We start from the raw sequence: 57671 nt of genomic DNA on the forward strand, positions 1-57671 counted from the left end.
ATTTTGTGTGTAGGCTTCTTCATTTGAAAATTATATCGCTGAAAAAGCCTTTACAGATAGGTTTGTGCAACAAAGCCAATCATAAGTAAAAAAATTTACAGAACTATTTCTAGTATCTGTAAATTTCTTTTGTAACTAACTACTAATAAAGAATAATTTAATAAACTTTACAAAACATAGTCTCTAGGGTGTACTAAAATGGTTAACTATATAAAAATATCAACAAAAATAAAAATAAATTTAAAATTCAAAAACTTATGAAATAATAAATAAAATTTTTAATTAAAATAATTGATTTATTGGTTTTTTTTATGAAATTTAGCCATAAATACAATTTTTTACTACTACTTTTAAAATTAGAAGCAAGACTAAAATCAGTTATAATTATTGCTTTATTTACATAGCTACAAATCATGCTTGTTATGAATGATGCTGAAATCAGGTTAGCCTTAATCAATTGGCTGAAACAAAAAAAAATTCCTCCTCAAAAAATTCTAAATGAAATCACTATTTCAGATGGGTTAGCACGCCCAGATCTTATAGCTATTTATAGTTATTCTCATTGTTATGAAATCAAAGGAGATAATGATCAAATACAGCGTATAGTCAAACAGTTCATCCACTATCAATCTTCGTTTAAGAAAAATACACTTGTTACAACTCAAAAGCATCTAAAAAAAGCATTGAAACTTCTGCCGGATTTTTGGGGAATTATTGTGGCAATCATTGAAAATGAAACAATAAAATTCAAGTATGTAAGAAAATCTTCTCATAACCCATTCTATCGCAAAGATGTAGCCTCAAAGATACTTTGGAAAACTGAGATGCAACAACTCCTAGAAAATAAAGATATAAGCTTTAGATCGAATTCAACAAGAAATGATCTCATTGATCTAATAAATACTTCATACACCTCATATGAGCTAGACCAATCAATTTGCCTTAGCTTATTAAACAGAAAAGTCTCTTAGCATATACGTCACATGTAGACTAATGTTAGGCTTTAAGATAGAAGATGCATTCACTTTGAGTCCAGTTGGCTGTTTCTCAAAAATATATTTATCACCGTATGAATAGGATTTTCCTCTATAGAATGTCTTACTTACTATCTCATCAAGCAGGGGTTTAAATGGTGCAATAACACTTTTAGTCTTTCCACTTCTTGTCACATAAAGTTTATCATCATACGGATAAAAAACCTTTCCAGTCATATAAGATTGAATTTCTTCAATATATATATCTAAAAAGCTAGTTTCCGGACTAACACAAGTATAATCACCGTAATCAAATGACACGTTTTTTTCTTTTAATTTCTTAAATACTGTAACTTCCTTTCTATCAATAACCTTATTTTTTTTTGTTTCAATAAGTTCAGTTATAACTTTAGGAATAGTTGACCCCGATACTATAATTCTTTCAAATTTACCTAAATCTAGATTATCTAGAAAGTCTATGACCTGCTTGCTAGATGTCTCGATATCTTCTACGACCCTTAAGTCAAAAATAAGAATAATCTTTTCAAAGGCAGCCTCAAGATTTGCTAGGCAATCTTCAAACTCATACTCAATGAACTCATAATCCTCAAAGGCCGACTCAGTCAATCGAATAGCAACCTTATCCTTTAAAAATACGCCTGCTTTTGCACTAGCTATAACACAATTTAAATGCTCTGGTACTCGATCATCAACACCACATACAGGTATCATTCCGAGAGGCGCAAACTCATCTATAATTGTTTTATAATTATATGTTTTACCATCAATTTTAACTAAAGGATCTATATCATAATTATCAATAAAAATATCATCCAAAAAATTAAGCTTAGTAGTCAGATATTTTTTTTGAGCTTCAATTTTCTTTTTTAATGCCTCAGTTTTAAATCCAAGTAACTCTTCAGGAGAAAAAGAATTAACACCGTCATTATGCGACTTTGAAGGAAGTTCATTAGGTAAGTCAAAAAATACACTTAGACCTACTTTAAGATCATCATCTAAGTAATTTAAAGCATAAACCTCATTCATTTTAAATTTTAAAAATGGAATATATTTAGAGTTCATAGTTAATTTTATATTCCGCTCTTAATTTTGAGTAACTGGCCCAATCATTATTTTCAAACGATAGCCTCCCTGCAATAATACTTGGATGAACTTCGAATAGCTTCGAATAACTAGCCAAGTCTTCTAAATTTCTTGTGGTTTTAATAGTTCTCCAAATTGCATTTGGGATCATTACTTCCCTCGCAAGTTTATTTGCTTGCTTCTCTAATTTATTTATATCTACATCGGAACTTTCTTCAAAATAGTCGACAATAGGTTCATTAAGTTCTTCAAAGTGTAATACGATATGGGACAATTCATGAAGTAACGTAAACCAAAAACTATCTAAATTTTTTAGTCTTAAAGACATAGCAACAACAGGCTTTTCATTAACTTTTAAAGAGACACCGTCTACTTTCGTACCTTCTTTAGCCATTTCGAAAATTAGGTATATACCTTGTTCTAAAAGAAAATTTTGTATGGCTATCAAATTGGTTTCTTTGATAAATTTATCAAAGAATACTCGAAGAAAATCTCTGTTTATACCAGTATAAGATTTATCCAAAAAACCATCTAAAAATTTAGCTTTACCACTTACAGTAGACACCCAAAAATCAATTAAATATTGATCAGCTGAATCTGTTTTCTTAAATAAACTTTTAGTGGGACTATTACGATATATATTAAAAAAGTTATGATAATTTTCATTGTTAATACCTATTTTCTTTTTAACATTATCAGGCATTTGCAAATAATATGAATGAAATACATCAAATTCATTAAAGATTGCAACACTATTAGTTGAATAACAACCTATTGATTCTATTTCCAAACTCATGCTACTGCTCCAATAATACTTGAAACTTCATGCTCTGGTAATTCAAAATACTTTAATGAAGGTTTATCATTACTTTCAACATGTTGCATCTTTAATTTATTAATATAATAACCTTCAGCTTGCGTTAGCGAATGTAATGAAAAACGTCCAGAATTTTTATATTTATTTGCAAGATAAGTAATTGCTTTTAATAGCAATAATCTTCCTAGACCCTTATTTCGTTGATCTTCGATAGGAGTATAACGATTCCATGGAGCAACAGCTAAATACTCCACATAGAAAATATTTTCTGAAGGGTTCAAATAACTATCTTTAGGAAAATAAATTAAGCATGCAGCTTCTACTTTTGAGTCAATTCTAAGATAGAACCATTCATTACAATCATCAGTTTTCAAATTATAAGTTTTATTTAACCATTTCCAATGCCAATCCTGCGAATCAATTTTTTTTGCTAGTTCAATCGCTTCTTCTTCAGGTAAGGTTTTTAGATAAGCCATAACTTGTGCATGATATAGCTTCCACTCCTGATCACAGTACAGGGATTTTTCAAAACTGTATCCGTTAGAAATTTCTAATAATTGTCCAGTCGGCAAAAATTCTGAATGAATAATTTGCTCATTAGGTGATTGAATTAGAATTCCATAACTCTTCAACTGATCTAAAATAGACTGTCCCATATCACCCCCATTTTTTTACATTATAACAAATAAAATCAAATACTAAGGCATAATATACTTATACTAGCTTATACTTTAAAAAAATAAAACATTGTTATCTATGAGATATCTTAAATAATGACTTCAAAAAACACACGCCAACTTCACCATTTGATTAAAGATGGCCTTGATGAAAACGAACTTAAGGCACACCTTCAAGCTATCGAAGAGCTGTTTGGTAAAGAATACCTAAATTCTTCAATTGCTAAAGGTGAATTACCTATTCTTTGGAAGCGTTTGGATTTTATATGCACTAATGAATTAATCACGCTAGGTATGGCAATATCTAACTTAAAGGCGAAAAAAAATCCTCAAATTGATGAGTGGTTAATTTCAACGGCTAAAGCTGTAAAAAAACATTCAAAAAATAAAGGGCGATCAAATGGCTTCATTCGAGAAATTATTTATTGTGGATCAATTTGTGATTCAATTGGTGAAGTTTATCCTGCAAAAAAGGCTCAACAAGGCTATGACTTAGAGATCAAAACGACAAATGTTGATTTTGTAACGTCTTTAAAAAAATTTGGTAAATCAGACAATCATAAAGAGTTTGAAACTTTTTGTAATCAATTAGCTAATGTAGTAAAGCATAAGGCTACATACTTCAAAAAAAATGTTCATGTATGTATTATTTTAAGCCAAAAATTAGATGAAGAATTATTTCAACGTCTTAAAAAAGTAATTTCCAATGCAAAAGATATTGATAATATTGAATATTATGAAAATGGCATTTTAATAATGTTTTCTCGACCCTTAACTATTGAAGACCTAAGCCTTAATAGTGCAAGTTGGCAAATAAACGTCTTATCACCTGAGAGTAAAAATGAACAGGATAGATTTCTAAAAAAAATCATTCAAGAAATTTCCAATATGAAAATAACGTTGGATGCTTCATTAAATCATAACTCATTACGCACACTTCATGTAAATGTTAATGAGAACTGTGACATGGATTCTTTACAAGAAAAATTAGTACGCCATTACAAAGGCCACGATGATATAGGTGTGGATATTGTTATGATCCATAAATCAGCAATATGTGAAAGTAAATCGTCGAACAAGTTGAAAGACATTGAAAAAGCTATCTACCATGATATAAGACCAATTAATTTTGAAAAGAATTTATCAAAAAGAATGCTGCATTTTATAAATACAACAGATATCTCCTCAGCTCCTTTGAAAATGAATTGTGGAATCGGTATGTTAGCAAAAATACCATCTGGTACTTTTGCTGGAATAGATACAATTAATAAATATAACTTTCAAAAGGGTATATATTATTTTGATATGAAAAGGCAAAAAGATGGCAGTTGGTATGCTGACTTAATTTCTGTTACTCCCAAAGGTATTCAATGCGAAATACTCCTACCCAAAAATTTAAGTTCATCAATCATAGGGAGTAAAATTACTCCTCCCCATGATGATTTATTAATTGTCTAAGTTTTTCTTAAGTAATGGTCTATCTAGTGTTGCCAAATTCACATTAGGCATTTGAGATAGATTATATTGCCATCGTCTGTACTGGTCTGCCCATAAACTTTCTTTTTCTTCAAGTAGCTTTTTCAAATGTGAAATTTGGCTTCTTAATTCTTCATTCTCTTTGATCAGCATATCAATAGTTACATCGCCCATTGAGGCTATAACAGTCGATTTTGCCTCTCTAAGCGTCTTTTTTCGAAGATTAAAAGCCTGTTTTACAGACTCATAGCTCATTAAGGTAAATTTAGAAATAGAGGGTTTATCTAATGCTCTAGCTACTGACACTGCAAAAAGATCCCAAGTTAGCTTACCGGACCATTTATTCAAAATACTCTCAATAATTTTCATTTCTTTGACGTCAATGAATTTATGTTTCATAAGTCACCTTGCAATAATGCTAAGAATGAATTTTTTGACTCATTCACTATCTGTTCAGACATTGGATTCTTTTCATCTACTTTATTAATTAAATTCTGTTCACCTAATGCAATTTTTGTCAGGCTAACGTCTAACTCTTCTGGAATACGAAGTACTAGTCCATCAGGTAATTTATCATCTTCTAGATATTTCAATAATGTCTTAATAATAGCGAGTTTTTTACCATGGTAAATTAACCAAGTATTTGCACCATGAAAGCCTTCTTGCATAGCGACAGCAGCTCGATTCAGTTCATTTTGCACAACATCTTCTAGCTGCTTGAGATGTTCAACATTTTTCGGCAATCCTTTTACACATGCATGCTCTTTACAACTGATACATTCACCTGCTTTAGTACAGGGTGTCATTGTCCAGTCATGCTCACAGTATCCATAACCTGAGACTTGTACTGTACCTATTCGATCTTTACGCCCCAGCATTTCAAATGTCACAGGTACATTAACTTTGACAGCTTCCAAAGCGGTTGTGCCATCCAAACTTTCTAATCCGAGTTCTAAAAGTTTTCTAGATTCAGCTTTAAACTCACTCATTGGTCGCAAATCATAAGCACGATTATCTTCAATTCTTGAACGTCCAGCAAACATAGCTAGATCCAGAGAATCCATCTCACCACGCTCTGCCATCGTGGATAGCCAAACTCTAATTTGATGGGAGGAAATAACTATCTCACCTCCATCTTCATTTTTAATACCTAATTCACTGAATAGAGAGTGTGTACCAGGTAATCTCTGATGTATTGCACCTAATGCATCATTTAGTAAATTTAGATTTGGACATTCAAAACTATACTTTTTGGGTGCAAATTCAATATGAAATTCATTCTCTCGAACCAAACACAATAGATCACAAATCGGCTTATCAATTTCAGCTATTTGGGGCCAACTTGGGAATTTTTTCTTATATTTTTCAACAGTGAATTGAGCTAAGTCCCTGTAAGTAACATAACTCTTTGCACCAATGAGATTTGCAACCCATTTTTGTCTATATAGTTTCTTAATAACCTCAGTATTTGTGGATATACTTTCTAAACTTGTAGAAATATCTACTAAATTGAATGCAGCAGCAAATTCACCAACTGTAAGTGGTGCATCTTCATCGTGTTCCTTAGATGTTATACAGCCATCATGCCGATAAAATTGACTGGATTTCTCAATAGCCCATTTTGCAGCTTTTCTTGCAGGCTCTCCAATCATAATTAGTCGCTTAACAGCTTCCTTAACTGTAGGTGCTATTAACGGATGAACAGGCTTGGAAATAAGACCCCCACCTTTTTCAGCCTTCCATCGAATATAAAGAATTGTTGTTTCTTTATCCTCAAGCTGCTGAGTTTCCTCATTTCTTACTTTTTCACTATGAGTTTCTTCAAACAAACAATCTACTGTTAAAAAACTTAACTCCCCACCACGACTAGGAGCACACATCAGTAAGACAGCTTGAGCTGAATAAAATTTTTGATAAGCTGTTGTTGCTAATCTGAATGCATCAGCTAATGCTGTAATTTCAAAACTTGTTAATAGCCTATCTTTTTGCCATTTTCTATCTTCTTCTGATGTTCCTTGTGCTTTATTTCCAGGCCGTTTCCACGGATTTGTCCATACAGGAATAGTTATATTAATTTTAAGAAGTCGCAAATCTTCTAAAAATTTTTCCAACATTTGTCCATAACGGTATCTTGAAGATTCAGAACTCCGTTCATAAATCATCTCAGTAATCTTTCTTAATACAATCCCATCAAGTAGTAAAACATCTGCCTTAGAGTAAACAAAGAGTAGTGCATCATGACAAGTCTTTAATACCATCATCATGTTACCGGGATTTGTTGCATTCCATGTTTGGCTATCTCTTACATAAGCTTTAGCAAAATCAACAAAAGGGGGTTCCATCGGAGAACCAGTCTTTCTACCTTTTTCCGCTAAACCAGTAAATTCCATAGATTGAGCACGACCATTAGCTAAATAATGCTTCCAATTTGAGCTACTGAAACCACCTTGATCTTCATAAATAGTTAACTGATTCTTGGCCCGATAAATAAAATCATTTAAGTTCTTTTGACAATCTAATTCATGTTTGGGGAAAAATGGAATAACTTCACTCATGCTCTTATTTCCTGCATTTGAATGCGCTTATCACACGCATCTAAAATGGCTTTTACACGAGATAATTGTAAGTCATAAGATTTTATAACTAATTCGCTAGCACCCTCTTTATGTCGCTGTTCAACTTCTTCTAATAAATCTAAAAACAATTCATCCCAAGGTGCATAAAGTAAAGGTTGAAATTGATCACATAGCAGACATGCTTTCATACCAGCTTGACATGATGGAGAGCCTCCACAATTACCAATCTGTTTATTGTCCCCCTTATAAATTCTGCTAGCAATATCTTGTCCTCGTCTAGCTTCTCTCTCATCCTCGATTAGTCGACCTTCAAATTTAGTAGCTAGGAAAGTCATAGGATCATTCATGTGCTCAAAGATGCGTAAGGCCAATTCATGGGTATGAGCTGTATAAACTTTCAATTGTTGAGTATCTGAATGATCCATTAAATATGCCATTTGAACTCCCGTGATTCCATGTCGAACCAAATTTGTTGCACGAGTTCGTCTGCATCGTACTGGAGTAAAGTGAATATAATCTGATGTTCTTTCAGAAATAGCGTCACACTTTCTGGATAAACTTGTAGTTAATGTATAAACATCTTTAATTGAAGCATGAAGATAATCAGGTGTCGTCTTCAATTTTTCTCTAAATAACTCTAATGAATTGACTACTTTCAATCTATTAATATTGAAAAAAATTGGAAGCTCTTTTAAGTCTTCTTCTGTTAATTTTGGTATGTATTTTCTAGCTGCTTGCTTGTTTTGCTCAGTTAAATTTTTCAAAACCAAGTACATATCTTCACTAATATATATTAATCGTGATTCTCCCCTAAACTCACCACCTCTTTGTTTAGCTCTAGGAATTTCAAGCTCGTATTTTAGACCATCAACACCCTTTTTAACTGTTAAATCGACTGCTCTTAATGCTCGAATCTGATTTGGTCGGCGAGCCGTAGAATAAATTGTATAGAACCATGCAAACTCTTCTAAACTAATTAATCCGCTTTTAAATGCATTCCCAGCCCATACTAACAGTGATTGTTGTTCAGTTAATGTATATGGACCTGTATAAGGACAATGGTGAGTAACAGCCTTTCCTTTAGTATTTCCCGCTAATACAATCTTATCTAAAACTTCTTCAACACCAATAGTTAAGCCATTAAATCCCCAAGAGATCCAACTACGTAATAGGGCACGAATAGTTCCTAATTTATATTCATCTTCTTTACTTAAACTAGCTTTAATATTCAAAATCAATTCAGGTGTAATAAGTCCACCATCATAAATATCTGTATCTAGGAGGTATCTTCTAAAATAATTCCAACAATTATGCGTGTAATGAGCTGATACTTCCTCAGCTAATCTTGCAATTGTTAAGCGGAAACCCTTAAGTACTTCAGGATGGATTTTTTTATTTACAATATCCCAGTTTATTGTCAAAGAATTATCTAAAGACCACAGAGAATTGAAAAAATCAAATCCATAACCAGCCTTACTTAATCGTGTGTCGAGATAGAATTCAGCAACATCTGAATAATCGTGTTTCATTAAACCTCTCCAATTCTTAGATGTTCATCAATTCTATTTTGTTCATTTTTTAGTAGTTTCTCTGCCTGCTCTTTAGTATGTCTCAAATTATAAACTGTGGCAGAATCAGCACTACGATGACCATTTAGATACATCCTTTGTTCTATTTCCTTTTTTTCTGAAATAACATCATTTAACCTGCCTTCCTCTACTGCTAAAGCATTGTTTGTATCAATAATTTTAGAAAATCTATTATTAAAATTATGTCTAAAGCTGTGTTTGGTTAGAGTTCTAGATGTAGAAAAACCATTTTTCTTAATAAAATCGGCTAGTTTTTCACTAACAGCGACTTTCTCTACCATTTTAGAAAATTGAATTAGTGACAATGGATCCCCTTTACTTTTTCCTTTATTTGAAACAAACAAAAAACTATGTGATTTTGTATTAGGTATTTCTCTACGCTCATATAAAATATAATTTCTAAGTTCATTAGATAGTTTACGTGAGATAGGAATATCTCTTTCTTCAGTTTTTGCATTCGGTTCGAATCTACGCTTTGTATCTTCGGGATCGTTATGCCTTCTTCTTACTTGAATTGCTGAGTCCGAAAAATCAATATCTGTAATCTTTAGCTGTAATATTTCACCCGTTCTCATACCTGTTTCATAAAGCACTCGAAACAATAAATAATTTCTAGTTCTAACAGCAGAAGTAAATGGATTCATTGGATTCTCTAAATCAACAATCCTCATGACTTCATCAAAGACTTCGGCAGGAGGTGCCTTTCTATCAGGATCAGTTACTTTGTTTCTGGAACTACGGCCTTTACTCTTTTGATTCAAAATATTGCTTTTAATTCGAGATATTTGATCTAAGTAAGCTGAAAAAGAAGGTTTAGATCTTAAGATATTGATTGCTAAAAATTCAAAATATTCTGCGAATTCATGAATTCGACCTATTTGTTGCTCTACCCCCACTATTGGATCAGGGATTTTACTTATCGGAGATATGAATTTAATTAAGTTATCATTTCTTGTTTTTTTCGATGAGGCTTTTAAATTTCTTCTCGCAGCTTTTGAAGTTAATTTACAATGATGGCCAATCTGATGGATTTCATTTGTCGTAAATAAATCATCATTTAGTATTTTAGTATGGTCATTAAATGCACGGATTATCTTGTCTGATAAACGTTCACCTACAATTTGTTCCCAAATATTGATATGAACCAAGTTGTTTAAATGTGCTCTTTGAGTAGCCTGAGTCTGAGATCTCACTTTAGTAGTCATATAGAGTGTAGTCCAGAAATCAGGAATACCATCTTCATTAACTAACAAAGTAAATCGCTCACCCTCTTGAGCTATGAAGTTTTTACGGTGTAAGTCAGACATACTTAAGAATAATAAATACAATGTTTTATATTGTATAAAGTTATTTTTAAGAAAATACAAGTTTTTTAGATTAAAAAAAATAAGAACCCAATCTAAATCAGGTTCTTACTCTATCTTAAATACAATATTTAGTTATTGTATAGTCTAAAATGGTAAGTCATCGTCCATATCCGCAGGTGGTTGTGCAGCAGGCGCTTTAGGCGCAGCTTGCGGTGCAAAACCACTTGGGTTGTTGTTGCCATAACCATTTTGATTTGGCGCAAAACCACCTTGGTTGGCATTATTGGCATAACCACCTTGGTTATTGTTATAGCCGCCTTGATTAGCATTGCCATAACCACCTTGGTTATTGTTGTTAAAACGCGGTTGACCAAAACCACCTTCTTGTGCCGCGCCATCACTTTGACCACGTGAGTCAAGCATTTGCATTTGATCACCACGGATTTCGGTGCTGTAACGCTCTTGACCGTTTTGATCAGTCCATTTACGGGTACGTAATGAACCTTCAATATAAACTTTTGAGCCTTTTCGTAAATATTGCTGTGCAATTTCACCTAAACGGTTATTCAGCACAATACGGTGCCATTCGGTTTGTTCTTTACGTTCACCGCTGGCTTTATCTACCCAAGCTTCACTGGTTGCAATTGAAAATTGAGTAATTGAACCACCATTTGGAAAGCTTTTGGTTTCCGGATCTTTACCCAACGTACCCACTAAAATAACTTTATTTACACCACGCATGAGTTCTATACCTAACAACTGTTTTTACTTGTTTTACTTTATAAGAGTTAAGCCTAAATGGCTATATCTTTCCCTAACAACTGCGTTAATTGTTGTCGCCCTGCATCATCCAGTAACTGCTTTTCAACTTTAACATAAGCCACGTTTTGCTCGGCCATAATCACCACTTCTTCAATGCCACGAATTGCCAATAAAGTTTGGCTCCATTCTTGGTCTTTTTGATTTTCAGGTAAACGAAACACCATAGAAGATAAATAACGTGGCTGCTTTAATCCAAAGCTGACCAATAACCATAAAATGGCAATTACTGTTAAAATGCTCCAACCTAAGGCCGTGTTGTTGAGTAGTAATAATTGCCCACCCAAAAGACCACCCACAAATGCACCTAAAAATTGGCTAGAGGCATTGACGCCCATGGCGGTGGCTTTAGATTGAATGGGTGCCGATTTTGACATCCATGAAGGTAGCAATGCTTCCATCACGTTAAAGGCAATAAAGAACAGTGCTAGACCTAACAATAAGATATATTTTGATTCAAAACCAAAAATCAAAATGATTAAACCTAAGATAATACCGCCAATCGCGGTTAAGAAAATGCCCCGCATTTTGCGGTATTTCTCGGCCAAAATAATGCTTGGGAAGGCAAAAAACAAACTCAGCACCAACAATGGCAAGTACACCAAACCATGACTTGCAAGCGGTAAATCTGCCATCTCGATCAACTGGGATGGCATATAAATAAACATCGCGGTAAGCAATAAATGTAAGCTAAATACCGAGACATGCAGACGGTTGAGATCGCCCATTTTAAGCACTTGCTTCAGTTGTGTGATGTAACCTTGTTGGAAATTTTCATGGTGACGAATCACTTTAGGCACCAAAGCCAACATTCCAATCGCCACTAAACCCATAATCGTAGTCACCCAAAACAAGCCTGAGATGCCCACTAAACTGGTCAGCCAAGGACCTAAGCTAAAAGCCACCACAAAGGATAAACCAATACTCATGCCCATCATCGCCATAGCTTTAGAGCGTTGCTCCTCTCGGGTCACATCGGCCAGTAATGCCATGACGACCGCAGACACAGCTCCACCACCGGCAATGGCACGCCCAATGATCACCCCATAAATGCTCTCAGACATGGCAGCGACTGCCCCACCTAAAGCAAACATTAATAAACCAATCACAATTAAAGGTTTACGGCTATAACGGTCGGCAATCAAGCTAAATGGAATCTGTAAAAGGGCTTGGGTCAAACCATAGACCCCCACGGCTAGACCAATCAGCATTGGGGTGGCATGTGCATATTGCTGCCCCGCGACCGAAAACACCGGAATAATCATGAATAAACCCAACATGCGTAAAGCAAAAATACTGCTTAAGGCAAAAGTTGAGCGTCGTTCTAAGGCATTCATCATAGGGTTTGGGATTTTATAGCAAGGTCGCTAATATGCTACATCATTCAGCCTCAAGCTGCTATTTCAGGCATAAAAAAGGCGCATTGAAATGCGCCATAGTTGATATCGGTTTTACGAATCTAACTTTGCTTGACGTTTACGATACTGAATCGACGCAATAATCGCCCAAACAATAAATGCCACACCAATTAAACCAGTCACAACTTCAGGGACGTGTAAACCAGTACCACTGGCAATCATAATGAACGCCAAAGCACCAATGGCATAATGGGCACCATGCTCTAAATACACATAGGCATCTAAAGTGCCTTTTTCTACCAAATAAATGGTAATAGAACGCACGAAGATTGCACCAATGGCAAGACCGAGCATAATGATCACCACGTCTGAGGTAATCGCAAATGCACCTATTACACCATCAAAACTAAACGATGCATCGAGCACTTCAAGGTACAAAAAGCCACCAATACCAGCTTTTACCACACCACCTGGTACAGGATTACCGGCTTTGTCTACAGTATTGCCATCGTCATCTAATTCAGGCTCGCCGCCTAATAAATGGCTGAGGACTTGTACACCAATATAAATCACAATGCCCCAAATACCCGCCATAGTCATCACCAGACGTTTGGCTTCATCTACATTGGCAGCCATAACTAAAAGTGCCACTAAAGCCACAAACACCGACAGTGCAGGCACAGAGGCTAAATTGGCTAAGCGACGCTCAATCCATTTAAACCAATGGGTGTCTTTACCATCATCTAAGAAGAAGTTTAAGAACACCATGAGTAAGAATGCACCACCAAAAGCGGCAATTTCAGGATGGTGATTCATTAAACGTGCTGAGTATTCTTTAGGATCATTTAACGCTAAATTCACCACTTCCATCATGCCCATGTCGGCTGTCACCGCCACAATCACAATTGGGAAAATTAAACGCATACCAAACACGGCCACCAAAATCCCGACCGTTAAAAACAGCATTTTCCAAAAATGATCCCAATGGCGCAGTACCGATGCATTTACAACCGCATTATCAAACGACAACGACACTTCCATGACTGCCAAAATGGCGGTAATGGTCAGCATCGTCAACATGGTTTTTAAGCCTGCGTCAGGTCCATGGGTATAACCCCAATAAGCCGACAGCCCCAAACACACGATCGTAAATACAATTGAAAAACCAAAATGTTTCCACATAATTTTTCGACCTTAAATATTAATCAATAAGAAAACGCTTGGGCAATCTGGCCAAACAAGCATTTATACGTTGCGATTATTGTACTCGTAAAGAGCTAAGGGTCGTTGAATTTATTGTCTGACTGACGGCATTTTTTGCCCTAGGGCTAGACTGGATAAATTGTTATAGTCCCACACAATTTCACCTCTTGGATTCAAGATATGCTTTTCTCTGCACAGCTTTGGCAACAACATGCCGACATTTATCAAAAAATTCTCGCGCATCCGTTTAATCAACAATTAAGCCAAGGCACGTTATCGCAAAGTGCTTTTCAGCATTATATGATTCAAGATGCACATTATTTGGTGGCTTACGGACGCGCCTTAGCCGTATGTGCAGCCAAAGCTTTTGATGCCAAAGACGTGATTCAATTTGCCGAAGCTGCCAAATTGGCGATTGTATTTGAACGTGAAATGCATGACAGCTTTTTAACCCAGTTTAATGTCAGCCAAGCAGAATTTGAAAATGCTCCGCTCACCTTAGCCTGTCACCATTACACCAGTTTTTTAACTGCTACCGCATGGTCAGAAAGTTACCCTGTGGTATTGGCATCTTTGCTGCCATGTTTTTGGATTTATGCCGAAGTCGGTCGTGATATTGTCAAGCAATCGGTTGCCAACAACCCTTATCAAGCATGGATTGATACCTATGCAGGCGAAGAGTTTCACACTGCTGTTGGTGAAGTAGTGGCGACTATTGACCGTGTTGCTGCGCGTTGTGATGAAGATACCTTAGCTAAAATGCATCAAGCCTATCGCCGTGGTGCAGAACTCGAATGGCTGTTTTGGGACAGCGCTTATCATGAGCAGACTTGGCCTTTATAATTTCACTTGGCGATTAAACAAGTTTATGTTTGATCGCCTGATGTTGTGCAGCTATAGATTTGCCCATAAACACAGCACTCCGACATAATTTGACGTACAAATGTAGTCAAAGCCCACTTGAACATTTTTCATGCGCTATTATATACGCCTCTCAAGATAAATGTTTAGGATCATTGCATGAGCCAAAGTCATATCCGTATTCGAGGCGCACGTACCCATAATTTAAAAAATGTGAACCTTGATATTCCACGCGATCAGTTTGTGGTGATTACGGGGCTTTCGGGTTCAGGTAAGTCATCACTTGCTTTTGATACCTTATATGCCGAAGGTCAGCGTCGTTATGTAGAATCGCTGTCGGCTTATGCGCGTCAATTCCTATCACAAATGGAAAAACCCGAAGTCGACTCGATTGAAGGTTTAAGCCCAGCCATTGCCATCGAGCAAAAATCAACAAGTCATAACCCACGTTCAACCGTGGGCACCATTACCGAAATTTACGACTATTTACGTTTATTGTATGCCCGTGTCGGTACACCGTATTGCCCTGAGCATGACCTACCTATGGTGGCGCAAACCGTGTCAGAAATGGTCGATGCAGTCAAAGGACTAGAAGAAGGTACAGCGCTGATGCTGCTTGCGCCAGTGGTGCGTGAACGTAAAGGTGAATACAGTAATTTATTTGAGCAATTGCAAAGCCAAGGCTTTGTGCGTGCCCGCGTCGATGGTGAAATTGTTGATCTTGACCCGATACCTGAATTGGACAAAAAGAAGAAACATACTATTGAAGTGGTAGTCGATCGCTTTAAAGTCCGTGATGACTTAGGCAACCGTATTGCTGAAAGTTTTGAAACAGCGCTACGTTTAGGTGGTGATATTGCGATTTTATCATGGATGAATGGTGAGCATGATGATCGAGTCTTTTCAGCCAAACACTCTTGCCCACAATGTGAACGCGCTGTAGCAGAACTCGAGCCACGTTTATTTTCATTTAATAATCCCTTTGGTGCTTGCCCTGTCTGTGATGGTTTAGGCACACGTAACCATTTTAGTGCCGAAAAATTGATTCATAATTCTGAATTGTCCATTAGCCAAGGCGCAATTCGTGGTTGGGATCGTCAGCGTCCGTATTATTACAGCATGTTGCAAAAAGTGGCGGAGCACTACGGTTTTTCCATGGACGCAGCATGGAATCAACTGGATAAAGACACGCAAAAGAAATTTTTATACGGCACAGGGCGTGACAAAATTGACTTAAGTTATATCGATGAACGTGGTCGTCGTCATAACCGTGTTATGCCTTTTGAAGGAATTTTGCCGCATTTAGAACGTCGTTATCGTGAAACCGAAAGTAACTACGTACGTGATGATTTATCACAGTATTTATCCAATACCGCCTGTGACGCCTGCGATGGCTCTCGCCTTAATGAAATTTCACGTCATGTCAAAATCTTAGACAAGACCATTGCTGAAATCACAAAAATGTCGATTGGCGATGCCGAGCAGTATTATCAGGATTTAGAGCTCAGCGGTGCTAAAGGCGAAATTGCCGATAAAATCTTTAAAGAGATTCGTGACCGTCTGCACTTTTTAGTCTCGGTGGGTTTAAATTATTTAAGCCTGTCACGTTCTGCCGAAACTTTATCCGGTGGTGAAGCACAGCGTATTCGTTTGGCATCGCAAATTGGTGCAGGCTTAATGGGCGTGATGTATGTGCTGGATGAACCTTCCATTGGTTTACATCAGCGTGATAACGACCGTTTGCTAGAAACTTTGGTGCGTTTACGCGATTTAGGCAACACCGTATTAGTAGTGGAGCATGATGAAGATGCCATTCGCGCAGCCGATCATATTATTGATATTGGCCCGGGCGCAGGTGTACATGGTGGTCATGTGATTGCTGAGGGTACTTATGATGAGATTTTGGCCAATCCTGATTCCTTAACGGGTCAGTATTTATCAGGTAAACTCAAAATCGAAGTGCCAAAAACACGCATTCAACCGCCAAAACCCGATGAGCAAATTAAGCTGATGGGCGCGGCAGGTCATAACCTTAAAAACGTAGACTTAACCTTACCTTTAGGCGTCATGACCTGCGTAACAGGTGTATCAGGTTCAGGTAAATCGACCTTAATTAACCGTACCTTGTTGCCGCTTGCTGCCACACAACTCAATGGTGCAACTACCTTAACTCCTGAGAAATTTGACTCGATTGATGGCTTACAGTTCTTAGATAAAGTGGTTGATATTGATCAAAGTCCAATTGGTCGTACCCCACGCTCTAACCCTGCCACCTATACCGGTTTATTTACCCCAATTCGTGAATTGTTTGCCCAAACCCAAGAAGCCAAAGCACGTGGTTATACCGCAGGCCGTTTTTCATTTAACGTCAAAGGTGGACGCTGCGAAGCCTGTGAAGGCGATGGCATGATTAAAGTCGCCATGCATTTCTTACCCGATATGTATGTGCCGTGTGATGCCTGTCATGGCAAGCGTTATAACCGTGAGACCTTAGAAGTTGGCTATAAAGGTAAAAACATTGCCGATGTATTAGAGATGACCGTAGAAGATGCCATGCATTTCTTTGATGCGATTCCTGTGATTCATCGTCGTTTAGAAACCCTAAACCAAGTGGGTTTGGGCTATATTCGTTTAGGTCAGTCGGCAACCACTTTATCGGGCGGTGAAGCGCAACGGGTTAAACTTGCTCGTGAACTCGCTAAGCGTGATACAGGTAAAACCTTGTATGTGTTGGACGAGCCAACCACAGGTTTACATTTCCATGATATTGCTAAATTACTGGATATTTTGCATCAGCTGCGTAACAAGGGTAATACCATTGTGGTGATTGAGCATAATTTGGATGTGATTAAAACTGCCGATTGGATTGTAGATTTAGGCCCTGAGGGCGGTTCAGGTGGCGGTATGATTATTGCCCAAGGTACACCAGAAGATATTGTAAATGTTGACGTTTCACATACAGGTCGTTTCTTAAAACCGATGTTGAAATAAATGATGTCCCCCTCTAAATAAGAGGGGGATTTTTTGATTAATTCACGCGAAAATGAAAAGTTAATTTATTTCGGAAGCATATATAGTCTGCCGCTTTTTATATAGTGCAATTACACAGATAAAAGCAATCGCTAACGGTACAGCTAAGGCAAAGAAATAACCATTTACGCCTGACCAAGACAAAACCATCCCACCAATGGCTGAACCTAAAATTGCACCTAAACGTCCCATACCAATTGCCCAACCTGTAGCCGTCGCACGTACCTGTGTAGGATAAGAAGCAATGACTAAATAATTCAATGCAAGTTGCTGTCCACCAATACCAAAACCAGCAAAAGCGATTAGAGCAAAAATCAGACTCCATTGTTGGCTTGCAATTGTAAGACCTAGGGCACAAGCAATTGCAATACCACAGATAAACATAAATGATAAAATCTTAGTGGTATTTAATCTAGGCAAGTAATAGGCAAGCGGTAAAGCAAATAAAATAAAAGCTGCATTTACCGTAACTGAAGCATAAGGGGCTTGTAATGGATCTAAACCAGCTTGTTTTAAAATGGTAGGTAGCCATGACAGTAACATAAACCACGCAATCCAGTTGAAGAAATATGTTCCCCAAACTGCTAATGTCGTCTTGGCCAATCCCTGCTGAAATAAGCTGCTTAAACGCCCTGCACGTACTTTCTCATTATATTCATAGTCATCAAATGATAAATGCATTGATTGTGAACTTATGCGATTAAGTATTACAATGATACGCTCATGATTTTGGACTGATTTTTTTTGACTTAAATATTGCAATGATTCAGGTAAGACAAAAAATAATACTAAAAGTAGTACTAATGGGACTACACCACCAATGAGGTAAATGCTCTGCCACCCCCAAATTGGAATAATCTTAGCCGCTAATAAACCACCTAGCATTGCACCTGCTGGTAACGCTAGCAATACTCCTGTAGTAACTAAACCTTTAAAGCGTGATGGAGAATATTCTGATGCTAGTGCTAATAATACAGGCGTTGCTCCCCCCATCCCCAGACCAGCAATCACCCTAAGAATAAAAATATGCTCAAGTTTACTTACATATGCAGTGAATAGAGTTGCCAATCCAAATACTAAAACGCAAGCCATTAAAGTATTGCGTCTGCCCCATCGGTCACCGAGAATACCCATTCCCATAGCCCCAACAGTCATACCAATAATTCCTGCAGTTAATACGGGTGCTAAAGCTTTTGCTTGTAAATCAAAGGCTTCAATAATGGCTGAACCAGTAAATGCTACTGCTTGAGTATCAAAACCATCAAGTAGGGCAATTAAAAAACAAAGTAAGATGACTAAACACTGATAAAAAGAAAATCCTTGATCTAAAATCTGTGTAATTTTATTTTTTTGCGATTCCATTACCGTATTCTTTTATTATAGATAATAGTTGCATAATTTAACGATTATGAGATAAGCACAAGCCTATATGGAGTATATCTATATATATTTAAAGTATAGAGTAGATCTCACCCCTCCACTGCATTTTTACCACTGGCTTTAACTCTTAATAAACTTTGATCTGCTTTGGCAAGCAACTGCTTCCATGAATCTCCCCCAAAAGCCACACCTGCACTCACCGAAACGCGTAAATCCTCATACCCTTCTACTTGGACTGGATGATGACTAATCGCACAACGTATTTTATCGCCAATATACAAAGCATCGCCAAAAGCACATTTTTCTAAAATCACCACAAATTCATCACCGCCATAACGCACCACCAAATCCGTGCTTCTGACATTCGCTTGCAATTGCTGGGCAATATGGCGAATGACATCATCCCCCACCAAGTGCCCATACTGATCATTTACCTGCTTAAAGTTATCAATATCAACGATAATAAGCGCCGTGTCACTAAAGGCTTGGCTTGGGTGATTTTTTAATTTTAAGTATTCATCTAACGCAACTCGGTTAGACACTCCGGTTAAAGCGTCGGTATTGGCAATATTTTTGAGTTTAAATGCCAAGGCATCACGTTGCTGTAAGGTCTGCTTCATACGTTCAATAGCATCTAGCAAAGTCACAGAATCATTTAAATCATGTTTATTTGCCGGGTCAACCAAATCAAGTAAAGTATTACGTGCCAATACTAAAGGTAAAAATACCTGATGACGTACATATAAAAAGGTAAAAATAACCGCGCCCAAACATAAAAATAGTATCAAACAAGAGACGATAAAATCGCGCTGTGCACCTTGCTTACGTGCTTCAACCACAGCCAAACGAGTCTTTAGCACATAATTTTGTAAATCCAATACAGCTGCAGAACTTTGCACTGCAATCATGGTCATTTCTTGAGTGGTATAACTATAAGGCTGTGCTTGACTACTTTGTTGTAATAAGGTGTCTATGAGCTGTTTGTTGTTCTGTAGCAACTGGATTTCAAGCGCTTGATAATACTTTTGAAATGCAGCATCTTTTGCACCCATGTACTCAATATTGCCAATTAATTTCCATAAATATTCAACTTGATATAACTGTTTTAAAGTCGCAATACGTTGCTGCTCATTAATTTTTTCAGAAAATGTGACAGGGGCTTTTAAAAAAGAGGTAATACGGCTAGTTTGGTCCTGTAGGTCACAGATCAATAAAAGCATGGCATAATGATAAGTGCTTTCCATACCATACGCTCTAGATTCAAGCAGCTTCTTTTTTAATAGCGTATGCGTCTTTTCCCATACATTAAATAAGCTTTGCAAATCTTGCATCAAGCGCTGTTGCGTACGCTGTTGGGGTGGCATTTTGATATACCGATCAAAATCAGCGCGCGCATTTTCCAAATGCGGTGTCACCTCATTTTTTAACTGATGCGCAATTTCAGAAAAACCTGATGCTTGCAAAATCTGTATGGTTTGCTGAATCTCTAGGTCTACTCGATCACGATGCTGCTGTAGTTGAGCTTGATAAATTGCTTGTGTTTCAGCACTGGCATGATGAACTAAATTAATGGGTAAACGTTCACTGAGCATCGCCTGAGATAAATCTGACATGACCATGAGAGTTTGAATCTCAAGTAAAGTATAATTTGCTTTTTGATAGCTTTGATAACTTTTAAAAATCAATGAGGTGGTCAGGATCAACAAGCAAATCACAATCACTAAAGTCGAGATATGCAAATGCGTGCGAATACGTTCAGAACGTAATTTATACATGAATCTCTACGTCCTAAAACCAACAAATCAGGAAAAACATAGCTAAATTAGGCTGCTACTTTAAAACGAAAACATTTTGGCTGCTAGCGCTATATTCATGCAGCAAGTAAAGATACGCACCATTATCGCTCATTTGCATACAAGATCACCTCCATTTCTCTACATATGTCATATTTCAGTGCTTTTCGATCCGCTAAAAAACGCTATTTTTTTGCTGATTTGCGGTAACAAAATATTTACAGCTGCTACAAAGCGGTGCATAATGCACTTCATTAGGGCGAGTTGAAATATTCCTCAGCAGATTTTTTAACTTTCCCGCAGATTTTGGCTAAAAAACCCACTTTTCTTTGAAAAGTGGGTTTTTTTATGATGAAAATTTAATTCAAAAACCATATTTCTGCACCAAAATAGCGCAATATTGAGTTAGATTGATAAGTTGTAAGCCAACTATCCACCATCAATGAGCAGGTAAAATGCGCAAAAAAAAGCCCAACCTTGGGGAAAGCTGGGCGGATAAAAACAAATCACAATGGTTTTTTAAGCATTATATTCATTAAAAATAGAACATAATGTTATGAATAGAGTTCATTAAGCCGACTAAACTAGTCAACTTTATGATAGAAATTATGGAAGAAAACTTCAGTGAAGTAAAGCACACTAAAAACACATGCTTTTTTTTTAATCACTCTATCTTTAAATAGTGTGTCAAACATCCCAATTTCAAACAATTTATTTTCTTTATCACAGTATTTTTCATAAAAAGTGACGGGTTTAAGGTTTAAATTATTTTAAAATGCCAAAATATTCACTTTTTTGGTTACATGAATATAACACTAAAAATGTTTTTAACAATTAAAAATTAATCATTGATCGTTTTTATTAATATTATTATTTACGATATTGTTCCTGTATTTTTAATTTTTCTAGCTGCAATTTTACTTATTCTTTTGTTCTAAAAAGTTTTTTCCTGATATTGAGATTAAAACTCAAATGTATGATTTTTAATCACTTAACACATATCATCTAGATAAAGCAAAATAATAATATCTTTCCAGTTCATTGACTTAATGAAATGTTACAATAGAATTGGCTAAGCAAATTCAGTCCATTTTTAATTACAACTGGTATCTATTATGAAAAAACTCGGTTTAGCCACTGCTTTATTATTAGCCGTAACCGGTGCTCAAGCTTACCAATTTGAAGTACAAGGTCAATCTGAATACCTAGACACGACAGTAAATGACAAAGACTTTATTGGTGGTGTTCAAGCGACTTACTACTTTAAAAATGTTGATGCTGCTAAAGGTCCTTTAGCTGAAGCTGCTTTTTTAAACCATGCATCTAATATTGCTGTTGCTTATAACTATGCTGAATTAGGTAACGAAGGCCTTGACGTTGTAGCGCATAACATGGGCGCTAAAGGTGAAGTTTACATCCCAACTTCAGTGGTACCTGTATATGCAAGTGCATCTTACAGCGCAACGATTGCTGATGCTAAAAACCAAATCACTAAACAACTTGGTTTTGAAGACAACGGCGACCGTTATGCATTAGAACTTGGTGCTTTAGCACTACCTAACTTCTTGGTTGCTGTAGGTTACACAAGCGCTGCGAACCAACAAGCATTTGACGCATTCAAAGTTGCAAACAACGGTGTTGTTGCAGGCTATGGCGAGTCTTTAACTTTAGGTGAAGACCAAGACGCAATCACTGCACGTACTAAATACGTAGGTGATATTGACGGTACTAACATGTCAGTTGCTTTTGAATCTGGCTTAGTTTATGGCGATGAGACTGCATTTAACTTAGGTTCTACACTTTATGTAACACCTAAATTAGGCTTAGGCGTTGCTTACTACGAATCTAGCTTTGCAGCTTCTCCAGATTCAGCTTTAGCTGCAAATGTAAACTACTTCATTACACCAGCTGTTGCTGTTGGTGCTTCATTTGTTAAAGCAAATGCTGAAGACAACTCTGTATTGGATACAGAAACTGTTGGCTTAAATGCTAAATTCCGTTTCTAATTTAAATTAGATTCTGAATAAAAAAGGACGCTTAGCGTCCTTTTTTTTATCTGTCATGCTAAATTTTTCTTTCGCCAATATATTGCAGCGCAATTAAACGTGACACGATCACGGCTAAATACATCACGCCACAAAACATTTGTACAATCGCCAAAACGCGCGCAAAGGGAGTTAATGGCATTAAGTCAGATAAGCCTGTAGCCGATTGCAGACTAAAGCTTAAAAATAACAAGTCTAACCATTGCTGTTGCTGTGCAATGCTGTCTAAGCTAAAACTATATGGGATCAGCAATTGGCAGCTACTGTATAAAAATGCAAAACCCCATGCCAATAAGGTAAATACAGCACCTGCGGCAAACAATTCATCTAACGTTAAATAACGATCTTCAAACATATAACGCAATAAACCATACGCTGCACTAAAATAAGCAAAAGCCTCAAACACATGCGCCAATATTTGCACCCAGCTTTGATCTATCCCAATTAAAATCAAGCCAGAAAACAACACCGCTAAACTTACAAAGCTTAAGCCTAAAAATGTAAATACGGGCGTTTGGCGGATCACTTTTGCAATCACTAATAATGCCAACACCCCAAGCACCCAAGTCACCACTCGATACGACTGGCTATAAGAGCTAAACATAGCCAATATCAACATCAGGCTTTGTAAAAGTAACAGCCAAGCTGAAGGAAGCCGTTTAAAAGTGCACCAAAAATTAACAAATGCCTGCATAGCGTGTTTACTGTTGTGTTTTTATACGCAGTTAACTTAGCATGAGCCAAGTGCTTTACTGAGCAAAATATTGTATGAAAATCACAGCCAAAATTCGTCAAGAAATTACTGCCATTGAATTACGAGAAGATTTATCTCACGCTAAGAAAATCTCCAATATTACCCACATTGCTTGCGCAACATGTGCAGGCGTCTCCATTCAACCCTTGCCGTTTGCCGATATTTTGTTACTGACTCCATTACAAGGTTATTTTGCCAGTCGTATTGCTGCGATTCATGGTGTTCCCATTAGTGAAAATGAGGCGCTTGATTGGGTCAAAGAAATTGTTGCTTTGGCAGGTTTAGGCATGTTGGCACAGCAATTGGCGCTTGGGGTTTGGAAAACCGTAAGTTTTGGTTTTGGCGGTTTGCTGTCCATTCCGTTGGTGTATGCCCTCACCTATGCAATTATGAAAGTGGCCGATGTCTATTTTGCGCATAAAGCTAAAAATGAAAAAATCAGCGAAGCACAGATTAAAGCGATTTGGCAGCAGGCTTTTCAACAAGGACAACAACGCGCCAAAGCGCAAAAAAAGCAGGAGGATTAAATGTCTCAGGCTTATCATTATTTAAATCGTCAGCTAAATACGCTTGAGATTACCCAAAGTTTGCTAGATGTTGTGCAATCTCATTCACTTTCATCACAAACACATGTGGTGATTTTGGCACTGCGTTTTGCTGTAGAAGAAGTAAAAGATTACGATGCAGCTTTGATTCAAGACTATTTACAAACCATTGATGCAAATCAGATTGTCGCTTTGGTTAAAAATATCAAGACACAGCTGTCTTTGCTGGAGTGCTTAAAACTCCAACATGAACAAGACATGCTGTATGTGGCTTATCCCAAAACTCATAGCAATACACTTGAAGTGTATTTACATAGCCAAGACTTAGATGCTGTTTGCTTAACCTTATCAGTCTTTGGGCAAGCGGCATGGTCAGTTAAAAACCCTGAAGAACATGCCATTGGTGGCGTTGAAATATTACATTCTTTGCAAGATGAAAATGCACCTAATCATAAAGTGATGCTACAAAATGTGGAAGATGCGATTGATCTATGGGTAACGGCCAAAGATCCAAACGATGAGCATTTTTGGGAGTATTTTCCAGCCATTTCTGTGCTGAGTGTGTCTTTAGCGATTTATGAATTGTTCAAACGCTATCAACGTCAAGAGATGAGTTGGCAACAATTTCAATGGATGGCCGCAAAAGTCTCAGGACTGAAAGTCAGTAAAATTGCTTTGATTGGCGTGTTACTGAGTCTACCTGTTGTAGGACAAGTAACAGGTGCTTACTTAGTGGCGCGTTTATTGCTGAGTGCCAAAGCCACTTGGTTTGAAAAAGATGCTGTTTTTTATCGTTATTTAAAGCATAAATCTAAACCCTAAATCACATAAAAAAAGCCCCAAATGGGGCTTTTTTTAAGGTGTTATCACTTAGTGATCTGAAGCACCTGAGATACCAATACCTGTTTGTGAACGTACAAACTGCGCATCGAAAGCACGGCGTTCTTCTTGAGCTTGCGCTGAGTTATCTGTCACAGAGAACAACCAGCAGCAGAAGAATGCTAAAGGCATTGCAAATAATGCAGGACCATTGTATGGGTTAACTGGTGTATCAGAAATACCCAATGTATCTACCCATACTGCTTTAGATAAGATAATCAATAGTACCGCGAGTACTAGACCAACCACGCCACCCATGACTGCACCGCGTGTGGTTAACCCTTTCCAGAACATTGACAATACAAGCACTGGGAAGTTGGCACAAGCAGCAACAGAGAAGGCAAGACCCACCATGAAGGCAACGTTTTGTTTTTCGAAAATGATACCTAAAACCATGGCAAAGATTGCTAAACCTAAAGTTGCAATTTTTGACATACGTAATTCAGATTCAGGTGTAGTTTGACCTTTCTTAAATACGTTGGCATATAAGTCGTGTGAAATCGCTGAAGCACCTGATAGGGTTAAACCTGCAACCACGGCTAAGATTGTGGCAAACGCAACCGCAGAGATAAAGCCCATGAACAAGTCACCGCCCACTGCATCAGATAAATGCACCGCAGCCATGTTGTTACCGCCCACAAGTTCTAATTTACCTGTCACTGCCATTTTAGCAACGTCAAGGAACTGTGGATTGTTTGATACGTAAAGGATTGCACCAAAACCAATAATGAAGGTTAATAGGTAGAAGTAACCAATGAAACCTGTTGCAACCACAACTGATTTACGTGCTTCTTTAGCATCTTTTACCGTAAAGAAACGCATCAAGATGTGTGGTAAACCTGCTGTACCAAACATCAACGCTAAACCTAAAGAAATCGCATCAATTGGATTCGAAGCTAAGCTACCTGGACCCATGATTTTTGCAGCATCTGTTAAGTTTAAGTCATGTACTTTAGAGAACACTTGAATAGATTGTTCAAACATGTTGGTAAAGCTAAAGCCTACACCTTTCATCACAATAAATGCCATGAAAGTTGCGCCAGACAATAACATTACAGCTTTAATGATCTGTACCCATGTCGTGGCTAACATACCGCCAAACATCACATACGCCATCATTAACAAGCCAACAATCACCACTGCAAGGTTGTAGTTCAAACCAAACAGCAATTTGATGAGCTGACCTGCACCGACCATCTGTGCAATAAGGTAGAACGCCACAACCACCAATGAGCTGACCGCAGCCAAAGTACGCACTGGTTTTTCTTGTAAGCGGAAAGATACCACGTCAGATAAGTTAAATTTACCTAAGTTACGTAGACGTTCAGCCACCAAGAATAAAACGATAGGCCAACCCACCATAAAGCCCAGTGAATACAGCAAGCCGTCAAAGCCCGACATAAACACCATGGCTGAAATACCCAAGAACGATGCAGCCGACATATAGTCACCAGCAATTGCTAAACCGTTTTGGAAACCTGAAATCCCGCCACCTGCAGTATAGAAATCATTGGTGCTGGTGGTTTGTTTAGCAGCCCATTTGGTAATAAATAAGGTACCCCCTACAAAGATCATAAACATGATAATTGCAGGCCAGTTGGTCGGTTGTTGTTCTGCTGCACCTAAGTCAGGACCTGCAAATGCTAATCCTGAAGTCAGCAACATAGTTGCTGCGGCAAAAATTTTAGATTTGATCATGCATTTGGTCCTTTTTCTTTGGCAATTGCTTCAACTTCACGAATCGCTTCATTGTTTAAACTGTCGAGTTTGTTGTTGGCAATGTACGAATACACACCACACAGCACAAAGGACAACACAATGATGCCAAGACCTAATGGAATCCCAATGGTGGTAACGCCACCGCTTAACGATTGCAATAAGAACTCTTTGTTGTAGCCTACCAATAGCATGAAACCAACATAAGCAAACAGCATGATTGCCGTGAGCGTCCAGCTCAAGCGACTTTTTCGTGCCACCATTTCTTTGAATTTTGGATTTTGTAGAATACGATCTACATGAGCCTGATCCATTTTTGTACTCCCTGCGCGAAAACCGTTCGGCGCGATTTTTTAATTAGAATTCTTCCTGATGCCAAAGTAACAATGTGCAGGCTGCTTGTAATTTAGACTTTGGTCGTTAAATTTTAATCAATTTCGACTGACCAGTTTATGAATAAGCTATCATAGCCGCATAATCGGTACGCTCTAGGCAATATGAACAGTTGGCTCATTATGGGGGTGTTAGCCCTCTATATCGCACTCCTCTTTATCTGTGCATTTTTTGGTGAAAAACATGCCAGTCGTTTAAGTACTCGCGGTCGCATGCTTTTGTTTAGCTTAACTTTAGGCGTGTATTGCTCGTCATGGACATTTTATGGGGCGACTGGAGCGGCTGTTCGTGAAGGCATTATTTTTCTGCCCATTTACTTAGGTCCATTGTTATTTATTGCAGTCGGTTACGATATTTGGCGCCGTCTTGGGCGGGTGCGCCAACATCATGCTATTTCCTCGATTGCCGATTTTGTCGCTGCACGTTACGGTAAAAGCGGCTCGCTTGCCTCTTTAGTCACCATTCTTGCCGTTATTGCTATTATTCCTTATTTAGCACTGCAACTACGCGCAATTGCCTTAAGTGCCACGGTCATTATGGACAGCCCAACTAGCATGGCCTCCACCAGTAACGGGGTATTGTTCTTAACCGCTGTTTTGGCTATTTTGGCCATGATTTTTGGCACACGACAAATTGCCAACACCGAGCAACATGGTGGCTTAATGTTAGCGGTCGCCTTTGAGTCTTTTGTTAAACTGTTTGCTCTGATTGCAGTGGCATTGTTTTTTATTTTTGCCGAGCCGGGAAATTTACAACAGATTTCACGTGATACATTAAATACATTCCAAGAAGTACAATTATTTGGTGTACCAGATACCTTTTGGGTACAAACTTTGTTGGCTGCTTTAGCGATTATTTGTTTGCCACGTCAATTCCATGTGGCTGTGGTTGAGCTGCGTGATGAAAAACATATTCGTGGCGCACGGCGTTGGTTTGCCACCTATTTAATTTTAACCACCATTGCCATTATTCCAATTGCCAGTTGGGCACTGCATGCAGCACCTGAATACTTGGCCATTCCTGATGTGGCGGTTTTATCGCTACCTTTAAGTTATAACCAAGATTGGCTAAGTATTTTGGCTTTCTTGGGTGGTTTTTCTGCCTCCACGGGCATGCTTTTGGTGTCATCGGTGGCACTGTCAATTATGCTCAGTAACGATTTGATCATGCCGGCATTGTGGCGTTTAGGCTTATTGTCACGTCATGATAAGCGTCTACCTTTGGTGCTTAAATTTACTCGCCGTGTCTGTATTTTAGCGGTGATGTTGTTGGGCTTTTTATTCTTCCACTTCTTTAATGATATTGACCAATTGTCTGTATTTGGGCTGTTGGCTTTTAGTGCTGTAGCACAATTTGCGCCGGCTTTAATTGGAGGTCTATATTGGCGTGGTGGCAGTAAACAAGGCGTCTATGCAGGTTTAATTATTGGCTTTGTGATGTGGGCATATACCCTATTCTTGCCAACTGTCTTACGCAGTTTACCTGAGGCCTACTTTGCCATGAGTCATGCCTTTTTGCATCAAGGTCCACTGGGTTTAGTGTGGTTACGCCCTGAAGCCTTACTTGGCTTTGAATCATTTGCGCCACTAACTCACGGTGTGCTGTGGTCATTGGGCTTAAATATTGTGCTCTATGTCTGGGTGTCACGCATTTTCCGCCCTAGTATTGCCGAGCAAATTCAAGCCGAAAGTTTCTTTTATTACGAAACCAAACCGCTACTTGCGCAAAATACCTCAACCGATATGACCTACTTGCATCACGACGTGGCACGTTTAAAAGTAGGTGACTTAATTGCGCTTGCCAAACGTATCACTGGCGAGGGACCGACCGTTCAGGCATTTCAACAATTTTGTGCCCAAAATAATGTGGTACTTAATGAAAGTAGCAGTGCCAACGGTATGTGGTGGCGTTTTACCGAACAATACTTAGCAGGCACCATTGGTGCAGCTTCGGCACGTACTTTACTCACCACTGCCATGGTCAATAATGGCTTGGCTTTAGGACAAGTGGCCAATATTTTAGACCAAGCGTCACAGTGGCAGCGTTTTAATCAAAACTTAATTATGACCATGATTGACCATATGACCCAAGGGGTAAGTGTGGTCGATGCCAACATGTGCTTAGTGGCGTGGAATAATCAATATTTAAAACTTTTCGATTATCCAAAAGATATTGTATATGTGGGCTGTCCAATTGCCGATTTGATTCGTTATAACGCCGAACGTGGTGAATGTGGTCCCGGCTCTATTGAAGAACATGTGCGTAAACGTATTCATTGGATGAAAGTAGGCAGCGCACATGAATTTGAACGGGTACGTAAAGATGGTCGCGTAATCCAAATGCGCGGTAATCCAATTGAAGGTGGCGGCTTTGTCACCACCTTTGCCGACATTACCACCTTCCGTGAAAATGAAGCGTTGCTTGAAGGTCGTGTACAAGATCGTACCCAACAGCTTGCCGATGCGCTTGCCGAACAACAGTTAGCCCGTGAACAAGCTGACAAAGCCAACATGTCTAAAAGTCGCTTTATTGCCGCGGCAAGTCACGACCTTTTACAACCCATGCATGCCGCACGTTTGTTTAGTACCGCACTTGAGCAAAGCATCCAATCTGATGAAGATCGTAAAATCCTCCAGCAGCTTGATCGCTCCTTACATGGGGCAGAAAGTATGTTGTCGGCATTATTGGACATTGCGCGTTTAGAAGGCGGTACTATTCAACCAAATCGTCAGCCGTATCCATTACATGATTTACTCAGCGATTTAGACTTACAATTTAAATCAATTGCTGCACAGCGTGGCATTCAATTTAAAGTGCATGATGTGCAATTTTGGATTGATACCGATCCTCAATGGATTCGTCGTATTATTCAAAACTTTGTCAGTAATGCACTGCGTTATACCGCCAAAGGTCGCGTCATTGTTGGTGTACTACGCTCAGCAGAGCGTCCGCAACATATTCGGATTGGGGTATGGGATACAGGTCCCGGCATTGCAGAACAACAACGTATTAAATTGTTCCAAGAGTTTGAACGTTGTGGACATACCTCACCTTGGGGTGAACAAGGTTTAGGTTTAGGCTTAGCCATTGTACAACGTATGACCAGTATGCTCGATTACCCCGTGCATGTGTATTCTGAGTATGGTCAGGGTTCGTGCTTTATGATTGAAGTGCCAATTGTGCCTGCACCAAAAGTAGTGGCACAACCTGTACAAGCTGTACCGCTTAAAACCAAAGCCTATAAGATTTTGTGCTTAGACAATGATGAAACTATTTTAGAAGGTATGGCAACTTTATTGACCAAATGGGGCTATCAAGTCTTTAAAGCCACAGAACCTGAACAAGCCATGCAGATTATTCAAGATGAGAATATTCAAGTGTGGTTGGTCGATCAGCATTTAAACCATGACAAAGTCGGCCTAGATTTCATTTTGGCGCATCGTCAGGACAAAGTACCAGTGGCTTTAATTACCGCAGACTCAGATCCTGATCTACCGCAGCGTTTAAAAGAACTGAATATCATATTGCTGCGTAAACCTTTAAAGCCTGCCGGATTACGGGCTTGGTTATCGGGTTTAAAAATCTCAACGGATTAAAAACAAAAAAGACCGCTTCAAGCGGTCTTTTTTTTCAAGCTGTTTTAAATCTTACGTTCTTCAATATTTAAAGCATTAATGGCTAATACGGCTTGAGTACGGTTTTGTACGCCCAATTTACGGAAAATTGCCGTCACATGCGCTTTAATGGTCGCTTCAGAGACATCTAACTCATAGGCAATTTGCTTATTGAGTAAACCTTCCGCCACCATCATTAATACGCGAAATTGCTGTGGTGTTAAAGATTGAATACGTTCAGCGAGTGCTGTTTCATCGGCTGCACGCGGGTCAAAGTTCATATTGGCAGGCAGGTTAGGTGGTAACCAAATTTCGCCTTCTAAGACTTGACGGATCGCTTCACCAATATGGCTTGGGTGCGCTGATTTTGGAATATAGCCCATTGCACCATGCGCAATTGAGCGTTGAATAATAGACACTTCTTCATGTGCCGACACCACAATGATCGGCAAAGCAGGATACTGCGCACGCACGTGTACCAATGCGGAAAAGCCTGAAGCACCGGGTAAGTTTAAATCTAATAAAACAAGATCAGGCTCAGGACCATTTTCTAAGCGTTCGTAAAATTCATTTACAGCGGCAGTCTCATGAATTTGGGCTTGCGGTAAGCTATAACGCACAGCTTGAATTAAAGCATGGCGAAATAAGGGATGATCATCAACGATTAAAATATTCATAAGTAGTGACGCGAAGGATCTGGTACACATTAGGCTCTATTCTAACCACACATCGCCCTTTAGCGATACGCAAGAATCGATTATTTTTTGCCAATGCATGGCATTGTATTCTCAAAAGCCGCTTTTTTCAGCATTTTAGAATAAAAAAAGCAGATTTTCATATAAATTTTATTCCCAAAGCAGAAAAGTTTATCTTTATGGAATATAAATTTAATATTCAAATACTTAAATTTATTTTTATTCATCAAAAAAGCAAAAAAAAGCCATATCTTAAAAATAGATAACTTATCTTTTTTTGCGTATTTTACAGAATATGTGATGTGTTGATTAATAGTGAATATTCCGAGCGAGCAAGACTTACGAGTAATTTACTATGAGCATTTCACTACAAAAACCATTGAACATTGTGGCTGTATCAGGCGGCTTAAATACTCCATCTAAAACCGAAGCATTGGTGCAAGAAATTTTAAATGAGTTAGGTGAAGCCACACCAATTCAAGTGCATTTCATTAAATTTAGCGAAATTGGACATTTGTTGGGTGGTGCAATTTATCGCAACCAATTACCACAACGTGTACAAGATGATTTAGCGGCTGTTGAAGCAGCTGATGCCTTAATTGTAGGTACACCGGTGTACCGCGCTTCATTTACAGGTCTATTTAAACATTTCTTTGATTTTGTCGAACAAACGGCATTGGTGGATGTACCAGTATTATTGGCAGCATCAGGAGGATCTGAGCGTCATGCTTTGGTACTTGAGCATCAATTGCGCCCATTATTTAGCTTTTTCCAAGCACAAACTTTACCGATTGGCGTGTATGCCACAGATCAAGACTTTAGCGCAGCTTATACAGTGCAAAGCGAACATCTACGTGCTCGCATTACCCTAGCGGTAGCACGTGCTTTACCCATTTTACAGTGGGCACCAGCGAAAGGTCAGCGTGCTGACGTGGTTAAAGAAAAAACCATTCAAGCCAGCCAAAATTTAGGCATTAACACACAAATTGAACAAGCAGAAGTATTGCCATCTGCCGCAGTACCAAGCCTTGATGCAGCCGAAGCACGCTTACATGGCAAAAAGACCATCACGGAAGTGGCTTAAAACAAGATTAAGGAGCAACATGCAATGTCAAAACCAATTACTTTTGCCTATTGGGTTCCCAATGTCAGTGGTGGTTTAGTAGTCAGCACCATTGAGCAACGCACCGATTGGAGTTATGAATATAATGTACGTTTAGCACAAGCAGCCGAGAATAATGGCTTTGACTACGCCCTCACTCAAATTCGTTTTACTGCCGGTTACAATGCAGAATATCAACACGAATCCGTCAGCTTTAGTCATGGTATTTTAGCCAAAACCGAACGTCTCAAGGTGATTGCGGCGATTTTACCGGGTCCTTGGAAACCTGCGGTGGTGGCTAAGCAACTTGCAACGATTGATCATCTTACCCAAGGGCGTATTGCGATTAATGTCGTCAGTGGTTGGTTCCGTGGCGAGTTTGATGCGATTGGCGAACCATGGCCTGAGCATGATGTACGCTATCAACGTTCAGAAGAATTTATTCGCGCTCTAAAAGGCGTGTGGACTCAAGATCAATTTAATTTTGATGGCAAGTTTTATCAATTTAAAGACTATAGCTTAAGTCCAAAACCAGTACAAAAACCGCATATTGAAATTTTCCAAGGCGGTAGTTCACGTGCAGCACGCGATATGGCAGCACGCGTGTCGGATTGGTATTTTACCAATGGCAATAGCCCTCAAGAACTCAAAAAACAAATTGATGATATTCGTGAAAAAGCACAAGCCAATGGTCATCAGGTTAAAATTGGCGTGAATGCCTTTATTATTGCCCGTGATACTGAACAAGAAGCTCAAGCTGTTTTACAAGAGATTATTGATAAAGCCCATGTCGCTGCGGTGAATTCTTTTGCTGATGCCACCCGTGAAGCAGGCGCTGCAACCAATGAAGGTGAAGGCAATTGGGCCAAATCAACTTTTGAAGATTTAGTCCAATATAACGACGGCTTTAAAACCAATTTAATTGGCACACCACAGCAAATTGCTGAGCGTATTCTTGAACTGAAACAAGTTGGGGTAGATTTGGTGCTTTCAGGCTTTTTACATGCCATTGAAGAAGTCGAATATTTTGGCGCTCAAGTTTTACCCTTAGTACGTCAACTAGAGCAACAACAGCAACTTAAATCTGCTTAAAGCATTCTAATAATAATAAATCATCAGCGTACTGTCCCTTAAGACTCGGCTTAAGGGATTTTTTTGTCTCAGCATTCCAAGGCCATGATGATCTTCTGGCACGAATTGTGCATTTTTCAAGCAAAATAAAAACTGCACACTTCAGTGCTCCCAAGGATGAGAACAAGATGAATAAGCCAAAAACTGGGTTTGTGAGCGGCACCATGGTACACACTGCCTGTGGGTTAAAACCCATTCAGGATTTAAATGTTGGTGAACTAATTTTAACTTACTCTCTTGATGGCTATACCGTATTTCAGCCTATTGTTCAGATTGATAAAACTGTCCAAGCCATTTATCGTTGTACTTTATTAAACGAAGAAGATCCGCAATCGTGCACCGTAGATTATTTGTTTACGGCACCCGAACAACACATTTTTGCGCACAATGCTTGGACCTGTGTGTTAAATCCTGAGCAAAAACAGCTACGAGCCTTTAGTTTAGCCAAGCAGCCGTTAAGCTTATGGCAAGGCAAACCCATTTTTGCAGTAAATACACGTACCCAACAAACCATTGGTTTAAATGCAGCCACGTTTAGCCGTGACTTATATCCCAATGGCAAAGATGATGAATTTATTTGCATCTCAAACAAAGGCTTAGTGCATTATCCCAATACAGATTGTCAGTTTAAGTTTTCTCATGTGGCTGCACCGTTGTATCGCAACAGCGTCAATTAGCACAGCCTTTAGCAAAATACCTTAGTGCTTCCTGTGTACCAATTAAAACTGGCACATAGTGATAATTATTTTGTGGGTGAAGCTGGAATTTTGGCACGCGCCAGTTAAAAAAAGCCCGCAACTGCGGACTTAGATATTTAAGAATAGAAGCTCGGTTTGGGGAATTTATTGCTCACTACCCATTCACCAATTTCTTGATACTTATAATCTACAGGGTCATGCAAAGTTTGGGTACGCACATTGCGCCAAAAACGATCTAAATTCAATTGAGCAGTGGTGGCGCGCGCGCCCATCACTTGGAATATATTTTGAGTAATGGCTAAACTGCTATTGGTGGCGGCGATCTTCGCTGTGGCAATCGCAACTGCTGCCTCTCCACGCTGTTCAGGGCTTAAATTTTGACCTTCATTCCATGCACTTTGTAAGCTTGCTACCGCTTTGGCTGCTAATAAACGAACACTTTCCAGTTGCACATAAAATTCAGCAAAATGCCGCTGAATATAAGGATCATCGACTGCCTGTTCAGTCAGTGACTTGGACCACGCTTTTTGCCCCTGTACGGCATGTTTGGCGGTGTTAAATGCGCCTTCTGCTACACCTAAAAACATATGCACAAAAATCAATTGCGCAATCAAAGGACGTACACTTGAATATGGTGTACTTAAAGGTCCAGGATTAAGTAGCAATTCATGTTGATGAATTTTGACTTGTTCAAAATGACTGGTGCCACTATCGGTTTGGCGTTGTCCCATATTGTTCCAATCGCCTAAGAAACTCACACCCTCGCGTTGCGTTGGAATCACAGCTATCAGTAATTTACCTTCAGGATTATAAGCAGAACATAGCAACATATCTGAGTCTATTGAGCCTGAGCAAAAGCTTTTATCACCATGAAAGATATATTCATTTTCATTGATTTTTGTAGCTGTGACACGTCGATCAAGTGGATTTAAAGTGTTGCCCCAAAACAGATTTTCTTGAACTGTTTTTTCAAACCAAGGCGCGTATTGTTGTGGTTGCGCAAACAATTTGACTGTGGCTATCAGTAAATGATGAAAAGCATAGACATGCGCCAACGAGCTATCGGCACGGGCAATGCTTTGAATAGTGGCAAAAATCGTTGCCCAATCGGCACCTTGTCCACCAAATTCTTTGGGGATGGATAAACTCAGTAAGCCACTTTGACGAATTAAATCGCGCTCTTTTTTAGGGTTACCGCCTTGTTTGTCACGCTGTGCGGCAGTTTGTGCAAATTGTTCGGCAAGAGATTCAGCAATGCTCAGCGGATCGAGGCTATTTTGATGTGTAATATTCATAGTAATACTTAATGCTTCCAATATTTTTAGATTAGCAGAACTGTGGCTTATGCCTTAGCTAAATGCTTGATGTACTTATGGTAAAAAATAAAATGCGCTCATGTAAGCTGAGCTTAAATGCTTTGTTTCATTAGTTTTATTATTTACTCTGATCCTTTTAACTTAAGCCACCAATACCTTCTTTTATCAGCTTGAGCATAGCTCAATCTTTGCACTTTAGTGTGCTTATTTATGTAAACTGAATCTATAAATCGCGATCAAAAGCCAGCTGTTAGGCTAACAAGATCAAATAAATCAAGCATAAAATTTTGATCTATTTATAACTCTTGTTCAGCAGGTATTTTGAGTAAAAAGAGTAACTCAAGTTAATTTTTTAGCAATTTTCAGGCACAATAAAACAAAATTTTATCAATTGGAAAACCTGTGGCTGAACAAGAGAATGCCTCAAAAGATTTGTCCGAAGGTGCGGCTAATTTAATTCAAGAGGCCAGCAATAAAACTGCTGAGGCGGTGAGTTTATATGCTAAAACCTCTATTGAGGCGTATTCCACCATTGATCATTTTATTGATTTATTTTGGCAACGCCTGCCCTACATTTGCATTGCAATTGTGGTGTTTACTATTTTTTATTTACTCTCGAAAGTATTTAAATTATTTGTACGTAAGGCATTATCAGAACGCTCTTATACCAAACAAAATTTAGTTTTGGTGCTCAATCGGGTTGGTAGTTCTGCAATCATCTTTTTTGGTTTTTTAATTGCCATGGTGATTGCCATTCCGGGCTTTACACCGGGTCAACTGATGAGTGCCCTCGGGATTGGTTCGGTTGCCATTGGTTTTGCTTTTAAAGATATTTTCCAAAACTTGCTTTCAGGAATTTTAATTTTATTGGGCGAGCCGTTTAAAATTGGCGACGACATTATTGTTTCAGGTATGGAAGGTACGGTCGAAGACATTCAAATTCGCGCAACATTTTTACGCTCTCCCGATGGACGTCGTATTGTCATTCCAAATGCTACGGTTTACACCAGTCCAGTCACAGTCAATACAGCCTATCCGCGTCGTCGTTGTCAGTTTGTGGTGGGTATTGGTTATGAAGATGATGTACAAAAAGCCAAAGACATCATTATGAGCATTTTAGATAAAGACCAAACTATTTTAAGCCAACCGGGCTTTAGCGTTAATGTGAATGCACTGGCGGATTTTTCGGTCAATTTAAATGTCACATGGTGGGTCAATACCTCAGAAACCACCATGTCAGGTTCAATTAGTGATGTCCAACAACGCGTGATTAAAGCCTTTGCTGAACATGGCATTTCAATTCCTTACCCTGTACAAGAAGTGAAAGTCTATCGTGGCGACCCTGTTGTAGATTCAAGTGCTAAATAAGCGCCCAATCAAATAAGGAATCACTGTTTCGGTGCGAATAATACGGTTGCCTAAGTTTGCTGCTTGGCAGCCGTTTTTTATGAGTAAATCAATCTCATAAGGAATAAAACCGCCTTCTGGCCCAATCACAATAGTACACGGCTGATTGATCGCATGTGGCATGGCTTGCTCTATATAAGGATGTGCAACAAAAGCTGGTTTAGCTTCAGTGATTAACATTGGTAGCACATCCTCGACAAATGGTTTAAAGCGTTTATACAGCTCAACTTTTGGAGCAATGGTATCACCTGCTTGCTCAAGTCCAAGTTCAATATAATGATTCACTTGCTGCAAAAATGGGGTTTGCCAATAGCTTTTATCCACCCGATAACTATGAATTAAGATAATTTTCTCAACGCCTAAGGTCACCGCATCCATAATTAAACGTCGTAAAACTTTAGGGCGTGGCAGCGCCACAATTAAGGTAACAGGTAATTTTTGGGGTACATTTTCTTGTTGGATCGGCTGAATCTGAACAACACTTGGACCAACTTGCAACACTTTGGTTAAATAACGCGCGCCTTCGGCAATGCCAACTTTGAGCGTATCACCAACTTGTAGATTGATATGCGTATGTAGATGCTCAAGCTGACGTTTGGATGTGATGCTCCACACTTCATTTTGAGTTTGGCGAGGGTCAAGTAAGACAATATTCATAAGCGCCTGTTAAAGATAAGTGTCGAGGAATTGGATATGCCGTGCCAATGCACCTTGGTTACGTTGCATCACCTGTTGGGCATTTAAATTAAGCTGTTGGCGCTGCTCTAAATTATCAATCAAGCTGAGCAATATTGTGCAAGCATGTTTAAAATCGCGCACAACTTTTACCCCATCTACCGCCACAAACTCATCAACGATACTTTGGAAATTAAAATACTGTTGCCCTAATACCGTTGCCACACCCAGTGCAATAGGCTCCAAAATATTATGGCCACCACCGGGCTGATTAAGTGAGCCCCCTACATAGCAGGCTTGAGTTAAAGCGTACCATAGCCACATCTCACCCATCGAATCGGCCAAATAGACTTGTGTATCGGGCTGAATACTTTGCCCTAAACTACGGCGTTGGGTATTTAAATTTAAGGCCTGACAGGCTGCAAAAACTTCATCAAAACGCTCAGGATGACGTGGTACCACAATACAAACTAAATTGAGATCAGCCATTAAAGCAGGTTTAAGCTGCTCAAGCAGTTTCACTTCTTCAGGGGCATGGGTACTGGCAAGCGTAATAATTTTACGCTGCGTTAATTGCCACTCTTTTTTAAGCTTTTGTGCTTGTTGTATAAAGTGTTGTGGCGCACCAATGTCAAATTTTACGCTACCTAAAACTTGGGTTTTTTCAACAGGCATGCCGAGTTTAATAAAACGTTGCTGCGTGGCTTGATCTTGCGCCAATAAAGCATCCAAACACTGTAACATTCCTCGGGTTAAACCTTTGACTTTGGCATAGCCGCGTGCTGATTTTTCTGATAAGCGTGCATTTAATACAATACACGGCACATTAAATTCTTGTGCCACATCAATTAAATTTGGCCACAATTCTGTTTCCATTAACGCTAAGATTTTAGGTTGATATTTTTGGTAAAAGTTACGCACTAAATCACGTTGATCGGCAGGCAAATACACTGCCTGAAACAGATGCTCATATTCAGGTTTTAAAAATAAGGCTTTGGCTCTAGCTTGACCGGTTTTGGTGGTATTGGTGACTAAAACTGCATGACCTTGCTTTAAATAATGCTCGATGATCGGCTGTGCTGCGTTGGTTTCGCCAACCGAAACCACATGAAACCACAGTGCTTTTAAATTTTTAGGCGTTTGAAAAGGCCCAAAACGCTCAAGGCATTCTTGTTGCAACGCTTGTGGTGAAGTAGCACGTTTTTGAATACGTGCACGATAAATTGGCTGAATAAGTTTTAATGCTGCGTTATACCAAAACGGAGTAGCCAAGAAATCGCCTCAAATCACAAGCCATGAAAGCGCAGAATATAGCAGAGAAGTGCTTGTATGAATAGAAACAGCCAAATGGCAATGACATAAAAGCGCCGAGTCAGCACTCGACGCTTTGAGTTTTTTTGTTAAGCTTCAACCATTTCTAAAGTTGGATAATCGATATACCCCTCTGGCGTATCTGTGCCAATCATTTTATCAAGTTGTACTTCATTGAGTGGTGCGTCTTGCACTAAACGTTCATATAAGTCAGGATTGGCAATATAGGCTTTACCAAAGGCAACCGCATCTGCTTTACCTGAAGCCAATAACTCAATCGCATCTTGACGAGTTAAACCCATATTGGCGATGTAAGGCACTCCACCTGAACGCTCTTTCATATAACTTGAAATACTGTCTTCCGCTAAATATTCACGGGTAAAGAAAAAAGCAATCTTACGTTTACCCAATTCTTGCATGGCGTAACCAAAGGTTTCACGTGGATTCGCATCGCCCATGTCATTTTCATCACAACGTGGCGCAAGATGCACGCCTACTCGCCCTGCACCCCATACTTCAATTAAAGCATCGACAATTTCAAGTAAAAAACGCACACGATTTTCTACCGAACCACCGTATTGGTCATCACGTAAATTGGTGCTGCTTTGCAAAAACTGATCGACCAAATAACCATTGGCTGCATGTAACTCTACGCCATCAAAACCTGCTGCTTTGGCGTTCATCGCCATTTTTTTAAAGTCAGCAATTGTGGTTTGAATTTCATCTAAGCTTAGAGGACGTGGTGCCACGTAATCTTGTTTTGGACGTAACAAACTCAGTTGACCTGCAGGTTTTACATCACTCGCCGAAACAGGCTTTTGTCCATTTTGAAAATATGGATGAGAAATATGCCCTACATGCCAAAGCTGCGCCATGATTAAGCCACCTTTGGCATGTACAGCATCTGTGACACGCTTCCAACCTGCAATTTGCGCTTGGCTAAACATGGCTGGGGTATTGGCATAGCCGATCGCTTGCTGAGAAACAATAATCGCTTCAGAGATAATTAAGCCTGCACTAGCGCGTTGGGCGTAATAATCCGCCATCATTTGAGTCGGAATTAAGTCATCTGCTACGCGCGTACGCGTTAATGGTGCCATAATCACACGATTTCTAAGCGTTAAGTCGCCAAGCGTAATTGGTGTCGATAATTCAGCCATGCTGCCCCTCATTAAATTAATTTTTAAAATCTAAATTGATATTTCAGTTAACATTTATCATCAAGAATCTGCTTTTTTAACTAGAAAAAATTGCATTTAGATGAATTGAATAGCGCAGCATACAATACTCAATACTTGAATAGAAACAAAAAAACGCCAAGGTTTAACTTGACGTTTCAATTGAATCATACTGATTTTATTTTAGGCTTGGATAATCGATATAGCCTTCTGCGACATCGGTTCCAATCATATTTTCGAGCTTTAATTCATTGAGTGGCGCGTCAATTAATAAACGCTCATATAAATCAGGGTTAGCAATATAGGCTTTACCAAACGATACTGCATCGGCTTTGCCTGAGGCTAATAAATCAATTGCATCGGCACGGCTTAAACGCATATTGGCAATATAAGGCACCCCATTAGAGCGCTGTTTCATATACTCAGAAATACTATCTTCAGCCAAATATTCACGGGTAAAGAAAAAGGCAATATTACGTTTACCCAATTCTTCCATCACATAGCCAAATGTTTCACGTGGAGTCGCATCCCCCATATCGTGTTCATCACCACGCGGTGCTAAATGCACACCGACACGCCCTGCACCCCAAACTTCAATTAAAGCATCCACCACTTCAAGTAAGAAACGGGCACGATTTTCAACTGAACCACCATATTGGTCATCACGTAAGTTCGTTGTGCTTTGTAAGAATTGATCAATTAAATAACCGTTAGCAGCATGTAGCTCTACACCATCAAAACCTGCTTCTTTGGCATAAATGGCAGCTTGTTTATATTGTTCCTTAATGGCATGAATTTCAGCAATTTCCAGTGCACGAGGAACGACATATTCACGTTTTGGACGCAATAAGCTCACATAACCTGCTTGTTGTACATTACTGGCTGAAACTGGGGTTGCACCATCTAACAAATCAGGATGCGATACACGCCCCACATGCCAAAGTTGCGACACAATTAAGCTGCCTTTTGCATGTACAGCATCGGTGACCAATTTCCAACCCTCAACTTGGGCTTGGTTAAATAGCCCCGGGGTATTTAAATAGCCATTGGCTTGTTCTGAAATGACCGTTGCTTCAGCAATAATTAAACCAGCACTGGCACGTTGGGCATAATACTCAGCCATCATTGCTGTAGGTACACGGTCTTTGGTCGCACGACTACGGGTTAGTGGTGCCATGACCACACGATTTTTAAGTTTTAATTCGCCAAGCGTTAAAGGAGTATTCAATTCAGCCATAATTACCTCATCACTCAACTTAAAGTGAGTGTTGTAAATGATCAATATAGTGCTGAATTAAGGCTTCATTGCGAGAAAAATAGGACCATTGCCCATGCTTTTGCGCTTGGATTAAACCCGCTTGCTGTAAAACCGACAAATGATTGGACATGGTCGATTGTGATACATTGCCAAGGCGTTCAATTTGCCCTGCACACACACCACGTTCAAAATTACCACATTCTTCAGCCGGTAAATACGCTGCTGGGTCTTTGAGCCACATTAAAATCTGCCGTCGCGTGGGATTCGCTAAGGCTTTAAAGATTAAATCAACATCCATAGACATAGACCCTCTTCAAATTACACAAAGGCCTAATTCAGCGTTATATTAATATATCGTATTTTTTAGATATTAATATCTATTTTTTACGATAAATAACCAAAACGCTGCATTAGACCCTTGGAAAAACTTATAAACCTTGTTTTAAGCTGGCTTCAATAAACTTATCTAAGTCGCCATCTAAAACTGCACCTGTGTTGGAATTTTCTACACCAGTACGTAAGTCTTTAATACGTGAGTCATCTAAAACGTATGAACGAATTTGACTGCCCCAACCAATATCAGACTTCGAGTCTTCTAAGGCTTGCGCTGCTTCATTACGTTTGCTCATTTCTAACTCATAGAGTTTGGCACGTAATTGCTTCCAAGCATGGTCACGGTTGGCGTGTTGTGAACGCTGGTTCTGACATGCCACGACAATACCGGTTGGCGCGTGGGTTAAACGTACCGCAGAGTCAGTTTTGTTAATGTGCTGACCACCTGCCCCTGAGGCACGATAAGTATCCGTACGTACATCGGCTGGATTAATATCAATTTCGATATTGTCATCGACTTCAGGCGATACAAACACTGCAGAGAATGAAGTATGACGACGGTTACCTGAATCAAATGGCGATTTACGTACTAGACGATGTACACCAGATTCAGTACGCAGCCAACCATAGGCATACTCACCTTCTACACGAATGGTCGCTGACTTAATACCAGCCACATCACCGTCTGATTCTTCCATCACTTCGGCTTTAAAACCATGACGCTCGATCCAACGTAAATACATACGTAGCAGCATAGAGGCCCAATCTTGTGCCTCTGTACCACCAGAACCGGCTTGAATTTCCACATAACATGGGTTTGGGTCCATCGGATTACTAAACATACGACGGAATTCAAGCTTCGCTAATTCTTCTTCAGCAGCGCTGAGTTCTGCTTGCACATCAGCCAACATCTCTTCTTCATCTGCTTCAACAGCAAGATCAAGCATCGCTTGAGCATCTTCAAGTTGGGTGGTTAAACCATCCAGCACATTGAGTACGTTTTCAAGCTCGCCTTTTTCTTTGGCCATGGCTTGGGCACGACTTTGGTCATTCCAAATTGCAGGATCTTCTAACTCGCGCAGAACCTCTTCTAAACGCTCTTTCTTTAGATCGTAGTCAAAGATACCCCCGTAGTGTTTGACCACGGTCGTTTAAGTCTTTTAGCTGTACTAGATAAGGATTAATTTCCACGTTCGTCTCTCAAACAAATGTAAGCGTTAAATAGTCCAATATTATAGCACAGCCGCATTTTAGATTTTTAAATCGGCAACATAGGCAAAATTTACTACTTGAGCTATGATTTTAACTGCTATCCTCTTCATGATTTATTCTTAATTGGATACAAATATGCATAATTCACTTGATTTTTTACAATTTTGAATAAAATATACAGATCTGATCTAAAGCTAAGAATAAAATAAATCAATAAAAATCAATAGTTAATAAAAACAACTTTACATAACATTACCAAATTCACAAAACGGTAACTTTGCAGAGATTGACGATATTTGAATATGCTCTAGACTAAAACTTGTAACAAGAAATTTATTATTTTAATCAGTTTCAGAGGGGTGGACATCCATGAAAAAATTAGCAATCGCATCTGCACTTCTTTCCGCTATTGCATTCACAGGCACAGCAGCACACGCTTACCAAGCTGAAGTTGGCGGTTCTTTAGGTTATGTTGACCCAGATCGCGGCAGTTCAGGTGAGTCTTATGGCTTAAACGGTACGTATTATTTCAAGCAAGTTCAAACACGTAATGCACCACTTGCTGAAGCTGCTTACCTAGACCGTGCAAGTAATGTAAGTGCACATGTTCAATTTGATGACGTAGGCGCTGCTGAAGAAACCAAATACGGCGTTGCGGGCGAATACTTTGTACCAAATTCTGATTTTTATGTAAGTGCTAACCTTGGTCGTACAGACGTAGAAGAGCGTGGTTATGCAGATGTAGATACCACAACATTTGGTGCTGAAGTCGGTTACTTCTTTGCTCCAGGTTTGTTGGTCGCTGCAGGTCTTAAAGGCTATGACAATGACTTTACAGATGGTACAGATCCAACCTTACGTGCTAAATATGTAACCACATTAAGTAACGGTAAAGATATTAATTTAGAAGCTGGTGCTGCATTTGGTGATCTAGATGAATACCGTGTTGCTGGTGATTACTACATCGACAAAACATTTAGCGTAGGTGCTGACTATATCGATAATGACCTACAAGAAAGCAGTGAATTGGGTATTAAAGCTCGTAAGTTCTTTAATCCTCAATTAAGTGTAGAAGGTCGTGTAGGTTTTGGTGAAGTCAATACAGTTGACTACAACAAGTTTGGCTTAGCTGCGAAGTATCGTTTCTAAGTCTTGGATAAAATCTAAAATCAAAAAACCGCGCTATGGCGCGGTTTTTTTATTGGCTTAAGTGAATCACTTTCAGCTGTAAACTCACCTGCCCATTAAATTCATTCCGATCAAGCTCATACACTAAATGTACATAATCTTGCATCGGGTTAAATTCATATTTGCTTGCTGCGTTAAATGCAATCGCTTCTACTATTGGCCCAGTTTTCCCATCTGCTAATGCAAGATGCAATTTTAAATGCACCTCTTTAAGCCAACGAAAATCAACAATTTTAAAGGTCCCTTCAAATACAGGGCTTGGGAATTTTTGCCCCCATGGACTTAAATTTTTTAGTAAATCGACTGTCGTTAAATTTAACTCTTGTGTACTTAATTCACCATCTGTCCAAAGAGTCGCTTGAAATAGCTCTGCTTCATAGGTGGCAATTAAAGCTTCAAAACGTGTCTTAAACTCAGCAAAATGTTGTTCTTTAATGGTCAAACCTGCGGCTGCTGCATGTCCACCAAAATGCGTGACTAAATGCGGATATTGCTCAGCAAGCAGTTCAATCACATCACGAATATGAATGCCTTCAATCGAACGTGCTGAACCTTTAATATGCACCCCATCTTCATCACAAGCAAAGACAATACTTGGACGATGAAACTGCTCTTTTAAACGCCCTGCTACAATGCCAATTACACCTTGATGCCAATGGGGTTCAAACAAGACTAAAGCATGTGGTAAATGCGCTTGATCAAGCTCAATTTGTTCAAGGGCGGCAAGTGCATCTTGTTTGATTTTGCCTTCTACCTGACGTCGTTCTACATTTAATTGCGTCAGTTGCTCGGCCAACGGATAGGCTTCTTTTAAACTTGGCGCCAACAAACACTCAATGCCGATGTCCATGGTTTCCATGCGCCCAGCAGCATTAATTCTTGGACCAAGCACAAAGCCTAAATCAGATGCTGACAAATGCGCCGCATCACGTTTAGCCAAATCAAGTAAGGCCAAAATACCCGGACGACATTGCTGCTGACGAATGCGCTGTAAACCGGCATCAATAAAAATACGGTTGTTATAATCTAAACTTGCTACATCTGCATATGTGCCTAAAGCGACCAAATCCAAATATTGCACCATCGCCACATGGCTTTTGCCTTGTTGTTTACGCTGACTGGATAAATTAGCCAACACATAAAAAGCTACACCGACCCCTGCTAAGGCTTTACTCGGAAAAGTACAACCCAATTGATTGGGATTAACCACAGCTTCTGCTTGCGGTGTGGGTTTAGTAGTCAGGTGGTGATCGGTGATAATCACTTGCATACCGTGATCTTGCGCCTGTTGCACACCTTCATGGCTTGAGATACCGTTATCTACCGTAATTAATAGATCAGGCGTAAATTTGGCAAAGGCTAAATCAGCAATGGCAGGTGTTAAGCCATAACCATATTTAAAACGATCTGGGACTAAATATTCAACATCAGCACCCATTTCACGTAAAGCAAGCAGCATTAATGTGGTACTGGTTGCTCCATCAGCATCGTAATCACCCACAATCACGATTTTTTTATTTTGATCAATGGCTTGATCCATTAAAGCAATCGCTTGTGGTAAACCCAACATGGTAGGTGCGAGTAAATGTTTAAGTTTAAGTTCTAATTCTTGAGTGGATTGCACACCGCGGCGCGCTAAAATTTTTGCCACCAAAGGCGACACGCCCTGAAAATTTTCAGGGCGTGTGAGAAATGGGCGTTGTTGAACAAGGATCTTGGTCATTTAAGGCATCAGACGTTGTAGCTTCCAGTTGCCTGCAATTCTTTCATAAATTAGGCGATCATGTAAGCGATTTGGTCGGCCTTGCCAAAACTCATAGTGCTCAGGCACTAAACGATAGCCACCCCAAAATTCAGGTTTCGGCAATTCTGCTTGTGTAGCGACCTGAGCTTGCAAGTCATCAAAGCGTTGTTGCAAATCTTCGCGACTGGCAATCACCCCACTTTGTGGGGTACTAATATGCGCTGCAATTTGGCTATCGCGCGGGCGCTTATGATAGTAATCAGTTGATTCTTGCTCAGAAATTTTTTCTACACTACCTGAGATACGCACCTGACGTTCAAGCTCAGGCCAATAAAATAAAATCTCTGCATAAGGATTGGCCGCTAAATCTAAGCCTTTTTGACTATCATAATTGGTATAAAAGTCATAACCTAGCTCCGTGGCCCCACGTAACAGTACAGTGCGTACATGTGGACGCCCCTGACCATCAGCTGTGGCAATCGACATGGCATACGGTTCATGCAACTGTGCCGATAAGGCTTGGTTAAACCATTGCAAAAACTGTTGATGCGGATCAGTTTGAATCTGATCTTCATGCAACTCACCTTTTTGATAGCTTAAACGCAATTCACTTAAATCTTTAATTACATCAGTCATGAGATTTCCTTAAACAGCATTGGCACGTACAGCATCGGCTAAATGATTGGCTAAAGCAGTGACTTCGGCTAAGTCATCACCTTCAACCATCACGCGAATCACAGGTTCTGTACCTGATTTACGAATTAATAAACGACCACGACCTTTAAGCTGTTGCTCGGCTTTATCAAATTCAGTCACTAAAGCAGGCACGCCGTAAGGGTCAAACATGGCATCTAAACGTACATTGACCAATACATTTGGCAATAATTTAAAGTCAGCCACTAATTCAGCTAAGCTTTGCTGACGCTCCACCATCACAGTTAACACTTGTAGTGCTGCAATAATCGCATCGCCGGTGGTGCTCTTATCTAAAGTAAGGATATGACCTGATGGCTCACCACCAGTTACCCAAGCGTGTTGCTCTAAACCTTGCAATACATAACGGTCACCGACTTTAGCACGCACAAATGGCACATTTGCTTGCTCTAAAGCCAACTCTAAAGCCATATTGCTCATGAGTGTACCCACAATACCTGCAGGTTTTTGCTTAGCTTTAGTCGCTAAGATATAAAGGATATGATCGCCTGTGATTTCTTGACCATGTTGGTCAATCATAATCACACGATCTGCATCACCATCAAAAGCAATACCTAAATCCGCTTGATGTTCAAGTACAGCAGCTTTTAGGTTTTCAGGATGGGTTGAACCACAATTTTCGTTAATGTTTAAACCGTCAGGCTCATTAAAGATCGCAACGACTTTAGCACCGAGTTCACGGAATACCGCAGGACCGACGTTATAAGCTGAACCATTGGCACAATCCACCACAATTTTAAGATCATTTAAGTCTAGATGGTACGGGAAGGTTGATTTACAAAATTCAATGTAACGACCATTGGCATCTTTTACACGTACGCTTTTACCTAAGTTAGCGGTATCTTCAATGACCAAGTCTTTTTCAAGTTCTTGATTAATTTCTTCTTGTAAACTATCAGGTAATTTTTTACCTTCAGCCGAGAAAAATTTAATACCATTATCAAAATACGGGTTATGCGAGGCCGAAATCACAATACCTAAACTTGCATGTAAAGCACGGGTTAAATGAGCAATCGCAGGCGTTGGCAATGGACCCAATAAGTGTACATAGACCCCAGCAGCGTTTAGACCTGCTTGTAGAGCAGCTTCTAAAATATAACCAGATAAACGTGTATCTTTACCCATCACCACAATAGGTTTTTTCTTTTTACTGTTACGTTTTAATACTTTACCCGCGGCAAAACCTAATTTTAAAGCAAATTCAGGGGTAATGGGTAAAACACCAAACTTACCACGAATACCATCTGTTCCAAAATAACTCATATTCTGCTCGCTATATTTTTATTGCTGCATATTGGGCAGCACTTGGTTTTTAATGGCAAATACTTTATCACCAAAATGTAAAAAAGCCGTCATTTTATGACGGCTTTTTCAATCTCTAGGTTAATAGATTAACCTACGCGATAATTTGGTGCTTCTTTGGTAATGGTCACATCATGTACATGTGATTCAGACATACCTGCTGCGGTGATTTTTACGAATTTCGCATTTTGACGAAGATCATTAATCGTTGCAGAACCAGTATAACCCATAGATGAACGTAAACCGCCCATCATTTGATGTACGATATTGCCCATTGGGCCTTTGTAAGGTACACGACCTTCAATACCTTCAGGAACTAACTTCTCAGCACCTGCTTTGGCATCTTGGAAGTAACGGTCGGCAGAACCTGTAGAACCTGCCATCGCACCTAATGAACCCATACCACGGTAGGCTTTGTAGTAACGACCTTGGAAGAATTCAACTTCGCCCGGTGCTTCTTCAGTACCCGCCATAAGCGAACCGACCATGATGGTGCTTGCACCTGCGCCAATGGCTTTGGCCATATCGCCAGAGAAACGAATACCACCATCTGCGATCAATGGAATTTGTTCTTTCAATGCATTAGCAACTGAGTCAATCGCAGAGATTTGTGGCATACCAATACCAGCAACAATACGCGTGGTACAAATCGAACCAGGACCAATACCGACTTTAACGGCATCTGCACCAGCATCAAGTAAAGCAAGCGCAGCATCACCTGTTGCAATGTTACCGCCAATCACTTGAACTTGTGGATAGTTGGCTTTAACCCAACGCACACGCTCAATTACACCTGCTGAATGACCATGTGCAGTATCAACAACAATTGCGTCCACACCTGCTTCAACCAATGCTTCCACACGGCTTGGTGTTTCTACGCCTGTACCCACCGCAGCACCCACACGTAAACGACCTAAGTTATCTTTACAGCTGTTTGGATACAATTCCGCTTTGCGGAAATCCGTCACTGTAATTAAACCTTTAAGTTCGTTATTGGCACCCACCACAATCACTTTTTCAATGCGATGTTGTTGTAATAGAGCTTGGATGTTTTCTTTAGATTCGCCTTCACGCACAGTCACAAGACGGTCTTGACCGGTCATGATGTTGCTTACAGGCTGCTCTAAATTGGTTTCAAAACGTGTATCACGACCTGTTACGATCCCGACAACTTTACCATCTTTAACAACAGGTACACCGCTGATATTGTTGGCTTGAGTTAAGGCCATTAACTCACGAACAGTTGTTTCAGGCGTTACAGTAATCGGGTCTTTGACCATACCCGCTTCAAATTTTTTCACACGGCGTACTTCTGCAGCTTGTGCAGCAATATCCATGTTTTTATGCAAAATACCGATACCGCCGTTTTGCGCCATTGCAATCGCCATACGAGATTCAGTCACAGTATCCATAGCTGCTGAAACAAGTGGGATATTTAATTCAATGCCGCGAGTTAAACGTGTCTTTAGCGAGACATCTTTTGGGAGGACAGTAGAGTAGGCAGGGAGTAATAGGACATCATCGAAGGTTAACGCGTCTTGAACGATGGTCAACATAACAGTCTCACTGGTAATTTCCGTGCGCTATTATAAACAAAATTTTGGCTTTTATTCATTTAAATTTAGATAAAGATGCTAAAAAATATTCTATCTTGCTGAATAGCTTATAAGTTTAGTTAAAACAAGGCCTTATTTTTGATGATCTTTTTAAGTCTTTATTTCATTTAGCCAAGGGCAAAGTAAACTTTGCCCTTAGATTTAACACACCTGATCGAAATCTTCATCATTGGTGGCAGGGCGCGCCTCGATATTCACCAATGGGATCATGTTATACGCTGCACGGGCTTTGTTACACTGTGCATCGCCGGCTTGCACTTCTTGGCAGCTTGAGCTGCGTGCGCTATATACGCCACAACTGACCTCTACCCCAATTTCACCTTGTAATGCAATACAGCGTGGCTGGGATTGATTGGTACCTGCCATACAGCTATACACCGCGGTTACCGGTTCTGTGTAATGCTCAGGCAGATTTAAACCCTCTGCCCAATAAAAAGAAACACGAAAGTGCGCACAACACGCACCACAACTTAAACATGAATCTTCGCTTACCGATTGCGATAACATTTTTTAGCTCTTTTCGTCTGCAACTTCTTGGACCGAAAATTTTAAAAAAACTGTTTTTTGCAGGCAATATTTTTTTGTGATCTATTGGTCTTAGTGTGGATAGCTAAATACGCTTTCATCCATCAAGTCGGTACCACATTCAAGTGTTTCCACCCAATCTAAAAATTGATTGACTTTGGCTTTGCCGACAAAAGGCAAACCATGTTGTGGCACAATCATTTCTACATCCATGGTACGCACCATGTTGACCCACAAGCGAATCACTTTATTACAGCACATATAACGCTGATGAAAACCTTTCATTTTGGCAATGTGCATATCAAAGTCTTCTACAATGGCTTTACCATCTTCGACAATGGATGCGCCCATATCGCCTGAAAATAAGATTTTTGCCAGTGGATCATAAAACTGAAAATTACCGACCGAATGTAGAAAATGCGCCGGCACAGCCACAATTGAAGATTCACCCAAAGGAATCACTTGTCCCGGATCAGGCAGTTCAATCAAACGATCCAGCCAATTACCTTTCATACGGTCGGTCATAAAAGCTGAGTTTAAATGCGGTAGAAAGCGTGCCCATAGTTTAGAAGCTACAATCTTGGCATCGGTATACACCAACCAACGTGGCATAGAGGTAATAATATCGGGGTCTTGATGCGATGCCATCACGTAATCAAGGTTCTTCAGCTTGGTATAGCGGCTGAGCTCCATAGTCAGTGGCACATAGGTTAAATCACCACCCGGATCAAGCACAGCAGCACGTCCATGGTCAATAATCAGGAATTGATTGGCTTGAATACCCTCACCCTGCACAAGGCTTGTAAAGCTAATACATTTATGGGTGCCATTATCAAATAAGACTTGTGAAGTGGTACGTTCAAGTGCCATGTAAATCCCCTTGCAGGACGTTGTGTGTTGTTTATATTAATTCCACACAAAATATATGCTTTTCTTGCAAGTTACAATCACGACAAAGGTGTAATTTTGCAGTAAATCCAGTAGATGTGCATAACCTGATACAAAATAATGCACAGGTTATGCGCTTTCATTTAAAAAAAGTAATGCTGCAACAAGGTCCACATACCAATGCTTAAAAAGATCACGGCACTGACTTTATGAATTAATGAAATTGGCAACTTGTCAGCAAGTTTATTACCAATAAATACCGCTGGTGCATTGGCCAACATCATGCCTAAAGTTGTGCCTAACATGACCCAAACCAAACTATCAAAACGTGCAGCCAAGGCAACGGTGGCAATTTGAGTTTTATCGCCAATTTCGGCTAAGAAAAATAAAATAAAAGTTGCCCCAAATACCCCATAACGCTGCCACTTATTAATACTCTCGCTTTCATCGTCCAGCTCATCTGGTACAAGCATCCAAAGGGCCATACCAATAAAGCCCAATGCCAGAATCCACAGTAACACTTCAGGACTCATCACAGTGGTGACCCACTGACCTAAAGCCGCAGATAAACCATGATTAATAATGGTGGCCAATAAAATAGCAATTAAAATAGGAACGGGTTTTTGATAACGTGCAGCAAGTAGCAGCGCTAAAAGTTGGGTTTTATCGCCCATTTCGGCAAGCGCGACAATGGCAGTTGAGAGTAGGAACTCATACATGATGTGTTTCTCTGGCTAGCATACATACCAATGACCTATCCCTCCTGCTAGCCAAAATCTGCAGAGTGATAAATCAAAGGTCTTGCCAACAAAAGAAAGCTTACATAAGCTTATTTGGTTCTTTGCTATGATGACCATGCTCGGTTTAGAGCAAATATGTTGACCATCACCTTTTTACTTTGCGTAAAAAGCGGCTACTCCCCAATGAAGTGGCTTGATTATAGTCAACTCAAATTTAATTTACAAACCTAAATCAAAAAACCCTGCCGAAGCAGGGTTTTTTTTTACTTAAACCAATCTGATTAGATTAATAAAGTACGGATGTCTTTCAGCAATTTAGTTAACTTATTGGTGAAGCGTGCTGCATCGGCACCATTAATCACACGGTGATCATATGACAATGAAAGCGGCAGCATAAGCTTCGGATCAAAACCTTGACCATTCCAAACCGGCTGCATCGTTGCAGGTGAAATACCTAAAATTGCCACTTGTGGCCAGTTTACCAGTGGGGTAAATGCTGTACCACCAATGGCACCAAGGCTTGAAATTGTGAAGTTTGCACCTTGAAGATCTTTCGGAGAAAGCTTCTTATCACGTGCTTTTTGACCTAGCTCACCCAATTCAACCGCAATTTGCTTAATTGATTTTTGGTCTGGGTTACGTAATACAGGCACAGTTAAACCATCTGGCGTTGCCACCGCAATGCCCATATGGATTTCGTTACGCAACAATACCGATTTACCATCATCAGCCAAGTGACCGGCAAACTCACGCTCTTCTTTAAGAAGATGCGCAACTGCTTTGATGATAAAGGCCATAATGGTTAAGCTCACGCCCTCTTTCTTAAAGTTGCCTTTAAGATCATTACGCCATGCTTCAAGCTCAGTGATGTCAGCTAAGTCAAACTGGGTGACTTGTGGAATGTAGTTGTTTAAAGACAACTGCGGAATTGACACTTGTTGTAAACGCGTCAATGCTTTTTCTTCCACACCACCAAAGGCATCAAAGCTTGGCAGTTTTGGTAAACCTGCAGCAACCGTAGCCGCCACTGGAGCAGCAGCAGGTGCTGGCGCAGTCAGACGTGTTTTCACATAAGCAAACAGGTCTTCTTTCATTAAACGTGCATGTGGGCCAGATGCTTTCACTTCTGCCAAAATTACGCCTAATTCACGCGCCAACTTACGTACTGCAGGGCCTGCATACACTTTTGCATTGGCTGCATTTTGTCCTTTGGTCAGCTTATCTGCCGAAGGTGCTGCTTGTAGAGGTGCAGTAGCTGCTTTTGCTGCCTCAGCTTTTGCTGGCACTTGTGCAGGCTCAGGTGCAGCAGCCACTGGGGCTTGGCCTTCAGCTTCAATCGTGACTAAAGCAATGCCTTCAGAAACGTTTTGACCTAAAGTTACATGAATGGCCGTAATCACACCGCTTGCTGAGCTTGGTACTTCAACTGTTGCTTTGTCTGATTCAACTACAATGATGCTTTGGTCTTTTTCAACCTTGTCACCTACTGCAACTAAAATCTCAGCCACAGCTGCTTTGTCCACACCTAAATCAGGTACAGCGATGTCAACTTTACCTGCTGCGACAGCAGCAACGGGTGCTGCCACTTCTGCTGTTGCTGCTTCAGGAGCCGCTTGTGCAACTTCCGCTTGTACTGACGCAGCTGGCGCTGCCGCAGAACCTGCAGTTTTCACTTTTAAGATCACCACACCTTCTTTTACGCTGTCACCGACTGAAATTTCGATAGCAGTTACAGTGCCTGAAATGGTGCTTGGCACTTCTACAGTGGCTTTATCCGATTCAACCACTACGATGCTTTGATCAACGTCAATTTCATCGCCTACAGCAACCAAGATTTCACCCACAAGTGCTTTTTCAACACCAATGTCTGGCACTTGCACATCAACCACTTGTGATGCTGCTGCCGCTACAGGCTCAGCTTGCGCTGCAACCGGTGCTGCTGCTTGCACTTCTGCTTTAGGTGCTTCAGCTTTTGGCGCTTCAGCAGCAGATGCAGGCTCGGCCTGACCTTGTGCTTCAAGTTCTACCAAAACTGCACCTTCAGCGACTTCGTCACCAAGATTGACTAAAATGCTTTTTACTACACCTGCGACCGTGCTAGGCACTTCAACAGATGCTTTGTCAGATTCAAGCAAGACAATGCTGTCATCAACAGCAATGCTATCGCCCACTTTCACCAAAATTTCAGCGACTGTGGCTTTATCTACACCAATATCAGGAGTCGTAATTTGCATGCTTAGTTCTCCTCTTTGTAGTCAGCAACAGCATGTACTGATGGAGTCGCTTGAGGAAGCCATGCTACTGGACGGTCTGTATCTAATTCAAAGCTAGAGATCGCATCTTTGACTAAACGCGCGTCTACTTCGCCTTCATCAGCCAATTTTTTCAACGTTGCCACCACGATGTGCGCTGCATCTACACCAAAGTAGCTACGTAACTTAGCGCGTGTATCTGAACGACCGTAACCATCAGTACCAAGCGCTACGAATGGGCGGTTGTCTGGAAGGTACGCACGGATTTGTTCGCTATAGGCACGCATATGGTCTGTTGCAGATACCACAATACCTTTGGTGCCACGTAATTGCTGAGATACCCAAGCTTCTTTGGTTTCTTCAGCCATTGGATGTAGACGGTTGTATTCTTCACACGCCATACCATCACGCGCAAGCTCATTGAAGCTGGTTACGCTAAATACGTTTGAATGAATTTGGTATTCGTCACGTAAAATTTGAGCCGCTTTGATCACTTCACGTAGGATTACACCTGAACCCATGAGCTGAACAGTGGCTTTTTCATCTTCTTCAAGTAAGTACATACCACGTTTAATACCCTCTTCAACGCCTTGTGGCATTGCAGGATGCTCGTAGTTTTCGTTCATTACCGTTAAGTAGTAGAACACACGCTCTTGGTTCACATACATGCGTTTTAAACCGTCATGTACAATCACAGCCAATTCGTAACCGAAACATGGATCATACGAGATACAGTTTGGAATAGTATTGGCTAAGATATGTGAGTGACCATCTTGGTGCTGTAAGCCTTCACCGTTTAAGGTTGTACGACCTGCTGTAGCACCCAACAAGAAGCCTTGTGCTTGTGCATCACCTGCTGCCCACGCAATGTCACCAATACGTTGGAAACCAAACATAGAGTAGTACATGTACATTGGAATCATTGGCAAATTGTTAGTTGAATAACTAGTTGCCAACGCAGCCCACGCGCTCATTGCACCGGCTTCGTTAATCCCTTCTTGTAGCATGTGACCGTCTTTAGCTTCACGGTAATGCATCAATTGTTCTTGGTCTTCTGGGGTATATTTTTGACCGTGAGCAGCATAAATACCCAACTGACGGAACATACCTTCTAAACCAAAAGTACGTGCTTCATCTGGCACAATTGGAACAACACGATCTTTAATGGCTTTTTCTTTTAATAAAGCAGAGATTAAACGCACCATGACCATGGTGGTTGATTGCTGCTTACCATTAGAACCGGCAAGGACTGCATCAAACGCTGATAATTCAGGAATGGCAAGCTGTTCGCTTTCTTTACGACGTGCAGGTAAGTAACCACCTAATGCTTCACGACGCGCCTTCATGTATTTAATTTCAGGTGAATTTTCGCTTGGACGATAGAACGGTACTTCTTCTAATTGCTCATCGGTAAATGGCAAGTTAAAGCGGTTACGTACATATTTAAGCGATTCAAGCTGCATTTTTTTGATTTGATGGGTTTTGTTAACCGCTTCAATCTCATCAGATAAACCGTAACCTTTTACAGTTTTCGCTAGAATCACTGTAGGTTGACCAGTTGACTTCATCGCTTCTGCATAAGCTGCATAGACTTTATACGGGTCGTGACCACCGCGGTTTAAGTTGTCGATGTCTTCATCGCTTAAGCCTTTAACCAGTTCTTCAGCTTCTGGGTATTTACCAAAGAATTTAGCACGCGCGTAAGCACCGCCTTTGACTTGTAAACGTTGGAATTCACCATCAACGGTTTCTTCCATCACTGCTTTTAAAGCACCTGATTCGTCTTTGGCAAGGAGTGGATCCCAATGACGACCCCAAACCACTTTAATCACACGCCAGCCGGCACCACGGAACAATGATTCAAGTTCTTGAATGATTTTGCCGTTACCACGTACCGGACCATCAAGACGTTGTAAGTTACAGTTGACCACCCAAATTAAGTTATCTAACTTTTCACGACCAGCTAATGCAATTGCACCAGTGCTCTCTGGCTCATCCATTTCGCCATCGCCAAGGTAGGCCCATACCTTACGATTTTCTTCTTTGATCAAGCTACGATTCATCAAATATTTTTGAATGTGCGCTTGGTAAATCGACATGATAGGACCCAAACCCATCGACACAGTTGGGAACTGCCAATAATCCGGCATCAAGTATGGATGCGGGTACGAAGGTAAACCAACACCATCTACTTCACGACGGAAGTTATTTAAATGATCTTCGGTTAAACGACCTTCCAAGAATGAACGTGCATAGATACCCGGAGCACAGTGACCTTGGTAATAGATCATATCACCGCCAAAGTGATCACTGTTGGCACGGAAGAAGTGGTTAAAACCAACATCATATAAGGTTGCTGATGACGCAAAACTTGCCAAGTGACCACCGAGGTCGTCGCCAGTTTTGTTAGCACGGAGTACCATCGCCAACGCATTCCAACGAATGAGGGCACGAATACGGCGTTCCATGTCGGCATCACCCGGCATAGCTGGCTGTTCTTCTACAGAAATTGTGTTTAAGTAAGGTGTATTTAAGCGCTGAATGGGAACATGCTTTGCAATCGCGCGCTGATACAATTTTTCTAATAAAAAGGCAGCACGTTCTGTACCCATGTGTTCTAACACAGAGTCAAACGCTTCTTGCCATTCTTGGGTTTCTTGCGCGTCAGTATCGCCATAAAACGCCATAATTACTATCCCATATACCTAGTTTAGGATGTATATGTATCATACTTTAGCCGTAGCAAGTTATCGTTGTAGCTGAATAGCAAATCCGAGGAGTATTTCATAACTAAATAGTTGCTGTTTAACATTCAGTCAAATTAACAAAAAACCGCCAATTCAGGCGGTTCTTTAGACAACAACTATTCTTTCTCAGTGATAGCCTAACGTTTAAAGAGGCTTTTTAATACAGCTTAGGACTTCAACTGAAAGTTTTAAGTGTTGACAATTTATTCATGCAAGCACTTAAAGCGACTCAATTAACGTAACATCGCTAAATAAGGTGATGGATTTTTACGCTGACCATTCTTAACTACTTCATAGTGCAAGTGTGGTCCAGTACAACGACCAGTACAACCTACGTTAGCAATATGTTGACCCGCTTTGACACGTTGACCCACTTTAGCAATTAAACGTGAAGCATGTGCGTAACGCGTCACATAGCCATCGCCGTGGTTGATTTCCACATATTGACCATAGCCTGTACCCCAACCTGATTTGGTCACTACACCCGGACCTGTGGCATAAATTGGTGTACCGGTTGGTGCTGCTAAATCCAAACCTGAGTGGTTTTCGGCACGACCATTCATAGTACGACCGCCGTAGTTTGAACTAATACGACCATTGGGCAGTGGATGATTGAGCAACCAAGAATATGGGCTAGCACTTGAAGATATATTTTGTAGAGAAGCCGAATAATCTGTACTTGTGCTTGGATATTTTTTCTCAAGCATCTCATTATTGAGTACTGTGGTT

The 57671-nt window shown here is 39.9% G+C and carries 46 protein-coding genes and 1 riboswitch (1 of these 47 running past the window's edge); of the genes, 13 read left to right on the forward strand and 33 right to left on the reverse strand.

The window, feature by feature from the left end; translation table 11 throughout:
* The first annotated feature begins 422 nt into the window (after positions 1-422).
* Positions 423-971, forward strand: coding sequence for a sce7726 family protein (locus tag Q0Z55_RS05420; protein ID WP_297425275.1), 549 nt, complete (start codon positions 423-425; stop codon positions 969-971).
* Here Q0Z55_RS05420 and Q0Z55_RS05425 read toward each other — a convergent pair.
* The 3 genes from Q0Z55_RS05425 to Q0Z55_RS05435 are packed head-to-tail and all read right to left on the reverse strand — an operon-like array spanning position 951 to position 3551.
* Positions 951-2057, reverse strand: coding sequence for a hypothetical protein (locus tag Q0Z55_RS05425; protein ID WP_297425278.1), 1107 nt, complete (start codon positions 2055-2057; stop codon positions 951-953). The two genes, Q0Z55_RS05420 and Q0Z55_RS05425, sit on opposite strands and share 21 nt — an antisense overlap.
* On the reverse strand, positions 2047-2874 hold the full coding sequence (locus Q0Z55_RS05430) for an ImmA/IrrE family metallo-endopeptidase (protein WP_297425281.1): 828 nt from the start codon (positions 2872-2874) through the stop codon (positions 2047-2049). The genes Q0Z55_RS05425 and Q0Z55_RS05430 overlap by 11 nt, the downstream gene beginning before the upstream one ends.
* Complete coding sequence (locus Q0Z55_RS05435) at positions 2871-3551, reverse strand: hypothetical protein (RefSeq protein ID WP_297425284.1); 681 nt, start codon at positions 3549-3551, stop codon at positions 2871-2873. The genes Q0Z55_RS05430 and Q0Z55_RS05435 overlap by 4 nt, the downstream gene beginning before the upstream one ends.
* Positions 3552-3668: 117 nt before the next feature.
* On the opposite strand from Q0Z55_RS05435, the gene Q0Z55_RS05440 reads away from it, so the two are divergent.
* On the forward strand, positions 3669-5030 hold the full coding sequence (locus Q0Z55_RS05440) for a hypothetical protein (RefSeq protein WP_297425287.1): 1362 nt from the start codon (positions 3669-3671) through the stop codon (positions 5028-5030).
* Here the strand turns inward: Q0Z55_RS05440 and Q0Z55_RS05445 are convergent.
* From Q0Z55_RS05445 to Q0Z55_RS05475, 7 genes are all read right to left on the reverse strand, one after another.
* Positions 5019-5447 carry a hypothetical protein gene (locus tag Q0Z55_RS05445; protein WP_297425290.1) on the reverse strand — a complete coding sequence of 143 codons (429 nt, stop codon included), beginning with the start codon at positions 5445-5447 and terminating at the stop codon, positions 5019-5021. The two genes, Q0Z55_RS05440 and Q0Z55_RS05445, sit on opposite strands and share 12 nt — an antisense overlap.
* Positions 5444-7603, reverse strand: a complete 2160-nt coding sequence (locus Q0Z55_RS05450) for a hypothetical protein (RefSeq protein ID WP_297425293.1) — start codon at positions 7601-7603, stop codon at positions 5444-5446. Before Q0Z55_RS05450 ends, Q0Z55_RS05445 begins: the two co-directional genes overlap by 4 nt.
* Entirely contained in the window at positions 7600-9153 is a 1554-nt protein-coding gene (locus Q0Z55_RS05455; protein WP_297425296.1) for a site-specific integrase, read from the reverse strand. The genes Q0Z55_RS05450 and Q0Z55_RS05455 overlap by 4 nt, the downstream gene beginning before the upstream one ends.
* Entirely contained in the window at positions 9153-10520 is a 1368-nt protein-coding gene (locus tag Q0Z55_RS05460; RefSeq protein WP_297425299.1) for a site-specific integrase, read from the reverse strand. The genes Q0Z55_RS05455 and Q0Z55_RS05460 overlap by 1 nt, the downstream gene beginning before the upstream one ends.
* A gap of 144 nt (positions 10521-10664) precedes the next feature.
* Positions 10665-11261 carry a single-stranded DNA-binding protein gene (gene ssb / locus Q0Z55_RS05465; protein WP_297425302.1) on the reverse strand — a complete coding sequence of 199 codons (597 nt, stop codon included), beginning with the start codon at positions 11259-11261 and terminating at the stop codon, positions 10665-10667.
* A 53-nt stretch (positions 11262-11314) separates the two neighbouring features.
* On the reverse strand, positions 11315-12679 hold the full coding sequence (locus tag Q0Z55_RS05470) for an MFS transporter (protein ID WP_297425306.1): 1365 nt from the start codon (positions 12677-12679) through the stop codon (positions 11315-11317).
* A gap of 111 nt (positions 12680-12790) precedes the next feature.
* Positions 12791-13879, reverse strand: a complete 1089-nt coding sequence (locus Q0Z55_RS05475; RefSeq protein ID WP_297425309.1) for a DUF475 domain-containing protein — start codon at positions 13877-13879, stop codon at positions 12791-12793.
* Between the two features lie 201 nt (positions 13880-14080).
* On the opposite strand from Q0Z55_RS05475, the gene tenA reads away from it, so the two are divergent.
* Positions 14081-14743 (forward strand): thiaminase II, encoded by a 663-nt coding sequence (gene tenA / locus Q0Z55_RS05480; RefSeq protein ID WP_297425311.1) that lies wholly within the window; start codon positions 14081-14083, stop codon positions 14741-14743.
* 177 nt (positions 14744-14920) lie between these two features.
* Entirely contained in the window at positions 14921-17752 is a 2832-nt protein-coding gene (gene uvrA, locus Q0Z55_RS05485; RefSeq protein ID WP_297425314.1) for an excinuclease ABC subunit UvrA, read from the forward strand.
* Between the two features lie 60 nt (positions 17753-17812).
* Here the strand turns inward: uvrA and Q0Z55_RS05490 are convergent, their stop codons facing one another.
* Together Q0Z55_RS05490 and Q0Z55_RS05495 are read right to left on the reverse strand one after the other, a co-directional pair.
* Entirely contained in the window at positions 17813-19153 is a 1341-nt protein-coding gene (locus Q0Z55_RS05490) for an MFS transporter (RefSeq protein ID WP_297425317.1), read from the reverse strand.
* Between the two features lie 107 nt (positions 19154-19260).
* The gene (locus Q0Z55_RS05495) at positions 19261-20946 is read right to left on the reverse strand and encodes a GGDEF domain-containing protein (protein ID WP_297425320.1); all 1686 of its coding nucleotides are present in this window, start codon (positions 20944-20946) and stop codon (positions 19261-19263) included.
* Positions 20947-22079: 1133 nt separating this feature from the next.
* On the opposite strand from Q0Z55_RS05495, the gene omp33-36 reads away from it, so the two are divergent.
* Positions 22080-22970 carry a porin Omp33-36 gene (omp33-36, locus tag Q0Z55_RS05500; protein ID WP_297425323.1) on the forward strand — a complete coding sequence of 297 codons (891 nt, stop codon included), beginning with the start codon at positions 22080-22082 and terminating at the stop codon, positions 22968-22970.
* 58 nt (positions 22971-23028) lie between these two features.
* On the opposite strand, the gene Q0Z55_RS05505 is transcribed toward omp33-36, so the two are convergent.
* Entirely contained in the window at positions 23029-23703 is a 675-nt protein-coding gene (locus Q0Z55_RS05505; RefSeq protein ID WP_297425325.1) for an ion channel, read from the reverse strand.
* Positions 23704-23777: 74 nt separating this feature from the next.
* Between Q0Z55_RS05505 and Q0Z55_RS05510 the strand changes: the two genes are divergently transcribed.
* Together Q0Z55_RS05510 and Q0Z55_RS05515 are read left to right on the forward strand one after the other, a co-directional pair.
* A complete protein-coding gene (locus Q0Z55_RS05510) occupies positions 23778-24290 on the forward strand; it encodes a hypothetical protein (protein ID WP_297425329.1) in 513 nt (170 codons plus the stop codon).
* Positions 24291-25130, forward strand: a complete 840-nt coding sequence (locus Q0Z55_RS05515) for a hypothetical protein (protein WP_297425332.1) — start codon at positions 24291-24293, stop codon at positions 25128-25130.
* 48 nt (positions 25131-25178) lie between these two features.
* Here Q0Z55_RS05515 and Q0Z55_RS05520 read toward each other — a convergent pair whose 3' ends face one another.
* The gene (locus Q0Z55_RS05520; RefSeq protein WP_297425335.1) at positions 25179-26885 is read right to left on the reverse strand and encodes a cation acetate symporter; all 1707 of its coding nucleotides are present in this window, start codon (positions 26883-26885) and stop codon (positions 25179-25181) included.
* A complete protein-coding gene (locus Q0Z55_RS05525) occupies positions 26882-27217 on the reverse strand; it encodes a DUF485 domain-containing protein (protein WP_297425338.1) in 336 nt (111 codons plus the stop codon). The genes Q0Z55_RS05520 and Q0Z55_RS05525 overlap by 4 nt, the downstream gene beginning before the upstream one ends.
* Before the next feature lie 183 nt (positions 27218-27400).
* On the opposite strand from Q0Z55_RS05525, the gene Q0Z55_RS05530 reads away from it, so the two are divergent.
* Positions 27401-30892, forward strand: coding sequence for a PAS domain-containing hybrid sensor histidine kinase/response regulator (locus Q0Z55_RS05530; protein ID WP_297425341.1), 3492 nt, complete (start codon positions 27401-27403; stop codon positions 30890-30892).
* Between the two features lie 44 nt (positions 30893-30936).
* On the opposite strand, the gene Q0Z55_RS05535 is transcribed toward Q0Z55_RS05530, so the two are convergent.
* Positions 30937-31587 carry a response regulator transcription factor gene (locus Q0Z55_RS05535; RefSeq protein ID WP_297425344.1) on the reverse strand — a complete coding sequence of 217 codons (651 nt, stop codon included), beginning with the start codon at positions 31585-31587 and terminating at the stop codon, positions 30937-30939.
* Positions 31588-31960: 373 nt separating this feature from the next.
* Between Q0Z55_RS05535 and msuE the strand changes: the two genes are divergently transcribed.
* From msuE to Q0Z55_RS05550, 3 genes are all read left to right on the forward strand, one after another.
* Positions 31961-32689 (forward strand): FMN reductase, encoded by a 729-nt coding sequence (gene msuE / locus Q0Z55_RS05540; protein WP_297425347.1) that lies wholly within the window; start codon positions 31961-31963, stop codon positions 32687-32689.
* A 24-nt stretch (positions 32690-32713) separates the two neighbouring features.
* The gene (sfnG, locus tag Q0Z55_RS05545) at positions 32714-33799 is read left to right on the forward strand and encodes a dimethylsulfone monooxygenase SfnG (protein WP_297425350.1); all 1086 of its coding nucleotides are present in this window, start codon (positions 32714-32716) and stop codon (positions 33797-33799) included.
* Between the two features lie 167 nt (positions 33800-33966).
* Positions 33967-34515 (forward strand): hypothetical protein, encoded by a 549-nt coding sequence (locus tag Q0Z55_RS05550; RefSeq protein ID WP_297425353.1) that lies wholly within the window; start codon positions 33967-33969, stop codon positions 34513-34515.
* 137 nt (positions 34516-34652) lie between these two features.
* Here the strand turns inward: Q0Z55_RS05550 and Q0Z55_RS05555 are convergent, their stop codons facing one another.
* Positions 34653-35831, reverse strand: a complete 1179-nt coding sequence (locus Q0Z55_RS05555; RefSeq protein ID WP_297425356.1) for an acyl-CoA dehydrogenase family protein — start codon at positions 35829-35831, stop codon at positions 34653-34655.
* Between the two features lie 423 nt (positions 35832-36254).
* Here Q0Z55_RS05555 and Q0Z55_RS05560 point away from each other — a divergent pair, with 423 nt between their 5' ends.
* Positions 36255-37220: a mechanosensitive ion channel family protein gene (locus tag Q0Z55_RS05560; RefSeq protein ID WP_297425359.1), complete on the forward strand. Its 966-nt coding sequence runs from the start codon at positions 36255-36257 to the stop codon at positions 37218-37220.
* Here the strand turns inward: Q0Z55_RS05560 and Q0Z55_RS05565 are convergent.
* The 6 genes from Q0Z55_RS05565 to prfB form a co-directional block, all read right to left on the reverse strand.
* Positions 37206-37916: a 16S rRNA (uracil(1498)-N(3))-methyltransferase gene (locus Q0Z55_RS05565; protein ID WP_297425362.1), complete on the reverse strand. Its 711-nt coding sequence runs from the start codon at positions 37914-37916 to the stop codon at positions 37206-37208. The genes Q0Z55_RS05560 and Q0Z55_RS05565 overlap by 15 nt on opposite strands.
* Before the next feature lie 9 nt (positions 37917-37925).
* Positions 37926-39206: a 3-deoxy-D-manno-octulosonic acid transferase gene (locus Q0Z55_RS05570; protein ID WP_297425365.1), complete on the reverse strand. Its 1281-nt coding sequence runs from the start codon at positions 39204-39206 to the stop codon at positions 37926-37928.
* Positions 39207-39334: 128 nt separating this feature from the next.
* Complete coding sequence (locus tag Q0Z55_RS05575; protein WP_297425367.1) at positions 39335-40405, reverse strand: alkene reductase; 1071 nt, start codon at positions 40403-40405, stop codon at positions 39335-39337.
* A 196-nt stretch (positions 40406-40601) separates the two neighbouring features.
* Complete coding sequence (locus Q0Z55_RS05580) at positions 40602-41660, reverse strand: alkene reductase (RefSeq protein WP_297425370.1); 1059 nt, start codon at positions 41658-41660, stop codon at positions 40602-40604.
* 19 nt (positions 41661-41679) lie between these two features.
* Positions 41680-41979: a helix-turn-helix domain-containing protein gene (locus Q0Z55_RS05585; protein ID WP_297425477.1), complete on the reverse strand. Its 300-nt coding sequence runs from the start codon at positions 41977-41979 to the stop codon at positions 41680-41682.
* Between the two features lie 130 nt (positions 41980-42109).
* A protein-coding gene (gene prfB, locus Q0Z55_RS05590) for a peptide chain release factor 2 (RefSeq protein ID WP_297425373.1) occupies positions 42110-43205 on the reverse strand; the annotation gives its coding sequence in 2 pieces (ribosomal slippage) (positions 42110-43132 and positions 43134-43205; 1095 coding nt in all).
* Between the two features lie 390 nt (positions 43206-43595).
* Between prfB and Q0Z55_RS05595 the strand changes: the two genes are divergently transcribed.
* Entirely contained in the window at positions 43596-44375 is a 780-nt protein-coding gene (locus tag Q0Z55_RS05595) for a putative porin (protein ID WP_297425376.1), read from the forward strand.
* Between the two features lie 49 nt (positions 44376-44424).
* Here Q0Z55_RS05595 and recJ read toward each other — a convergent pair whose 3' ends face one another.
* From recJ to Q0Z55_RS05645, 10 genes are all read right to left on the reverse strand, one after another.
* Positions 44425-46137 carry a single-stranded-DNA-specific exonuclease RecJ gene (recJ, locus tag Q0Z55_RS05600; RefSeq protein WP_297425379.1) on the reverse strand — a complete coding sequence of 571 codons (1713 nt, stop codon included), beginning with the start codon at positions 46135-46137 and terminating at the stop codon, positions 44425-44427.
* The gene (gene pdxH / locus Q0Z55_RS05605; RefSeq protein ID WP_297425382.1) at positions 46138-46794 is read right to left on the reverse strand and encodes a pyridoxamine 5'-phosphate oxidase; all 657 of its coding nucleotides are present in this window, start codon (positions 46792-46794) and stop codon (positions 46138-46140) included.
* Between the two features lie 9 nt (positions 46795-46803).
* The gene (gene glmM / locus Q0Z55_RS05610) at positions 46804-48135 is read right to left on the reverse strand and encodes a phosphoglucosamine mutase (RefSeq protein ID WP_297425385.1); all 1332 of its coding nucleotides are present in this window, start codon (positions 48133-48135) and stop codon (positions 46804-46806) included.
* Between the two features lie 128 nt (positions 48136-48263).
* A complete protein-coding gene (guaB, locus tag Q0Z55_RS05615; RefSeq protein ID WP_297425388.1) occupies positions 48264-49730 on the reverse strand; it encodes an IMP dehydrogenase in 1467 nt (488 codons plus the stop codon).
* A 201-nt stretch (positions 49731-49931) separates the two neighbouring features.
* On the reverse strand, positions 49932-50297 hold the full coding sequence (locus Q0Z55_RS05620; protein WP_297425391.1) for a YkgJ family cysteine cluster protein: 366 nt from the start codon (positions 50295-50297) through the stop codon (positions 49932-49934).
* A gap of 90 nt (positions 50298-50387) precedes the next feature.
* Entirely contained in the window at positions 50388-51185 is a 798-nt protein-coding gene (locus Q0Z55_RS05625) for an MBL fold metallo-hydrolase (protein WP_297425393.1), read from the reverse strand.
* 161 nt (positions 51186-51346) lie between these two features.
* Complete coding sequence (locus Q0Z55_RS05630) at positions 51347-51922, reverse strand: TMEM165/GDT1 family protein (RefSeq protein WP_297425395.1); 576 nt, start codon at positions 51920-51922, stop codon at positions 51347-51349.
* 72 nt (positions 51923-51994) lie between these two features.
* Positions 51995-52139, reverse strand: a riboswitch (yybP-ykoY riboswitch).
* 85 nt (positions 52140-52224) lie between these two features.
* Entirely contained in the window at positions 52225-54177 is a 1953-nt protein-coding gene (locus Q0Z55_RS05635) for a 2-oxo acid dehydrogenase subunit E2 (protein WP_297425398.1), read from the reverse strand.
* 2 nt (positions 54178-54179) lie between these two features.
* Complete coding sequence (aceE, locus tag Q0Z55_RS05640; protein ID WP_297425401.1) at positions 54180-56882, reverse strand: pyruvate dehydrogenase (acetyl-transferring), homodimeric type; 2703 nt, start codon at positions 56880-56882, stop codon at positions 54180-54182.
* A 293-nt stretch (positions 56883-57175) separates the two neighbouring features.
* Positions 57176-57671 carry the 3' portion of a M23 family metallopeptidase gene (locus Q0Z55_RS05645; RefSeq protein ID WP_297425404.1) on the reverse strand. The gene runs 254 nt beyond the window's last position, so 496 of the gene's 750 nt are visible here — the last part of the coding sequence; its start codon lies off the right edge, out of view; it ends in the stop codon at positions 57176-57178.

The sequence above is a fragment of the uncultured Acinetobacter sp. genome (assembly GCF_947626835.1).
In the GTDB taxonomy this organism is placed as follows: domain Bacteria; phylum Pseudomonadota; class Gammaproteobacteria; order Pseudomonadales; family Moraxellaceae; genus Acinetobacter.

What these genes read in the sequence shown, in the direction of transcription:
- Q0Z55_RS05420 (WP_297425275.1), top strand. Translation starts at nt 423, where the DNA reads ATGAATGATGCTGAAATCAGGTTAGCCTTAATCAATTGGCTGAAACAA.
- Q0Z55_RS05425 (WP_297425278.1), bottom strand. Translation starts at nt 2,057, where the DNA reads ATGAACTCTAAATATATTCCATTTTTAAAATTTAAAATGAATGAGGTT.
- Q0Z55_RS05430 (WP_297425281.1), bottom strand. Translation starts at nt 2,874, where the DNA reads ATGAGTTTGGAAATAGAATCAATAGGTTGTTATTCAACTAATAGTGTT.
- Q0Z55_RS05435 (WP_297425284.1), bottom strand. Translation starts at nt 3,551, where the DNA reads ATGGGACAGTCTATTTTAGATCAGTTGAAGAGTTATGGAATTCTAATT.
- Q0Z55_RS05440 (WP_297425287.1), top strand. Translation starts at nt 3,669, where the DNA reads ATGACTTCAAAAAACACACGCCAACTTCACCATTTGATTAAAGATGGC.
- Q0Z55_RS05445 (WP_297425290.1), bottom strand. Translation starts at nt 5,447, where the DNA reads ATGAAACATAAATTCATTGACGTCAAAGAAATGAAAATTATTGAGAGT.
- Q0Z55_RS05450 (WP_297425293.1), bottom strand. Translation starts at nt 7,603, where the DNA reads ATGAGTGAAGTTATTCCATTTTTCCCCAAACATGAATTAGATTGTCAA.
- Q0Z55_RS05455 (WP_297425296.1), bottom strand. Translation starts at nt 9,153, where the DNA reads ATGAAACACGATTATTCAGATGTTGCTGAATTCTATCTCGACACACGA.
- Q0Z55_RS05460 (WP_297425299.1), bottom strand. Translation starts at nt 10,520, where the DNA reads ATGTCTGACTTACACCGTAAAAACTTCATAGCTCAAGAGGGTGAGCGA.
- ssb (WP_297425302.1), bottom strand. Translation starts at nt 11,261, where the DNA reads ATGCGTGGTGTAAATAAAGTTATTTTAGTGGGTACGTTGGGTAAAGAT.
- Q0Z55_RS05470 (WP_297425306.1), bottom strand. Translation starts at nt 12,679, where the DNA reads ATGATGAATGCCTTAGAACGACGCTCAACTTTTGCCTTAAGCAGTATT.
- Q0Z55_RS05475 (WP_297425309.1), bottom strand. Translation starts at nt 13,879, where the DNA reads ATGTGGAAACATTTTGGTTTTTCAATTGTATTTACGATCGTGTGTTTG.
- tenA (WP_297425311.1), top strand. Translation starts at nt 14,081, where the DNA reads ATGCTTTTCTCTGCACAGCTTTGGCAACAACATGCCGACATTTATCAA.
- uvrA (WP_297425314.1), top strand. Translation starts at nt 14,921, where the DNA reads ATGAGCCAAAGTCATATCCGTATTCGAGGCGCACGTACCCATAATTTA.
- Q0Z55_RS05490 (WP_297425317.1), bottom strand. Translation starts at nt 19,153, where the DNA reads ATGGAATCGCAAAAAAATAAAATTACACAGATTTTAGATCAAGGATTT.
- Q0Z55_RS05495 (WP_297425320.1), bottom strand. Translation starts at nt 20,946, where the DNA reads ATGTATAAATTACGTTCTGAACGTATTCGCACGCATTTGCATATCTCG.
- omp33-36 (WP_297425323.1), top strand. Translation starts at nt 22,080, where the DNA reads ATGAAAAAACTCGGTTTAGCCACTGCTTTATTATTAGCCGTAACCGGT.
- Q0Z55_RS05505 (WP_297425325.1), bottom strand. Translation starts at nt 23,703, where the DNA reads ATGCAGGCATTTGTTAATTTTTGGTGCACTTTTAAACGGCTTCCTTCA.
- Q0Z55_RS05510 (WP_297425329.1), top strand. Translation starts at nt 23,778, where the DNA reads ATGAAAATCACAGCCAAAATTCGTCAAGAAATTACTGCCATTGAATTA.
- Q0Z55_RS05515 (WP_297425332.1), top strand. Translation starts at nt 24,291, where the DNA reads ATGTCTCAGGCTTATCATTATTTAAATCGTCAGCTAAATACGCTTGAG.
- Q0Z55_RS05520 (WP_297425335.1), bottom strand. Translation starts at nt 26,885, where the DNA reads ATGATCAAATCTAAAATTTTTGCCGCAGCAACTATGTTGCTGACTTCA.
- Q0Z55_RS05525 (WP_297425338.1), bottom strand. Translation starts at nt 27,217, where the DNA reads ATGGATCAGGCTCATGTAGATCGTATTCTACAAAATCCAAAATTCAAA.
- Q0Z55_RS05530 (WP_297425341.1), top strand. Translation starts at nt 27,401, where the DNA reads ATGAACAGTTGGCTCATTATGGGGGTGTTAGCCCTCTATATCGCACTC.
- Q0Z55_RS05535 (WP_297425344.1), bottom strand. Translation starts at nt 31,587, where the DNA reads ATGAATATTTTAATCGTTGATGATCATCCCTTATTTCGCCATGCTTTA.
- msuE (WP_297425347.1), top strand. Translation starts at nt 31,961, where the DNA reads ATGAGCATTTCACTACAAAAACCATTGAACATTGTGGCTGTATCAGGC.
- sfnG (WP_297425350.1), top strand. Translation starts at nt 32,714, where the DNA reads ATGTCAAAACCAATTACTTTTGCCTATTGGGTTCCCAATGTCAGTGGT.
- Q0Z55_RS05550 (WP_297425353.1), top strand. Translation starts at nt 33,967, where the DNA reads ATGAATAAGCCAAAAACTGGGTTTGTGAGCGGCACCATGGTACACACT.
- Q0Z55_RS05555 (WP_297425356.1), bottom strand. Translation starts at nt 35,831, where the DNA reads ATGAATATTACACATCAAAATAGCCTCGATCCGCTGAGCATTGCTGAA.
- Q0Z55_RS05565 (WP_297425362.1), bottom strand. Translation starts at nt 37,916, where the DNA reads ATGAATATTGTCTTACTTGACCCTCGCCAAACTCAAAATGAAGTGTGG.
- Q0Z55_RS05575 (WP_297425367.1), bottom strand. Translation starts at nt 40,405, where the DNA reads ATGGCTGAATTATCGACACCAATTACGCTTGGCGACTTAACGCTTAGA.
- Q0Z55_RS05580 (WP_297425370.1), bottom strand. Translation starts at nt 41,660, where the DNA reads ATGGCTGAATTGAATACTCCTTTAACGCTTGGCGAATTAAAACTTAAA.
- Q0Z55_RS05585 (WP_297425477.1), bottom strand. Translation starts at nt 41,979, where the DNA reads ATGGATGTTGATTTAATCTTTAAAGCCTTAGCGAATCCCACGCGACGG.
- Q0Z55_RS05595 (WP_297425376.1), top strand. Translation starts at nt 43,596, where the DNA reads ATGAAAAAATTAGCAATCGCATCTGCACTTCTTTCCGCTATTGCATTC.
- recJ (WP_297425379.1), bottom strand. Translation starts at nt 46,137, where the DNA reads ATGACCAAGATCCTTGTTCAACAACGCCCATTTCTCACACGCCCTGAA.
- pdxH (WP_297425382.1), bottom strand. Translation starts at nt 46,794, where the DNA reads ATGACTGATGTAATTAAAGATTTAAGTGAATTGCGTTTAAGCTATCAA.
- glmM (WP_297425385.1), bottom strand. Translation starts at nt 48,135, where the DNA reads ATGAGTTATTTTGGAACAGATGGTATTCGTGGTAAGTTTGGTGTTTTA.
- guaB (WP_297425388.1), bottom strand. Translation starts at nt 49,730, where the DNA reads ATGTTGACCATCGTTCAAGACGCGTTAACCTTCGATGATGTCCTATTA.
- Q0Z55_RS05620 (WP_297425391.1), bottom strand. Translation starts at nt 50,297, where the DNA reads ATGTTATCGCAATCGGTAAGCGAAGATTCATGTTTAAGTTGTGGTGCG.
- Q0Z55_RS05625 (WP_297425393.1), bottom strand. Translation starts at nt 51,185, where the DNA reads ATGGCACTTGAACGTACCACTTCACAAGTCTTATTTGATAATGGCACC.
- Q0Z55_RS05630 (WP_297425395.1), bottom strand. Translation starts at nt 51,922, where the DNA reads ATGTATGAGTTCCTACTCTCAACTGCCATTGTCGCGCTTGCCGAAATG.
- Q0Z55_RS05635 (WP_297425398.1), bottom strand. Translation starts at nt 54,177, where the DNA reads ATGCAAATTACGACTCCTGATATTGGTGTAGATAAAGCCACAGTCGCT.
- aceE (WP_297425401.1), bottom strand. Translation starts at nt 56,882, where the DNA reads ATGGCGTTTTATGGCGATACTGACGCGCAAGAAACCCAAGAATGGCAA.